The sequence below is a fragment of the Comamonas odontotermitis genome, from assembly GCF_040396735.1.
Classification (GTDB): domain Bacteria; phylum Pseudomonadota; class Gammaproteobacteria; order Burkholderiales; family Burkholderiaceae_C; genus Comamonas; species Comamonas odontotermitis_C.
Window position 1 is genome coordinate 286005 of record NZ_JBEBNZ010000002.1, and the last position, 57671, is coordinate 343675.

The window sequence follows — 57671 nt, forward strand, 5'->3', positions numbered from 1 at the left end:
GCTGCGCCAGGAACTCAGGATGTGGCCAGCTGGCGCAGCGACTCCGGCTGGGGCAGCCGCAGGCTTTTTCCCATGCCATCGAGCAGCCCCTGGTCACGCAGCTGCCGCAGCACGCGCGACAGGGTTTCTGGCGCAATGCCCAGGTGGGCGGCAATCTGGCGCTTGGACTGGGCCAGATGTACGGCCAATCCACCAATGGCTTCGCTGGCATGCGCGGGCTCGGCGTGCTGCAGCAGCCATTGGGCGCAGCGCGCGACTGCGTCCTGCGCCACCCGGCTCACCGCAAGCGCGGCCTGCTGGCAGTAGCCTTGGGCCATGCTGGTCACCAGGCCTTGCGCATCGGCAGGCCATTGCTGCAGGCTGCTGCGCAGTTGCTCGACCGGTACCGAGCGCCACTGCACCGGCGTCTGCGCAACCATGTCCACCGCACACGGCTGGCCCGCCAGTGCCGGGGCCGCATCCAGCCAGCAAGGCGCATGCATCACCCCCAGCAGATGGCGCATGCGACCCTCTTCATGAACGCCAAAAGCCACGGTGCCACTTTCAAGGTACAGCACCTCCGCCAACGGCTGATGCCGCCGGCGCACCGTCGCGCCAGCAGGCGCGCTGTGGGTCACAAAGTCATCCAAAGAAAGCAGATCGAGCATGACTAGCACTTTGCATGCCGCTGCTTTCGCGCGTATTGAGCTACATCAATCCACTTGCGTGCTGCTTCTACACCACACCTCGTGTAAGTTCTGACTGACACAGCGCGGGTTGAAACGCATATTTCACTGTGGGGCTACCCACTTTTGAAAACTTCCTCAAATCCCTATCAAAAAACTGAAACAAAGGACTGCTATGCATAACAAAAAACTGCTCGCGATGGCTGCCATGCTGGCTTGCGCTGCAGCAGCACAAGCCCAGTCGTCGGTCACCGTGACCGGTCTGACCGACATTTATGTGGGCTCGATGAAGGCCCCTGGCGATGCTGGTCGCAGCAACGTCGTCAACAGCGGCGGCATGACCACTTCGTGGATCGGCTTCCAGGGCACCGAAGATCTGGGCGGGGGCCTCAAGCTCAATTTCATGCTGAACAGCTTCTTCCGCGGCGACACGGGCTCTCCTGGCCGTTTCAATGGCGACCCGTTCTTCTCGCGCGATGCCTTTGTGGCCCTGGATGGCGGCTTTGGCCGCGTATTGCTGGGCCGCACAGTGGCGCCCAACTTCGTGCCCACCATCTCCTTCAACCCCTATGGCGATTCGTTCACTTTCTCGCCGCTGGTGCTGCACCAGAACATCAGCGGTCCGGCATGGCAGAGAACCAACCCCACCGATACCGGCTGGAGCAACCAGATTGTCTATTCCACCCCCGACTTCAGCGGTCTCAGGGCGAATGTGCACTACCAGTTCGGTGAGCAGCCCGGCGATAACGGCAAGAAGAATGTCGGCGTCAACGCCACCTACAGCCAGGGCCCGTTGGGGCTGACGGCGTTCTACGAAGACGTCAGCATCACCAGCCCCATTGCTTCGTTGCTACCCGATGGCCGCAAGAACTGGATGCTGGGCGCACGCTATGACTTTGGCGTGGTCAAGACCTTTGCCACCTATGGCCAGACCAAGGGCAAGAACGACGACTACAAGGCCAAGACCGGCTCGTTGGGCGCCACCATTCCGCTGGCTGCCAACAGCCGCATCCTGGCCGCCTGGGCCCAGTCCAAGCTGGACCAGACCAGCACCAAGCGCAACACGGTCTCGATTGGCTACAACTACGACTTTTCCAAACGCACCGACGGTTACGCCATCGTGATGTACGACAAGGTCAAGGACGTTGGCAGCGGCACCAGCGTAGGTGTGGGCATCCGCCACCGCTTCTGACCCTGCCCCATTGCGCGTCAGCCGATGCTATCCATACCTCCACTTGAATGCACCTGTGACCTTGCACTCTGACGGATAGCTAATGACGCGCATTACCGATGCGCAAACAAGCAAAAACCTCCAAGCAAAGTTTGGAGGTTTTCTTGTTCCTGGGTCAAGCCAGAGTTCAAGAGCGACCAAGGGGCAGAATCAACGCCATGAAAAACGCCCTCAGCAGAGGGCGTTTCGTCGGCAATTCATCGGCCAGCCATCAAGGCGCCGTCGATGCACCGCTTTCAAACCAGCGCTTGACCAGATCGCGCTCGTCGGCAGACAGGCCATCGGGGTTGCCGAATGGCATCTTCTTGAGCACCACCACCTGCTGGTAGATCTGCTGGGTGTGCTGCGCCACTTCTCCCGGCGAATCCAGCTTCACGTTCTTCTGCGCCAGGCCAGCTGCGCTGTGGCATGCCACGCAATGCTGGGCAAACACCTTGGATACCTCGCTGTACGCCACGGCGCCTTCTGCTGCAGGCTTTGCAGCCGCTGCGGGCGCTGCCGGCGCGGCAGCCTGAGGGCCAGGCTTGAGCCAGACCATCACGCCCAGGATGGCGGCCACGCCGATCACGGCATACGGCCAGGGATGCTTGTTGCGGCCAAGCTTGAAGCCATGGCGCAGCACGAAGAACTGGCGAATGGCTGCCCCCGCGAACATCATGAAGATCAGCACCAGCCAGTTGTACTTCTGGTTGTACAGCCAGCCGTAGTGGTTGGAGAGCATGGCAAACAGGACAGGCAGCGTGAAATAGGTGTTGTGCACGCTGCGCTGCTTGCCGCGCTTGCCGTGGATGGGATCGACCGGTTCGCCGTTCTTGAGCGCGCGCACCACCGTGCGCTGGCCGGGGATGATCCAGAAGAACACATTGGCGCTCATTGATGTCGCCAGCATGGCGCCCATCAGCAGGAAAGCCGCCTGGCCGGGGAAGATGTGGCAGGCCAGGAAGGCCGCGATGCAGACCAGCACCAGCACCAGAGCGCCCACAATGCCATCGCCATTCTTCTTCTGGCCGAAGGTGCGGCAGATGCCGTCATATAGCAGCCAGAACACCACCAGAAAGCTCAGCGCCGCAAACACCGCCATCGGCGTGCTCATGGCATTGGGGTTGGCAGGGTTGACCAGATAGATATTGGCATTCCACAGGTAAGACACCGTCAGCAGCGCAAAGCCTGACAACCACGTGGTATAGCTTTCCCAGTAGAACCAATGCAGGTGATCGGGCAGCTTGGGGGGCGAGACGTTGAACTTGACCGGGTGGTAGAAGCCGCCGCCATGCACGGCCCATAGCTCGCCACTGACGCCCTGCTTCTTCAGGTCTTCGTCTTCGGGCGGCGTCAGGCTGCTGTCCAGAAACACAAAGTAGAACGACGAGCCCACCCATGCAATTGCCGTGATGACGTGCAGCCAGCGCAGCAAGAGGTTCGCCCAGTCGAGGATATAGCCTTCCATCGCTTTCATCCTTGGCAGCGTGGAGCTGCCCTTGCGGGCGGCGCTGTTGCGTGGGGCAACCGGCACCGTCCGGGAAAAGCTGCTCACCACTGCGGGCGCTCTGAGCAGCCAAGTGGCCGCGCTCCACAGCAATCATTGATGCCAGGGCTCCGCTGCGACCATTTTGTAGACGTAAAGTGTATGCAATTTTTGGCGACAGCGGGAGCTTATCGTGTCACGCTCACCCTAGTTAAAACCCTGATGCGAACCGCGCGGCGGCGCAATGGGCCTGGCAGGCCCGGGCCGCCAATGTTTGAGAATATGCCTGATTTTGCCCCTGGCGCAGACCTGGAAAGCGCCACCAGCTATCAAATTAATAGTTCAAAGACTGCAACAGTTGTGCCGCCACCGCAATGGCAATCACTTCGGGCGCCTTGCCCGTGATGCCAGGCACGCCGATCGGACAGGTGATGCGGGCAAATTCAGTGGCAGAAAAACCGCGTTCTTCCAGGCGATGGGCAAAACTCGCACGCTTGGTGGCACTGCCGATCAAGCCGACCATGCCCAAATCGCCCTGCTCGCGCAGCCGCGCAAGGCAGGCCTGGGTGATGAAAAGGTCCTGCTGGTGGTTGTGCGTGAGGATGAAAATACTGCTGCCTGCAGGCAGGTCGCCCACGGCCGCCTCGATAGGCTCGGAGTGCTCGGCCACCACATTGGCGGGCAACTCGGCCGGAAAGATCGCGTCCCGGCTGTCCACCCAGGTGATTTGCAGCGGCAGTGGCGCCAGCACCTGCACGAGAGCAGCACCTACATGGCCAGCGCCGAAAATGGCGACCGGAGCGAACTTCTCCGCCAGTCGGGCCTGCAAGGCAGCACGGTCTGCGGCCCCCACCTTCAAGAAACGCAGGTGCACCACGCCGCCGCAGCACTGGCCAAGCTTGGGGCCCAATGGGTAGCGCTCATGTGCTTCCGTCTCGCCGCCAGCCAGCATGGCGCGGGCTTTTTCGGCGGCCAGCCACTCCAGGTGGCCGCCCCCGATGGTTCCGATCTGGCCGGAGCTGGTTGGCGCATCTCCCGCACCAAACACCGCCATCCATGCGCCCTGCTCACGCGGCGCCGACCCCTGGGTCGCTTCGACTTCGACCAGGCAAGCCGGCTCTGCTGACAAGCGGGCCAATAGTTGCTGCAACGCACGCATTCCTCGTTCTCCATCCCGAAGGGCGGCAACGCCCATTGGCGCTGCACGCTATCATTTCTACCATGACCGAATCCAACCCCAGCGCCTGGCAGCGCTTCTGGAAGAGAATCACCGACCACGCAGATTCCAACTCCAGCCTGGCTGCCACGGAAGGTACAGCAGCACAGCTCGCGCCCCCTGCGCCTTCTGCTCCATCTGCCGACAAGCCCGTCACACTGTCTGCCGCCCGCAATGAAGACGAGTACCGCCGCGAGTGTGCGCGACACCTGTACGAACGCTATGCGGACCGCATCTTCCAGGGCGTGATGCCGCCCATGCTCTACGCCATCGGCAGCCTGGAACTCTACCTGGATGCCCAAGGCCGCATCGAGGGCCTGAACTGGCTGCGCGAGCCAAGCCACGCCCCAGAAGTGGTGCAGCAGATCGAAGACATGGTCTACGACGCAGCCCCTTTTCCAGCAGCGCCCCGGCTGGCGCAAACCATCTACACCGATACCTGGCTGTGGGACGAAAGCGGCCGCTTTCAGCTGCATACCCTGACCGAAGGCCAGCGCTGACGCTATCTAAAAAGTAGCATATCGCGCTCACCAGCAGTGCGCCACAGCGGCTTTTCTCAGAAACCTTGGCCGCCAGTGGCTGTCACAAATCCAGGCATGACCTGCATCAAGAACCTCGGTAAGTGGAATAGCTCCAGGGGCTGACGAGAAGCGGCACGTGGTAGTGCTGGTCCACATTGGCCACGCCAAAATCCAGGCTCACCTTGTTCAGAAAGCTGGGCTCGGGCAGTTGCACGCCCCGGGCCTTGAAATAGGCCGCCACGTCAAAGGTCAGGCGATAGGTGCCCACCTGAAGGGTGTTGTTGTCAAACAGCGGCGCGTCGGTGCGGCCGTCGTGGTTCAGAACCAGGCTTTTGACCAGGGTGGCCTTGTCGCCTTCGGTGGCGAACAACTCCACCGCCATGCCCGCAGCGGGGCAGCCATTCATGGTATCGAGAACGTGGGTGCTGAGGCCCATAGGGAAATCTCCTGATGATTATGGTTAAGATGGCACTGGTGATGTGCACTGAAAGTGTATACACTTTTTGTCAATCGATCTATCATCCTGGTATGGAATCCACCTCCACTTCCACCATCGCTCAGGCGCTGACCCGCGCCATCGTCGAGCACAAGCTGTTGCCAGGCACCAAACTGGCAGAGCAAAAGCTTGCCGATCACTTCGGCGTCTCCCGCACGCTGGTGCGCCAGGCACTCTTCCAGCTGTCGCAGAACCATCTGGTCACGCTGGAGCCCGCCCGAGGCGCGTTCGTATCCACCCCTTCGGTCGAAGAGGCCCGACAGGTGTTTGCCGTGCGCAAGATGCTCGAAATCGAGATGACGCGCAACTTTGCACAGAACGTGACGCCCAAGCAGCTCAAGGCCCTGCGCGACCACGTCAAGCAGGAGGCCGCCGCGATGGGCAGCACCGATGTCAGCAGCCGTACCGAACTGCTGGGCGACTTCCATGTCCGCATTGCCGAGCTGATGGGCAACGAAGTGCTCGCCCAGATGCTGAGCGACCTGATCTCCCGCTGCGCGCTGATCACATTGATGTACCAGTCGGCCAGCGCCGCCGCGCATTCGCACGAGGAGCACGAGGCCATCGTGCAGGCGATTGCTGCGCGCGATGTCGAAGGCGCCGTGCAACTGCTGCAGGAGCACCTGGAGCACGTCGAGCAAGGCCTGCAGTTTGAGCGCGATATTCCCAGCAACGATTTGTCCATGGCTTTGTCCACGATCACGGTATGACTTACGACGCCACCGCCTCCTATCCCCGCGACCTCATCGGCTACGGCCGCGACGTGCCCCATGCGCAATGGCCCCAGGGCGCGCGCATTGCCGTGCAGTTTGTGCTGAACTACGAAGAAGGCGGTGAGAACAACGTGCTGCATGGCGATCCCGCCAGCGAGCAGTTCCTGTCCGAAATGTTCAACCCGGCAGCCTACCCCGAGCGCCACATGAGCATGGACGGCATCTACGAGTACGGCTCGCGCGCAGGCGTGTGGCGCCTGCTGCGCGAATTTGAAAAGCGCGGCCTGCCACTGACCGTGTTTGGCGTGGCCACGGCCCTGCAGCGCCACCGCGAACTGGCGCAGGCTTTTGCCGACCTGGGCCATGAAGTGGCCTGCCACGGTCTCAAATGGATCCATTACCAGAACGTGCCCGAAGAGACCGAGCGCGCGCACATGCAGCAGGCCATGGATATCTTCAAGAATATCTATGGCAGCCGCGTGGAACACGGCCTGGGCTGGTACACCGGCCGCGACAGCCCCAACACCCACCGCCTGGTGGCAGATTTTGGCGGCTTTGCCTACGACAGCGACTACTACGGTGACGACCTGCCCTTCTGGATGAAGCTGCAAAAATCCGATGGTGCAGCCGCCCACCAGCTGATCGTGCCCTACACGCTGGACTGCAACGACATGCGCTTTGCGCTGCCCCAGGGCTATTCGCATGCCGACCCGTTCTTCCAGTACCTGAAGGACAGCTTTGACGTGCTGTATGCCGAAGGCGACCCGCATGGCGAGAACCGCCCCAAGATGATGAGCATCGGCATGCACTGCCGCCTGCTCGGCCGCCCTGGCCGCATCACCGCGCTGCAGCGCTTTCTGGACCACATTCAGCAGCACGACAAGGTCTGGGTCTGCAAGCGCATCGATATTGCACGCCACTGGGCCCAGCATTTTCCGGCCCCGGCACTTTGAATGAAAACGACATCAAGCGCTTGACTGGCAAGCGCTGAATGCTCATATTTTGATAGGAGACAACCATGGCATTGACCCTGGAACAACTCAACAGCGCAACGCCTGAAGCAGCGCTTGCCATGCTCGATGGTCTGTACGAGCATTCGCCCTGGATTGCAGAGGCCGCGCTGGCGCAGCGTCCCTTCCAATCGCTCGCGCAGCTCAAGTACGCCATGGTCCGGGCGCTGGCTGCCAGCAGCGAGCAAGAAAAGCTCGACCTGATCCGCGCCCACCCGGAGCTGGCTGGCAAGGCCATGGAAACCAACACGCTCACGGCCGAATCGACCAACGAGCAAAGCAAGGCTGGCCTGACCCATTGCACGCCTGAAGAACTGGCCCACATCCGCCAGCTCAATGCCGACTACCAGGCGCGCTTCGGCTTCCCGCCCGTGCTCGCCGTGCGCGGCCCGCGTGGCCTGGGCCTGCCCAAGGCAGAGATCATTGCCACCTTCGAGCGCCGCCTGCACAACCACCCAGCCTTTGAACGTGACGAAGCACTGCGCAACATCCACCGCATTGCAGAAATCCGCCTGAACGACAAGTTCGGCTACGAGCCCACGCTGGGCAACGACGTCTGGGACTGGCAGGAGAAACTGGCCCAGCACAGCGACGAAGGCTACGCCGAAAAAGGCCAGCTCACCGTCACCTACCTCACCGATGCACACCGCGCCTGCGCCCAGCGCATCAGCCACTGGATGCGCGAGTGCGGCTTTGACGAAGTCGAGATCGACGCTGTGGGCAACGTGGTGGGCCGCTACCACGGCGCCACGCCCGATTCCCAATACCTTTTGACCGGTAGCCACTACGACACCGTGCGCAACGGCGGCAAGTACGATGGCCGCCTGGGCATCTTCGTGCCCATGGCCTGCGTGCGCGAACTGCACCGCGCGGGCAAGCGGCTGCCCTTCGGCATCGAAGTCGTCGGCTTTGCCGAAGAGGAAGGCCAGCGCTACAAGGCCACCTTCCTGGGCTCTGGCGCGCTGATCGGCCACTTTGACCAGAATTGGCTGGGCCAGAAGGACGCGGATGGCATCACCATGCGCGAAGCCATGCAGCACGCCGGCCTGTGCATCGACGACATCCCCAAAATCCAGCGCGATGCCGCCAGGTACCTGGGCTTCATCGAAGTGCATATCGAACAGGGCCCGGTGCTCAACGAACTCGATATTCCGTTGGGCATCGTCACCTCGATCAACGGCAGCTCCCGCTATGTGTGCGAGATGATCGGCATGGCCAGCCACGCCGGCACCACCCCCATGGACCGCCGTCGCGATGCCGCCTGCGGCGTGGCCGAGCTGATGCTGTACGCCGAAAAGCGCGCCGCACAGGATGGCGATTCGGTGGCCACCGTCGGCATGCTGGAGGTGCCCAGCGGCTCGATCAACGTGGTGCCCGGCCGCTGCAAGTTCAGCCTGGACATGCGCGCTCCCACCAATGCACAGCGCGATGCCATGGTGAGCGACATCCTCGCCGAGCTGGCAGCCATTGCCGAGCGCCGAGGCCTGCGCGTAACCAGCGAGTTGACCATGCAGGCTGCTGCGGCTCCCAGCGCGCCGCAATGGCAACAGCGCTGGGAAAAAGCTGTAGAGGCCCAGGGCGTGCCTCTGTTCCGTATGCCCAGCGGCGCGGGACACGATGCCATGAAGCTGCACGAAGTCATGCCGCAGGCCATGCTGTTCGTGCGCGGCATCAACAGCGGCATCAGCCACAACCCGTTGGAATCGAGCACGTCGGACGACATGCAGCTGTCCATCGACGCTTTCACCCACATCCTTCAACAACTCGAAAAAGAGGCAGCATGACCAACGCAACTACCTACGCAGCCCTGGACCAGTGGATCGACCAGCACTTTGACGAAGAAGTGCAGTTCTTCCAGAAGCTGGTGCAGGTTCCCACCGATACGCCCCCCGGCAACAATGCGCCCCACGCCGAGCGCACGGCCGAGCTGCTCAAGGACTTTGGCTACGAAGCCGAAAAGCACGTGGTACCGGAAGCCGAGGTCAAGGCCTATGGCATGGAATCGATCACCAACCTGATCGTGCGCCGCCAATATGGTGATGCAGGCACGGGTCGCACCATCGCCCTGAACGCCCATGGCGACGTGGTGCCTCCCGGCGAGGGCTGGACCAAGGACCCTTACGGCGCCGAAATCGTGGATGGCAAGCTCTACGGCCGCGCCGCCGCGGTAAGCAAGAGCGATTTCGCCAGCTTCACCTACGCCGTGCGTGCCCTCGAAGCCGTGGCCAAGCCTGCCAAGGGCGCGGTCGAACTGCACTACACCTACGACGAAGAGTTCGGCGGCATCATGGGGCCGGGCTGGCTGCTGGAGAAGGGGCTGACCAAGCCCGATCTGATGATCGCTGCCGGCTTCAGCTACGAAGTGGTGACTGCCCACAACGGCTGCCTGCAGATGGAAATCACCGTGCAGGGCAAGATGGCCCACGCCGCCGTGCCGCACACCGGTGTGGACGCGCTGCAGGCCGCCGTGGTGCTGATGAATGCACTGTATGCCGAGAACACCCAATACCAGCAGATCACCTCCAAGGTGCCTGGCATCAAGCATCCATATCTCAACATCGGCCGCATCGACGGCGGCACCAACACCAACGTGGTGCCAGGCAAGGTGGTGCTCAAGATCGACCGCCGCATGATTCCGGAAGAGAACCCCGCAGAAGTCGAAACCCATATCCGTGCGGTCATCGCCAAGGCCATCGGAGATTTCAACACCCGAGGTGGCTACACCGGCGAAGATGCCGTGCGTGTGGATATCAAGCGTCTGCTGCTGGCCAATGCCATGACCCCTCTGCCCGGCAACAAACCCCTGGTGGATGCCATCCAGCAGCATGGCGAAGCCGTTTTCGGCGAAAAACCGCCTGCAGTTGGCACCCCGCTGTACACCGACGTGCGCCTCTATGTGGAGCGCGGCATTCCTGGTGTGATCTATGGCGCGGGCCCCCGCACCGTGCTGGAATCGCACGCCAAGCGCGCCGACGAGCGCCTTGATCTGCAGGACCTGCGCCGCGCTACCAAGGTGGTGGCACGTGCGCTGTACGACCTGCTGGCCTGACGATGGCCGCGAAAGTAGCCGCCAACACTGCCTGAGCGCAGCTACCGCCCGCACATCACCTTCTCGCAACGCCTCCTTCGGGAGGCGTTTTTCATTCTTTCGTCTTCCAGCGCATGCACTGCCCGCATGCAAGCTCCTGATTCAATAGCGGGAAAATTGTCACCAACTGCACAGGTTCCGGGCAGTTTCAGGGTAATCAGCAAGTCGCTTGCACGCTGAATGTGTATACACTTTTTGTATGGATTCGCCGTACCGCAATCCAGCTGTACAAGATTTTTCGTGATAGGAGCGAAAGAATGCAATCTAACAAACACCCTGTGGACGAAGTACTGCCGTTGGGGCGGTTGACGGCACTTGGTTTGCAGCATGTATTGGTCATGTATGCGGGTGCGGTCGCGGTACCGCTGATCGTGGGCCGGGCATTGAACCTGGACCACCACCAGATCGCCAAGCTCATCTCCGCCGATTTGTTTGTCTGCGGCCTGGTCACCCTGATTCAGGCCTGGGGCGCAACACGCTGGTTCGGCATCAAGCTGCCGGTGATGATGGGCGTGACCTTTGCCAGCGTGGCGCCGATGATTTCCATGGCGCAGACCACGGGCGGCACCTACGGGGCGGGGTTGATTTTTGGCTCGGTCATTGGGGCCGGGGTGATATCGATTGCCATCGCCCCATTTGTCAGCCGCATGCTGCGGTTCTTTCCGCCTGTCGTCACCGGCACCATCATCACGGTCATCGGCATCAGCCTGATGCGCGTGGGCATCAACTGGATCTTCGGCAACCCTGTAGGGCCAACCGCGCCCAATGTCGTCAACCCCGAGTACGCCAAGTGGTTGCAAGAGGCCCAGGCCATGGCCGGCGCACCAGGCTCTTCACTGCCGCCTATTCCAAAGGGCATGAGCATCCTGCCGTCCATTCCCAACCCCAAGTACGCAGACCTCAGCGGCGTGGCCATTTCGGGCATCGTGCTGGCGTCCATCCTGCTGATCACCAAGTTCGCCAAAGGCTTTTTGGCTAATGTGGCCGTGCTGGCCGGCATCGTGATTGGCGCCATCATCGCCACGGCGATGGGTTTCATGACCTATGAAAAGGTCGCCCAGGCCGAATGGTTTGATTTCGTGATGCCGTTCGAGATTGCAGCGCCCGTGTTCGATCCGATCCTGATCCTGACCATGACCTTGGTGATGATCGTCGTGATGATCGAATCGGTCGGCATGTTCCTCGCGCTGGGAGATATGACGAGCAAGGAAGTGACACCGGATGACCTGACGCGCGGCCTGCGCACCGATGGCCTGGGCACCTTGCTGGGCGGCATCTTCAACACCTTCCCCTACACCAGCTTCTCGCAGAACGTGGGCCTGGTGGCAGTCACCGGCATCCAGAGCCGCTTCGTCTGCGTGGCTGGCGGCTTTATCCTGATCATTCTGGGCGTGCTGCCCAAGCTGGGGGCCCTGGTGGAATCGCTGCCCACCATGGTGCTGGGCGGCGCGGGCCTGGTGATGTTTGGCATGGTGGCCGCCACGGGCATCCGCATTCTGGGCAATGTGGATTTCCGCAACAACCGCTACAACGGCATGATTGTCGCGGTGTCCATTGGCGTGGGCATGATCCCGCTGATTGCACCAAGCTTTCGCCAGTGGATGCCGCACGCCATTCACCCGCTGATCGAATCGGGCATTCTGCTGGCATCCATCTGCGCTGTGGCACTGAACGTGTTCTTCAACGGTGCCAAACACGACGAGGCCGCCATTGTGCAGGCCGCTCGGCAGGCGGACGCTCACTAACAACACTTGCTGCGCTGCAGCATTGAAATTGAGACCCACTACCAAAATGGAGTGGGTCGACGCATTTATGATGCAGTTGACATTTACAGGATTGATCTATGGCACAGCAACCACTTTCCGCCGCCGAACAGGCTCTCCGCGATGCGGCTCGCGAATACCACCGCAGCCCCAGCAGAGGCAAGATTTCGGTCACCCCCACCAAGCCATTGTCCAACCAGCGTGATCTGTCGCTGGCCTACTCGCCAGGCGTGGCCTACCCCTGCCTCGACATCCAGGCCGACCCCAGCAAGGCGTTCGATTACACCTCGCGCGGCAACCTGGTGGGCGTGATCACCAATGGCACCGCCGTGCTGGGTCTGGGCGACATTGGCCCCCTGGCCGGCAAGCCGGTGATGGAAGGCAAGGGCTGCCTGTTCAAGAAGTTCGCCGGCGTCGATGTGTTCGACATCGAACTGGACGCACGCGACCCTGACAAGATCATCGAAATCGTTGCAGCACTGGAGCCCACGCTGGGCGGCATCAACCTGGAGGACATCAAGGCGCCCGAGTGCTTCTACATCGAGCAGGAGCTGTCCAAGCGCATGAACATTCCGGTGTTCCATGACGACCAGCACGGCACCGCCATCATCTCCAGCGCGGCATTGCTCAATGGCCTGGAACTGGTGGGCAAGGCCATCGGCGCCGTCAAGATTGCCGTATCGGGCGCGGGCGCTGCAGCCATTGCCTGCGTGGACGTGATGGTGGGCCTGGGCGTCAAGCGCGAGAACATCTACATGGTGGACTCCAAGGGCGTGATCTACGAAGGCCGCCCTGGTGGTCTCGATGCCTCCAAGGCCCGCTACGCGCAAAACACCGAAGCACGCACGCTGGCCGACGTGGTCGACGGGGCCGACGTGTTCCTCGGTTGCTCGGCTCCCGGCGTGCTGACGGCCGACATGGTCAAGACCATGGCCGACAAGCCCATCATCCTGGCGCTGGCCAATCCCGAGCCGGAAATCCGTCCAGAACTGGCCAAGGCCATCCGCCCCGACTGCATCATCGCCACGGGCCGTTCGGACTATCCGAACCAGGTCAACAACGTGCTGTGCTTCCCCTACATCTTCCGTGGCGCGCTCGATTGCGGCGCCACCAAGATCACCGAAGCCATGAAGCTCGCCTGCGTGCGCCAGATCGCCGAGTTGGCCAAGGCCGACATCAGCGAAGAAGTTGCTGCCGCCTACTCCGGCAAGGAACTGACCTTTGGCCCGGACTACCTCATTCCTACGCCATTCGATTCGCGCCTGATCCTGAAGATCGCGCCCGCCGTAGCCCAGGCTGCAGTGGAATCCGGTGTGGCCACGCGCCCCATCACCGACATGGAAGCGTACAAGGAACACCTGACCCGCTTCGTCTACCAGACCGGCATGCTGATGCGCCCCGTCATCACAGCCGCCAAGGCCTTGCCGGACGCCCAGAAGCGCGTGGCCTACGCCGACGGTGAAGACGAGCGCGCGCTGCGTGCCGCTCAGATCGTCATCGACGACGGGATCGCCCGCCCCATTCTGGTGGGCCGCCCCGCCGTGATTGCAGCGCGCATTGCCAAGGCGGGCCTGCGCATGCAGCCCGGCAAGGACGTGGAAATCGTCAACCCAGAAGATGATCCACGCTTCCGCCAGTACTGGGAAGCCTACCACCAGCTGATGAAGCGCAACGGCGTGACCGCCGAAGTGGCCAAGGCGGTGGTGCGCCGCTCCAACACCATCATTGCAGCGCTGATGGTCAAGCTGGGTGACGCCGACGCCATGATCTGCGGCCTGGTGGGTACCTACGAAACCCATCTGGAACGCATCCACAACATCATCGGTCGTGCAGAAGGCGAAAAGCAGTACGCAGCCCTGAACGCGCTGATGACCGAGCAGAACGGCTCGCTGTTCATTGCCGACACCTATGTGAACGAAAACCCGACCGCCGAAGAGCTGGCCGATATCGCCTGGGCTTCGGTGCAGGAAGTACAACGCTTTGGCATTCCGCCCAAGGTGGCCTTCCTCTCGCACTCCACCTACGGCTCGTCCAAGCGTGCCTCGGCCCGCAAGATGCGCGAAGCGCGCGACATCTTCGTCGCCCGCCACCCCGGCATCGAGTGTGATGGCGAGCTGCACGGTGACGCTGCGCTGGAGCCCGCCATCCGCGACCGCTATATGGAATCGGCAGACTCCACGCTCAAGGGTGAAGCCAATGTGCTGGTCTGCCCCAACCTGGATGCGGCCAACATTCTGTACAACGTGCTCAAGACCACGACCAGCGGTGGCGTCACCGTCGGTCCGATCCTGATGGGCACGGCCGCTACGGCTTACATCCTGACACCGGCCTCCACCGTGCGCCGCGTGATCAACATGACAGCCCTGGCCGTTGCCAGCGCCGCTGCGCGCCGCGCGAACGCCTGACGCCCTAACCCGGGCACCCGCCCTGCGCAAAACCCCCTGCAGCCGAATCGGTGGTAGGGGGTTTTTATTTTGCTATTGAAAATATAGTAAAAAGCACAGAACCCTGAAGCGCTAACGGCCAAAAGCACTGCGCTGGCATGCAGGTCTTCGGTGGCGCAGCAACCGCTAACCTGCCGTGCGCAGTTGCCAGAACGGCAGCGCCTGCGGACCGCACATGCCTGTGGCAATGCGCTGCGCCGTGGGCAGCGATCCGGTCAACCCCAGATGGCCGTGACCCACTGCAAGCCACAGACCGGGGATGGTGTCGATGTGGCCCACCACCGGCACCGAGCCCGGCAGGCAGGGCCGGTGCCCCATCCAGTGCTGGGCCTGGTGTTGCGCCAGGGCTGGGAATGCCTCGCGCGCGATGCGCTCGATTCCCGCTGCACGGCGCGGGTTGGGCGGCGCCTTCAGGCCTGCAATCTCGACCGTGCCACCGACACGCAGGCCGCCCTCCATGGGTGCGATGAACACCTTCTTGTCGGCCAGCACCACCGTACGGCCCACCAGATGCTGGGCACCGGCAAACTGCGCGTGGTAGCCGCGCTGCGATTCCACCGGCAGCAGCATGCCCAGCGGCCGCAGCAATTGCGGAGCCCAGGCGCCCGCCGCAACGACTATCTGCGTCCAGCGCTGCCTGTCCAGTGCCGCCTCTCCGGTCTTCACCGACCAGCCATCGGGGGTGATGTGGAGCGCGCGCACTTCGGCACGCGCCAAGGTGCCGCCACGCCGTACAAAGGCATCCGCCATGGCCTGTACATAGCGCAAGGGGTTCAGGATGGTGCCGTGGTCAGCCAGAAAGCGGCCATGGACATAGCCAGCGGGAGCATGGGGCTCCAGCGCTTCAATTCCCGCGCGGTCCAACTGCTCGACCTGGTAGCCATATTGCTCGCGCAGCTTCCAGCCCATGGCGTCCTTCTCTGCAGCCACTGCATCGGGGTAGAGGTGCAGATGGCCATGGCGAATGAACAGCTCCGGCACGCCCAAGCGCTGCGCCAAGGTCTCGTGGGCATCAACCGCGCCGTGGTACAGGTCGTTGAGCCGCGCTGCAGCCGCCGCCACACGCTTGGGCTCGGCCGATTGCGCAAAGGCCACCAGCCACGACGCCGCCTTGGGGAAATGCTTCCATGCAATGGATAAGGGGCCATCCTGGTCCAGCAGCATGCCGGGCACGGTCTTCAAGATGCCGGGCAAGGCGAGCGGCGCCACCGAGCCCGGGCTGATCGCGCCCGAGTTACCGTAGCTGCACTCCATGCCGGGCTCTCCACGGTCGATCAGGGTGACGGCCACGCCATAGCTCTGCAGCGCCAGCGCAGTTGCCACACCCACCACGCCCGCGCCCACTACCACCGCCTCCTTGGGGCGCAACACGTTTGCGCCGCCCGCACCTGCCTGCTCTGCCATGACCATCCTCTGTTGCTACTTCATCCATCCCGCATAGCCTGCCCATACCAGGCTGGCCTCGGGGGTAAATTGGCCTTGCGCCAGCTGCTGCTGCACCTTGTCTGCCGACCAGGGGGCAAACTGCGCAACCTCTCCATCCTGGTTCTGCGGCGCCATGCCCTGGGGCAGGGTAGCCACATACCAATGAATGTCTTCGTGCATGTAGCTGATGTCATCACCGCCATCCATGCCCGGCTGGCGAAAATGCAGAACACCGCCCCAGCGCATGTCGGCCAGCTCCGCGGTTCGCAACCCTGCTTCTTCCCAGGTTTCGCGCTCCAGCGCCTGCTCCAGCGTGTCCTGTGCGGACACCATGCCGCCCATCAGCGTGTCCCAGTGCAGCGGATAGCTCGCCTTGTCTGCCGCCCGCTGCTGCACCCACAATCGGCCATCGGGGCTGAGGCCCACCAGATGCACGGCCTGCGTCGCAATACCCAGCACCCGCACTGCACCGCGCTCCACCGTGCCAATGCGGCGGCCATCGACGGCATGCACGGCCAGTTGTTCATTGCGCCACGGGCCGCTGCGGCCTGCATCGCGCAGCGCATCGGCCAGCCGGTTCATCAACCGGGTAGCGTCTTGCGTGGGAGACTCCAGCAGCCACACCGCCACGCCTGCGCGCTCTTCCTTGGACAACAGACTGTCGCCCCCCAGCCTGCCTGCAATACCGGTCTCCAGCAGAAAGTGCTCCACCAGCGAACCCACTGCCTGACCGTTCACCCACAGCGGAATGCGCGGCTTGCGCGCTGGCTGCTGCATGGCTGCTTGTGCTGTAGCAAGCCACGCTGGCGGCTCTGAAGCAAAGAAGGCGGTGGGAATATCTGGCATGGAAATTATCAAAAAAGAGAGCTGGTAGCGCTTTGCCTTATTGGCTTTACATGGATTTTATCCATCAACCCCAATATCAGACAACGCTGCCAGCTATGGTTCTTGTAGCCCTCAGGGAGTTTACGGCAGCAATATGCTGGAGCCAGTCGTCTTGCGCGCTTCCAACGCGCGGTGGGCCTCTTGCACATCGGCCAGCGCAAAACGTTGTTCGATGTGAATCTTGACCTCGCCAGAAGCCACCACGCCGAACAGATCATCGGCCATGGCCTGGCAGGCCTGGCGCGAGCTGAGGTGTGCAAACAGCGTCTGGCGCGTCACATACAGGCTCTTGGGCGCCAGTGCCGCAGGTGCAAACGGCGGCACAGGTCCGGATGCATTGCCGAACGACACCATCAGCCCGAAGCGGCGCAGGCACTGCAGCGAGCCTTCCCACGTATCCTTGCCGACGGAGTCGTAGACCACCTTCACGCCTTCACCGCCGGTGATCTCGTTTACGCGCTTGGCAAAATCCTCCGTGCGGTAATTGATCGCAACATCTGCACCATTGGCGAGCGCCAGCTGGCATTTTTCTTCCGAGCCCGCCGTGGCAATCAGGCGCAGACCCAGCGCCCTCGCCCATTGGCAGGCAATCAGGCCGACACCACCCGCTGCCGCATGGAACAGCACATGATCGCCCGCATTCAGGCCTTCCACGGGCTTGGCCTTTTTCAGCAGGTACTGCGCCGTCATGCCCTTGAGCATCATGGCCGCGCCGGTCTCGAAGCTGATCGCATCGGGCAGCTTGCAGACAAAGGTGGCAGGCATGACTCGCACCTCGCTGTAGCTTCCCGGCGGATTGGTGGCATAGGCGACGCGGTCGCCCTCCTTCAAATGGTCCACGCCTTCTCCCACGGCCTCCACAACGCCCGCACCCTCCATGCCCAGTTGCAAAGGAAGGGGCAGCTGGTACAGGCCGCTGCGCTGGTACACATCGATGAAGTTCAGGCCGATGGCATGGTGGCGCACCCGCACCTCGCCCTTGCCCGGCGCGCCTATCTGCACCTGAACGAGTTTCATCTCCTCAGGGCCGCCATTGCGTTCAATCTGTACTGCCAAAACCATGGGATCTCCTTTGCGCCTGTGTATCGCCAAATGAACGGCCATGCTGCCATGGTTTCGCCAAATCTGCAGCACCGGCTCTCCAAAGCCTCAGCGCATTGGGCAACTGCCCGAGGAGACTTCGAACGCGGTCTGCAGCAGTTACAGTCACGCGATGCAACAAAAACTGACACCTTCGACCATCTTCTTCCTGACAGCAGCTCCGCTCATGTGGGCAGGCAATGCAGTGGTTGGACGGGTGGTGCACGATCTGGTGTCACCCATGTTGCTCAACTTCATCCGCTGGCTGATTGCCTTTGTCGTCATCCTGCCGCTGGCACGCAGCATTCTGACCAGGAGCAGCCCGCTGTGGCCACACTGGAAGCGCTGGTCCTTCATCGGCCTTCTGGGCATCGGCTGCTACAACGCCTTCCAATATCTGGCGCTCAAGACTTCTGGGCCCATCAATGTGACGCTGGTGGCCGCCAGCATGCCGCTATGGATGATGGCCTTTGGCGCCCTGTTCTTCAACAGCCGCGTCACGCGGCCGCAACTGGCCGGAGCAGTGTTCTCGATCACTGGCGTGCTGATCGTGCTCAGCCATGGCCAGTGGGAGCAGTTGACCCAGCTGCGTCTGGTGCCCGGCGATCTGTACATGCTGCTGTCCACGGCCTGCTGGTCTCTCTACAGCTGGCTGCTGGTGCGCACCACGGAGCCGGCAGGCATCAAAAGCCATTGGGCGCAGTTGTTGATGGCGCAACTGGCCTTCGGCCTGGTCTGGTCGGGCCTGTTTGCCGGAGGCGAATGGGCCGTGGGCGCAAGCCACCTGCAGTTGAACGGCACCTTGCTCGCCGCCATTGCCTATATCGTGATCGGCCCGGCCATCCTGGCCTACCGCTTCTGGGGTGTGGGCGTCCAGCGCGCAGGCCCTACGGCGGCGGGTTTTTTCACCAATCTGACGCCGCTCTTTGCCGCCGTGCTCTCCGCGGCCTTTCTGGGGGAGCCACCGCGCCTGTACCACGCCATCGCATTTGTGCTGATTGTGGCGGGCATCGTGATTTCATCACGCCGCGTCTGAGAGCGCCTGCACGCCCTCAGTCTGGAATGCAGAGTTACACCCTGCAACCGCTGCCTCTGTAACTTCACATCAGCGCTCTTGTTTCGGCGCACACTGCATCCATCTGCGGTTCATTCCTCGGCAGACTGGAAGGAGTTCATCCCATGACCGAACAAGAGCAGCAACTGATCAGCAGCTTGTTCCAACAACTGCGCCAACTGGACGGCCAGCCCAAAGATACGCAGGCTGAGGCCAGCATTCGCCAGTGGGCCACCCAAACCCCGGATGCCGCTTACTGGCTCACCCAACGCACGCTGCTGCTGCAGCAATCGCTGCAACAGGCCCAGCAGCAGATCGCGCAGCTGCAAGGCCAGCTCTCGACCGCCGCTGACAATGGTGTCAGCAGTGGATCCGGCAGCTTTCTGTCATCCGCGCCTGGCCTCGACACCCGCTTTGGGCGTGGTGCCGATATGCCAACTGCTGGGCCAGGTGGCGCGGCGCCTTCCGCACTCCCAGGCTGGCGCGACCGCCGGATCGGTACGCCTCTTGCGGAGGCTCCCGCTGTGCCCGCTGGCGCATACGCGCCCCCCGGAGCCAGCCTGAGCGGCGGCTTTCTGGGCAGCGCTGCAGCAGCGGCTGCCGGTGTTGCAGGAGGCATGCTGCTGTTCAATGGACTGGGCCACCTGCTGGGCGGCCAGCAAACTACCGGCAATGGCTGGAACAAGGCCAGCAATGCCAATGCCGCGGATCACGGAAGCGCCCTTCCCGGCAACGACAACAGCGGCCTGGACAAACTGGCCCAGCAAGCGGGGCGCGACCATGTCGGCCAGCCCGATGCATCGCCCAACACGCTGCTGGATGACGCTCGCGCCGATGATGCAGGCGATGAAGGGTTTGGCAGCAACTTCAGCGACGGCGGCGATATCTTTGACGATGACAATTTCGCCTGATCGTGTGCGGCGACGATAAAAAAGCCACGGCATGCCGTGGCTTTTCTTCTATCTGATGGCAGTTGACGCATCAGCAGCAAGCGCCAGCCGACGCCCCGCCCCCTCGCCTCAATAGGTACCAGGATAGGCGCCACCGTCAGGCAGAATGTTCTGACCGGTGATGTAGGCCGCCTGCTGGCTGCACAGAAACGCGCAGATGGCGCCAAACTCCTCCGCGGTGCCATAGCGGCCCGCAGGAATCTGCTTTTGCTGCGCAGCCCGGATGTCCGCTTCGGACTTGCCGGTTTTCTGGGCTGTGGCAGCAATGGTGCCTGCGATGCGGTCCGTATCGAACTTGCCGGGCAGAATGTTGTTGATGGTGACGCCCTGCGCAGCGATGGAACTGCGTGCCACGCCCGCCACAAAGCCGGTCAGGCCGCTGCGCGCGCCGTTGGACAGGCCCAGGATATCGATGGGCGCCTTGACCGAACTGGAGGTGATGTTGACGATGCGGCCAAACCCACGCTCGGCCATGCCGTCGATCACGGTCTGGATCAGCGCAATCGGTGTGAGCATGTTGGCGTCCAGCGCCTTCACCCACGCCTCGCGGTCCCAGTCGCGAAAATCACCCGGGGGCGGCCCGCCTGCATTGTTCACCAGGATGTCAAAGTTCCTGCCAGGGCCGCCTTCGGCGTTCAGCACCGCAGCGCGGCCTTCCTCGGTCGTGATGTCTGCCGCCACGGCAATCACCTGTGGAGCCACCCGGCCAGGTGCTGCTGCCGCCCACATGGCGGCCATCACCTTGAACTGGCGCGCCGTGTCCTTGAGCGCGTCGGCGCCACGGGCGTTGATGACCACATTCACGCCCTCGTTGACCAGGGCCTGCGCACAGCCGCGTCCCAGTCCCTTGCTGGCCGCACACACCAAGGCCCATTTGCCCGCAATTCCCAAATCCATAATCCGTCTCCTTTCGAGATTGCAATACCAAGATCAAAGAAAATCTGCCGCCAGCGCTTACCCGTCAAACGCTTGCAGCTCTCTTTTTTATACTTTTCGCCTGGTGGGTGAATACATAGATCCCCACCAGCACCAGCGCCGTGCCAGCCACCATCACGGGTGTCAGCGCCTCATCGAGCAGCCACACACCCATCAAAATGGTGGACAAGGGGCCAATCATGCCAGTTTGCGCCACCGTGGCAGCGCCCAGGCGTTCAATCGCCAGCATGACCAGCAGCACCGGCAGCGCCGTGCACACCGTTGCATTGAGTACCGACAGCCAGATGACGGGCATCGCCACCTGCGCGGCAGCCAGTGGCCGCACCAGCAGAAACTGCACAATGCAGAACAGGCAGGCAAAGCTGGTGGCCAGCCCCACCAGGCGCAGCGCGCCCATGCGCTGCACAAACTGCGCGCTGTACACCAGGTAGATGGCATAGCTCACCGCACTGGCAAACACCAGCGTGGCACCCCACCACACCTTGCCGCCACCGGCGCCCGCAGCGCCGTGCCCGAGTGCCTCTACGCCAAACACCAGCATCACACCGGCGTAGCTGATGGCCAGGCCCAGCAACTGGCGACGGGTGGCCTTCTTTCGGTAAAGGAGCCAGCCCAGCGCGAGCACCAGGGTAGGGTTGAGGTAGAGGATGAGGCGCTCCAGCCCTGCGGTGATGTAGGTAAGCCCTGCAAAATCCAGAAAGCTCGCCAGGTAGTAGCCCGAAAAACCCAGCGCTGCAGAGCCCAGCCAGTCGTGCAGCGAAAGTGGGGGCTTGCCGCGTCCGGCCCACCAGGCCATCACAACAAACAGCGGCAGCGCAAACAGCATGCGGTACATGATGAGCGTGACCGCATCCACACCGTAGCGATAGGCAAGCTTGACGATGATGGCCTTGCCACTGAAGGCAATGGCGCCCACCACGGCACAGGCCATGCCCATTTTGCGGGCCGATGGCGAAAGCACCGGCGCAGGTGCTGCAGTAACTGACACAGTGAATCCAGAAAAGAAGAAGGCCCGGATACCAAAGGGCCTGCGGGCGGTTTAGTTGTGCTCTTGCGCACCATGGAACAAGCGATGGTGCATGCGGCGGATCGACCACCAGACACCCAAGCCTACCATGGGGATCGCCAGCGCTGCCGTCGTTTCTGGCGACAGCGGCCAGCCCCATTTCTGCAGGCCTTTGGCCAGGTAGCTGATGAGGCCGACGAAGTAATAGGTGATGGCCGCCACCGACAGGCCCTCCACCGTCGACTGCATCTTGAGCTGCAGGCCCTGCCGCTCGTTCATCGCCTTGAGTACCGCCTGGCGGCCCTGCTTCTGGCTGATATCGACCCGCGCCTGCAGCAAATTGCTGATGCGGGACACGCGCTGGGACAGCGCCTCCAGCCGCTGGTGGGCCGAGACACAGGTGTTGCGCGCCGGAGTGAGGCGTCGGTCCATGAAGTCGCGGATGGTCTGGTAGCCCGCCAGGCGCGTTTCCGCGATGTCGCCCACCCGTTGCTGCACCAATGCAAAGTAGGCCGTGCTGGCCGAAAACCTCGAATGGTTGGCCGCGTATTGGCTCTCCACTTGCGCCGCCAGCCGAGTAAGCTGGTCGAGCAATTGCGGCTCGCTCGCGGCACCGGCACTGCGAATGGCTTCCGACAGCTGGGCCAGCTCGGTTTCGGTGGCGGCCAGCTTCTCCATGGTGTCGCGCGCTGCGGGCAAACCCAGCAGCGCAGCCATTCGATAAGTCTCGATTTCAATCAACCGCTGCACCAGCCGGCCCATACGCGCAGCCGGCAAGCCATGGTTCAGCACAAAAAGGCGCGAGGCGCCATCCGAATGGATGGCGAAATCGGTGTAGATACGCGCCTGCTGCTCGGCGGTTTGCGATGCAACCAGTTGGTCCTCATACAGCCAGCCGTGCTCGATATTCCGCTCCAGGCCTTCTGCCAACGCCAGCACCCACACATTCATCGCCAGCAGGCACTGGCCCGGCAAACCGGCGAGCCATTGCGCAGGAATGGCGTCACTGGCCGATTGCGGGCCTGCAGCCTGCATGGCGGCGGCGTTGGCGGGCACCATCCAGGTCCACGACACAAACTCGGTGTGCAGCTCCCAGCGCAGGCGGCAGTTTCCCAAGTCCAGCCTCAGATGATTGGCATCGTCTGCGCCATCAGGTATGGGCAGTTGCAGTTCGCGCAGCAACTGGTAGAGCCACTGGCGGCTGGCGGCGCGCTCTGCGGCATCGGCCCACATCACCACGCAAAAGACTGCAGTGTCGTCGGGCAAGGCCTCAGGTGGGCGCGAATGGACTTCGTTGTGCAAGGAGCGGCGCAGGCCGTGCTGTTGCAGGAGAGGCAGATTTTTCATGCAGGTATGCGTTGCTGGCAGCCACGCCCTGTGCAGGTGGCGCAGCCGTGGCAGCCATTGTTACGCCAAGCCAGTACCTGTTGCCCGCCCTGCTGTTAATTTTGCGTACGCCATCCAGAGTCGTTACCGCCTCCATACGGCGCCGCCGTCCCCTCAAACGCAGTTCTTCCATAGGCCGTCGAACTGCATTGGAGGCAAAAAAAAGCGGCACCCGAAGGTGCCGCTGCAAAGTGGTAGTTGTCTGTCTCTATCAGCGATCAGTCTTCTTCAACGAAGGCTTCTTCACGCTTCTTGCTCACTGCGGGCAAGCACACCACGATCAGCAGGATGGCAGCTGCAATCAGCAGGCCGGCGGAGATGGGGCGGGTGACGAACACCGACCAGTCACCGCGCGAGAGCAGCAGTGCACGGCGCAGGTTCTCTTCCATCATCGGGCCCAGGATGAAGCCCAGCAGCAGCGGTGCGGGCTCGGTGCCCAGCTTGTGGAACACATAACCCACGAAGCCGAAGATACCGACCATCCACACGTCCCAGCTGTTGTTGTTGGTGCCATACACACCGACCGCACAGAACAGCACGATCGAAGGGAACAGCCAGCGGTAAGGCACGGTGAGCAGCTTGATCCAGACGCCGATCAGCGGCAGGTTCAGGATGATCAGCATCAGGTTACCGATCCACATCGAGGCAATCAGGCCCCAGAACAGCTCGGGGTTGCTGGTCATCACCTGGGGGCCAGGCTGGATGTTGTGAATGGTCATGGCGCCCACCATCAGTGCCATCACGGCATTTGGCGGGATACCCAGGGTCAAGAGTGGAATGAACGAGGTCTGCGAGCCTGCATTGTTGGCCGATTCCGGAGCGCATACGCCACGGATATTGCCCTGGCCGAATGGAACTTCACCTGGCTTGAGACGCGTCTTCTTCTCGATGGTGTAAGCCGCAAAAGCCGACAGCATGGCGCCGCCACCAGGCAGAATGCCCAGCGCAGAGCCCAGGGCCGTGCCACGCAGCATCGCGGGGAACATGCGCTTGAAGTCTTCTGCCGTGGGCATCAAACCCGTGACCTTGGCGGCGAACACTTCACGCTCATCGTCAGGCTTGGACAGATTGGCAATGATTTCGCCGTAGCCGAACACACCCATGGCAATCACGACGAAGTCGATGCCGTCGGTCAGTTCAGGAATGTCGAAGGAGTAGCGGGCCACGCCCGAGTTCACGTCCGTTCCCACCAGACCCAGCAGCAGGCCCAGCACGATCATGCCCACGGCCTTGAGCAGCGAGCCCGAGGCCAGCACCACCGCGCCGATCAGGCCCAGGGTCATCAGCGAGAAGTACTCGGCAGGGCCGAACATGAAGGCCACTTCCGTGAGCGGAGGCGCAAAGGCAGCCAGAATCACGGTGCCCACGCAGCCCGCAAAGAACGAGCCAATGCCTGCCGCTGCCAGCGCTGGCCCCGCTCGCCCTTTTCGGGCCATCTGGTAGCCATCGATCACAGTCACCACCGAGGACGATTCGCCCGGCAGGTTCACCAAAATGGCGGTGGTCGAGCCACCATACTGCGCGCCGTAGTAGATGCCGGCCAGCATGATCAGCGCCGCCACGGGGGGCAGCGCATAGGTGGCCGGCAGCAGCATGGCGATGGTGGCCACGGGGCCAATGCCAGGCAGCACGCCAATCAGGGTACCCAACAGACAGCCGACAAAGCAGTAGATCAGGTTTTGGAAAGTGAAGGCCACACCGAAACCGGTGGCCAGGTTATTGATCAGATCCATGGTCCTGGCTCCTCTTAACCGGTAATGAAGCTAGGCCACACGGGGAACTGCAGATTCAGTGCCCACACGAAAGCGACGTAACTGCCAACGGCCAGGATGGTGGCCAGAACGAACACCTCCTTGGCGCGGAACTCATGCCCTGCCATGCTGGCAATGAAGACCAGTGCATAGATGGCAACAATCAGGCCCATGGCTGGAATACCGAGCGTAGGCACGCCGACCAGCAGGATGCCGAATGCAAAGTTCGCCAGCAGAATGAAGAACACCTGCTTCCATGCCCATTTACCGATGGGGTCACCATCCCGGGGGCCGTTGGTGAGGCCCTTGAAGGCGACGGCCGCGCCAATCACAGCAAGCAGAATGCCCAGAATCAGCGGGAAGTAACCCGGCCCCATGCGTGCGCCTGTACCGATCGTGTAGTTCTTTGCGCCCACTGCGAACGCAATCCCCACCGTCATGTACATGATGCCCGCCCAAAAGTCTTTTTGGCTCTTGAGTTTCACTATGTCTCCAAACGAAAATATGGATGTTGTGCATTGTGGATGCTGACAGTTGGCTGACAGATGTGGATTCCACTTACGATTGGACACAGGAAAACCCTAGGTCAAAACACCGCACCCAACCGCAGCGCCATGATTCACAAGCAATTACCGGCACAGCTGTATTTCCGGGATTCTCTAGCCCCGGAAGTTTTTTATGAAACCGGCCACCACCGCACCATCGGCGCACGGCAGAACTTTGTTTTTGATAGCAGTCCGAACGGCTGGCGGACAGGTTGAAGAGCCGGTGGCTCTCAGCGGTCGCCCATCTCGATGGGCGGCGTGCTCGCGATGACTTCCTCGAAGGTGGTCATGCCTTCGGATACGCGTAGTGCGCCCGCCAGACGCAGCGGGTGCATGCCGTCCTTCACCGCCTGACGGCGCAGCCCAGACATGGAAGGCGAGGTGTGTACCTGGTCCTTGATCGCCTCGCTCACCGTCAACAGCTCATACAGACCCATGCGGCCACGGTAGCCGGTATTGCGGCACTCGTCACAACCCACGGGCTTGTAGGGCCTGTACTCGCGCTTGATCTTCCAGGGATGGATGGCATTGTTCAGTGCCCCCACGGTGCTTTCCCCATCGGGCTGCTTGCAGGTTTCGCACAGGGTGCGCACCAGGCGCTGGGCCAGCACGCCCAGCAACGTGGCGTTGATCAAGTAGGGCGGCACGCCCAGCTCCATCAGGCGGCTGATGGCGCTGGGTGCATCGTTGGTGTGCAGGGTAGAGAACACCAGATGGCCTGTCAGCGCCGCCTGCACCGCCATCTCGGCGGTCTCCAGATCGCGGATTTCGCCCACCATGATGATGTCCGGGTCCTGGCGCATCAGCGCACGCAGGCCTTCGGCAAAGCTGAAGTCGAGCACCGGCTGCACCTGCGTCTGGTTGAAGGCGGGCTCTATCATTTCGATCGGGTCTTCCACCGTCGAGACGTTCACCTCCTCCGTCGCCAGCCGCTTCAGGGTCGAGTACAGGGTGGTCGTCTTGCCCGAGCCGGTGGGGCCGGTCACCAGGATGATGCCGTGCGGACGCGATACCAACTGTTCCCAGCGCTGGGCGTCATGTGGGGTGAAGCCCAGTTCGGCCAGATCCTTGACCGTGTTTTCCGGGTCGAAGATACGCATCACCATCTTCTCGCCAAATGCGGTCGGCAAGGTCGAGAGGCGCATTTCCACCTCGTCGCCCAGGGTGTTGCGGGTCTTGATGCGGCCGTCCTGCGGGCGGCGCTTCTCCACCACATCAATACGGCCAAGCAGCTTGACGCGCGAGACGATGGCGTTGTGCACGCCAATGGGCATCTGGTAGACCTTGTGCAGCACGCCATCGATGCGGAAACGGATCACCGCCTGGTCGCGGCGCGGCTCCAGATGGATATCGCTGGCGCGCTGTGAAAACGCAAACTGCCACAGCCAATCGACCAGCCGAATGATGCCCTGGTCGTTGGCATCGAACTGCTGGTTGGAATTGCCCAGATCGACCAGTTGCTCAAAATTGCCGATGCTCGAGAGCGAGCCGCTCAGCTTGTTGGCCGCCTTGACCGATTTGGCCAGGGCAAAGAACTCGCTGCGGTACCTGTCGATATCCTTGGGGTTGGCAAGCACTCGCCGCACCTTGCGCCGTGCCTGGCGTTCCACCTCGCCCACCCACTCGTCGATCCAGGGCTCCTTGACGGCAATCACCACTTCCTGGGAGGAGACCTGCACCGGCAGGATGCCGTGGCGCTGGGCATACGGCGCGCCCATGGTTTCGGCCACCTTAGCCGCATCGGTCTTGAGCGGATCGATCTTGTAATAAGGCAGGCCGCAGTGCTTGGCGACGAACTCGGTCAGCATCTCCACGTCGAGCGCCTTGCCATCCTGCGCGCGGGGCACCACCACGCTGGCCAGGCGAACAATCGGATGCTGGCTGCTGGACGCATGGCTGCATCGCTCGATCGTGGCCTTGGCAATGGCTGAAGTGATCCAGCCATCTGCCTGCAGCCAGCTGATGATCTGCACCAGATCAAGCGGGCGCTGCATCAGCGCAGACTTGGTGCTGCGGCCAGCGGGCAGGGATGCAGAACCCTGAGGAGCAGGTGTCGCCGGTGCGCTCACCGGATCATTGCTGTCCACAGTGCCGGGCACAAACACGGCAGAGCGCCGGCCGGAGGGGACAGACGGTGCAGGAGGGTCCGCATCCCTCGGCAAGCCAGCAGGATCCACCAGCACCGTATGTTGAAAATCCGGCTCGTCATCCGACGGGTGATCTGGCGCGCCCATGGTGCAATCCCTCATGTCATAGTTGGTCTGCCGAGGTTATACCTGAAAGCCCGCGCAGGCGGGGTAAAGCTCAGACCGCCGGTGCCACCACAGGTTTAAAAACCTTCAACCATTTGAGCGCGGGCAAACCTGTTGCCTGCTGTATGGCATCGGCGCGCTGCACCAGCAGGTCGCGCTCCGGGCGGCTGGAGGTGCGTTGTGCCAGCACGACGGTATTGCCTTCCTTCGTGGCGGCAAAACGCCAGACAGCGTCTTCGCCAAAAGCCTGCTGGATATGGGCCAGGCTGCGGGCGTAGCTGTTGGTGCGGCCAAAGAGATTCACCGTCATGCAGCCCTCGTCGGTCAGCAGGTTGCGACAATGCAGGTAGAAGTCGGGGCTGTCGAGCACCGGAGCCGCTGCCTCGTGGTCATACAGATCCACCTGCAAGGCGTCCACCGTCTGCAGGTACTGGGGCTTCTGGATTTCCGCTCCCGCGTCGCCCAGCACCACCTGCAATCTGTCGCTGTCGGGCGGCAGCTTGAACCACTGACGACATACAGAGATGACCTGCGGGTTCAGTTCCACCGCCGTGGTGGCCATGCCCAGCTTCTGCACGCAGAACTTGGTAGCCGCCGCCGCGCCCAGGCCCAACTGCATGGCGCGGCGCTCGGGCACGGTGGCCGGGTCCACCAGCAGCAGCCAGGCCATCATGCGCTGCACGTATTCCAGGTCGATATCGAATGGCTTCCTGATACGCATGGAGCCCTGCACCCAGGGGGTGCCCAGGTGCAGATAACGGATGCCATCGAAATCGGAAATGGTCACTTCAGGCAGCGCTGCATCGGCTGCCACGGTTTTTCTTTTGGTCATGGTGCGGGCATTATCTGCATTTGGCCTTGCAGTCGCGGATCGTTGGCCGAAAACTCCAGCAACAGGTCGATCAAGGCCCTCACCCGCGCGGGCAGATGGTGCTGTGGCCATAACAGCGATATATCGTGCGAACCCGCCTGCCACTGCGGCAGCACCGGCACCAGGCTGCCCTGCTCCAGATAGCTTGCGCAGGCCCACAGCGGGGCAAACAGCAGACCCAGGCCGCTGGCGGCCATGGCCGCCGCGATTGCCACATCGTTGACCATGCCGCGCATCGCAGTGCCGTAGAGCGACTGGCTGTAGACCTCCCCCGTCTGGCTGTGCGCAAGGCGCAGCTGGCGCAGTGGATCGGCCACGATCCAGCGCTGCCCGGCCAAATCCTGCGGACCGTTGATGGGCGCAGCCTGGGCCAGGTAGCCGGGCGATGCCAGCAAGCCCATGGCGGCATGGCCCAGCCTGCGCCCTGTCAGGCTCGAATCGGCAAGCGTTCCGACGCGAATGGCCAGATCGGCCCCCTGCTCCAGCAGGTCCTCCCGCAGATTGGACAGGCGCAAATCCAGTTGCACACCCGGGTAGCGCGCCAGAAACTCCTGCCATACCGGCAACAACAGGCCTTTGGCCAGGTTCATGGGTGCCAGCACACGCACCGTGCCCTGCACCTGGGTAAGGCTCTGCTCCAGATTCTGCGTGGCCTGTGCCAGCGACTGCAACAGCGGGCTGCAGCGCTCGAAGTAGGCCTGGCCCTCGGGCGTCGGCAGCATGCGGCGGGCGCTGCGGTGCAGCAGCTTGCATCCCAGTTGGCGCTCCAATTGCTGCAGGCGGCGTGTCACGGTCGCTGGCGGTAGTCCGGCCCTGCGCGCCGCTGCGCTCAGGCTGCCGCTTTCCACAATGGCGACAAACAAGGCCAGATCATCGAACATGATTTCAAATATGGAATTTAAAAATGATAATTTATCTCTTTTTTCTAATTTAAGCAGAATCTACACTGCAAGCCATTCACAAGAAAGGCTTCGCACACCATGTCTCTCGCACTCAAACAACGCTTGCTCACCTCCATGCTGATGTCTCTGCTGCTCAGCGGGCTGATGACCGCCTGGGTCACCTGGCTGAATCTGGGTTTCACCGCGCATTTCGTCGGCCTGTGGCTGCATGCCTATGTGTGTGCCTGGCCAGCGGCCTTCGTCATCGTGGTGCTGCTGGGCCCATGGGTGCAAAGGCTGTCACTGCGCCTGCTGCAAGGCCATGCGGCCACACCCATGCCCCTGGCCCGTGTTCAGACCGGCAAGCCGCAGTGACGCAGCACCTCGCGCCAGCCCTCCAGCTTGCGCTGCATGCTCCATGACGCATTGGCCGGGCTGGTGGATGGCAGCCGGTACACCGGCAGGCCAAGGATGGCCTGAACGGACTTTGCATGGCGAAAGCTTTCGCCGCCATTGTGGGCGGCTGCCACCAATTGCGGGCAATGGGCCTTCAGCGCAGCAAAATCGTTGACCGTTGCGTTACGGATGGCACTGTCGAGGCTGCCGGCGCGCTCGCAACTGGCGTAGACATCCCACAGCCCCAGCCCGCGCGCCAGCAGCCATTCGCAGCGGCCCGCATAATCGGGCGGCTGCGGGTACTGCGGCCACAACTGCGCCAGAATGGGCCAGAAGTGGTTGCGCGGGTAGGCATAGTATTGCCGGGCGCCCAGCGATGCAGCGCCGGGAAAGCTCCCGAGGATCAGCACCCGAGTCTCTGCCCCCACCACCGGCGGCAGGCCATACAGCACCGGCGAAGACTCCTCGCGCGCGTCAGCCATGGCGCGTTCCTGCCAGCAGAGCACCCAGCTTGGGCAGTACCCGGCAGGCATTGGCAGTGGTGATTTGCATCCAATCTTGTAGCATTTCGCGCTTGTCTGATGCACCCTGGGCGCGTATTTCCTGCAGAACCTGCGCAATACGCGGTATCTCGGCAGGCTGGTTGCGCCCCTGCGGCACGCCCCGCGCCCTCTGCTCGGCCGTGGTATAGAGCCAATGCGGTGGGATATCCGGCGCGTCGGTCTCGATGACGATGCTCTCCATCGGCACCGTTTGCAACAGGCGGTGCAGGTGGAGCGCCCGGTCATAGGTCAGCGCACCGCCAAAGCCCAGCGCAAAGCCGCGTTCCACAAACTGCTGTGCCTGCTGCAGGCTGCCGTTGAAGGCATGGGCAATGCCGCCCATCACCGGCCACTGCCGTAGGGCCTTGAGCAACTGGTCGCTGGATTTGCGCACATGCACGATCACCGGCAGGTCAAAACGGCGCGCCAGCTTGAGTTGTTCCTGGTAGAACCAGGTCTGCCGTTCTGCATCCAGGCCTTCGACAAAGAAATCAAGCCCTATCTCGCCGATGGCCACCAGGCGCGGGTCATCGCGGCAGTCTTCCAGCATTTGCGCCAGTGCGTCGATATCACGCTCATGAGCACGACCCGGGCCGGTATAGAGCGGGTGGATGCCCAGCGCGTAGCTGTCGCCCCAACGGTGGGCCAGCTCGCGCACCGTCTCCCAATCCATGCGACCAATGGCAGGGATGACGCAGTGCGCCACACCGGCGGCACGCGCAGCCTCGCGCAACTGGTCGCGATCGGGGTCAAACTCGGGCGCGTCCCAGTGGCAGTGGGTGTCGATCCAGAAGCTCACGATATGCGGCTATGCTCGTCCATCAAACGCTATCAAAATATGAGCTATCAACAATTACCATTTAAGCACTGACAGCCCGTTTCATTCAAATCTGCCATTGGCCATGCGTACGGCGCGGTCGCAGCGCTTTGCCAGTTCTCCATCATGCGTCACCATCACAAACGCGGTGCCCTGCTCACGAGCGAGCTGCATCATCAGCGCAAACACGGTATCAGCGGTGGAGCGGTCCAGGTTGCCGGTGGGCTCGTCCGCCAGCACGCAGGCCGGTTGGGTGACGAGCGCCCGTGCAATAGCCACGCGCTGGCGCTCGCCGCCCGACAGCTCGGCCGGGCGGTGCTGCACGCGGTCCTTCAGGCCTACGGCGGCCAGCATGGCCTCGGCGCGCGCCGTACACGCTTCGTAAGGCATGCGGCGGATGCGCAACGGCATGGCCACATTGTCGAGTGCACTGAACTCGGGCAACAAATGGTGAAACTGGTAGATGAAGCCCAGGTGCTGGTTGCGCAACTGACCCTGTCGCGCAGGGCTCAATTCGCCCAGCAACTGGCCCTTCAGGCGCACCGAGCCGCTGGTGGGCTCATCGAGCCCACCCAGCAGGTGCAGCAAGGTGGATTTGCCCGAGCCGGAGGCCCCTACGATGGCCAGCGTTTCGCCAGCGCGTACCTCCAGATCGATGCCCTTGAGCACCTCCACATCCAGAAGTCCTTCGGAGAAACGCTTGGTCAGGCCGCTGGCCTGCAACACCACAGAAGAATCATTCATAACGCAGGGCCTCCGCAGGGTTGACGCGGCTGGCGCGCCAGCTCGGGTACAGCGTGGCCACAAAAGCCAGAATCAGCGAAATCACGGTGATCGGCACGATGTCGGCGCTTTGCGGCTCGCTCGGCATGCGGCTGATCAGGTAAATATCCTTGGGCAGGAAGCTGGTGTGCAGCGCCCGCTCGATGGCAGGCACGATCACATCGATGTTGCAGGCAATCAGCAAACCCAGCGCCAGGCCCGCCAGGGTGCCAATCACCCCGACCAGGGCGCCCTGCACCACGAACACGCCCATGATGCTTTTGGGACTGGCGCCCAGGGTTCGCAGGATGGCGATATCGGCGCGCTTGTCGGTCACGGTCATCACCAGGGTCGTCACCAGATTGAAGGCGGCCACCGCCACGATCAGGGTGAGGATGATGAACATCATGCGTTTTTCCACCTGCACGGCCGCAAACCAGGTCTTGTTCTGCTGCGTCCAGTCGCGAATCAGCAGATGGCCGCTGAGCGTCTTGGCCAGTTGCTGCACCACCTCGGGCGCGTCATGCAGGTTCTTGAGCTTGAGACGCACGCCGGTCGGCCCTTCCAGGCGGAAGAGCTTGGCAGCATCCTCGTAGTGCATCAGCACCAGGGCGGAGTCGTACTCATAGTGGCCCGAGTTGAATGTGCCCACGACATTCATCTGCTTGAGGCGCGGCACCACGCCAGCCGGTGTCACCTGGCCACTGGGCGCCACCAGCGTGACCTGATCGCCCGCCTCCACGCCCAGGATGCGCGCCAGCTCCGAGCCCAGCACCACATTGAAGCTGCCGGGCGTGAGCGCCTGCAGGGCTTGCTGCTGGATACCGGTGGCCATGTCGGTCACCTCGGGCTCCAGCGCCGGATCGATACCGCGCAGCAAGGCGCCGCGCATGTCTTCCCCACGTGCCACGAGTGCCTGGGCCGCCACGAAGGGGGCTGCACCGATGACATTGGGGTTCTGCCTGGCCTCGGCCATGGTCTTGGTCACGTCGGGCATGGCGTCGCCGCCGGGCGTGAAGATCTCGATATGCGAGACCACGCTGAGCATGCGGTCGCGCACCTCTTTCTGGAACCCGTTCATCACGGACAGCACGATGATGAGGGCTGCCACCCCCAGCGCAATGCCCAGCATGGACACACCCGAGATGAATGAAATGAACCCGTTGCGGCGCGTGGCGCGCCCCGCCCGGGTGTAGCGCCAGCCCAGCGCCAGCTCATAGGGAATCTGCATATGTTTTTGTAGCCATCATGGCGGCGGAAGCCACCGCTTGCAATCCAGCATTGTGGCATCGCTGACAATAGGCCCATGTCGGAATTCCAGCATTTGATCATTTCCTACGCAGCCTCCGACGAGGAGGGCTGCCAGCAGGCACTGCAAGACCTTGCACTGCCCGGGCTGCAGCAGTGGCTCAAAACCCTGCAGCCCGCCGCCACCGACAGCGGCGAGACCGAGGATTTTGCCCCGCCGCACGAACGCGCCCTCGCCCGCGCGCTGCAACTACCCACCCGCGCCACACCGTGGGCGGCATTGCACCAACTGCAGCAAGGCACAATGCCCGGCAATGCCGCCTGGGCCTTCATCACCCCTTGCCATTGGCATATTTCGCCCGACCAGGTCCGCATGAGCGAGCTGACTGCCGCGCAGATGCACGAGGCGCAGTCGCGCGAACTGCTTGCCGTCATGGCTCCCTGGTTTGCCGAGGACGGCATCACCCTCACCTATGACCGCCCAGACCGCTGGCTGGCGCAGGGCGAGGTATTCCGGGGCCTGGAAACCGCTTCGCTGGACCGTATTGCCCTGCGCGATGTGCGCCCCTGGCTGCCCAGCAAGGACCAGGCCGCCGTGCTGCACCGCCTGCAGACCGAGATGCAGATGCTGCTCTACATCCATGCCTGGAGCGACGCGCGCGAGGCTGCGGGCCAGGCACCCATCAATTCCTTCTGGGTGCATGGCGCCGGCGCACTGCCTTCCGGCTACCAGTTGCCCGCCACCATGCCAATGCTGAACACCGATTTGCGCGATGCTGCGCTCACCGGCAACTGGCCTGCCTGGCAAACGACCTGGCAGCAGCTCGATGCCAGCCTGCCTGCGGCCGCCCCTGCCAGACTCACCGTGTGTGGCGAAAAAAATGCTGTCACGCTGGAGCACGCCCCTGGAGGACTGCTCCAGAAAATCAAACAACTGTTTGACAGCCCGCATGCTGCCGATATGCTCCGTTCACTATGAAAATCCTAGCAAGAGATATCCCACCACGTACTGCCTGGGCATTGGAGCAAGCGGGTGTGCACCCACTGCTCGCCCGGCTGTTTGCCGCTCGCGGCGTACAGGCCGCTGCCGAGCTGGACGATGGCCTGGCCCAATTGCTCTCGCCCGCCGACCTGCTGGGCGCGCAGGATGCCGCCCGCCTGCTGGCCGACGCCATTGAGCAGCAGGCGCGCATCTGCGTGGTGGCCGATTACGACTGCGACGGTGCCACCGCCTGCGCCGTGGCCCTGCGCGGACTGCGCATGCTGGGTGCGGCCAACGTGCGCTACCTGGTGCCCGACCGCGTGGTAGACGGCTACGGTCTCACCCCCGCAATCGCCGAGCGGGTGCACCAGTTGGGCACCGATGTACTGGTGACCGTGGACAACGGCATCGCCAGCGTGGATGGCGTGGCCCGCGCCAAGGCGCTGGGCCTGACGGTGATCGTGACTGACCACCACCTGCCTGCAGCTACCCTGCCCGCAGCGGACGCCATCGTCAACCCCAACCAGCCAGCCTGCGGCTTTGCCAGCAAATCCATCGCGGGCGTGGGCGTGATGTTCTATGTGCTGATGGCCTTGCGCGCCGAGCTGCGCAGCCGTGGTGCTTTTGAAGATGCGAGCACTCCCTCGGGAAGCAATGCAGCGGCAAAACAGCCTCAGCCCCGGCTGGACACCCTGCTGCCCCTGGTGGCACTGGGCACGGTGGCCGATGTGGTCAAGCTCGATGCCAACAACCGGCGCCTCGTTGCCCAGGGCCTGCGCCGCATCCGTGCGGGCCAGATGCCGCCGGGCCTGGGGGCCTTGTTCTCGGCCGCCAGCCGGCGCGCGGCAGTCGCCAGCACTTTTGATTTCGGCTTTGCCCTGGGCCCGCGCATCAATGCCGCAGGGCGCCTTGCGGATATGACGATCGGCATCGAGTGCCTGCTGACGGAGGACGCATTGCGCGCCGACGAACTGGCACGCCAGCTCGATGCCATCAACCGCGAGCGCCGCGATATCGAAAGCGGCATGCGCGAGCACGCCATGCTGCTGGTCGAGGAACTGTTTGAAGAAGGCGAGGAGCCGCCTCCCGCTGTCAGCGTGTTCGACCCGGATTTCCACGAGGGCGTGGTCGGCATCGTGGCGTCGCGCATCAAGGACAAGCTGCACCGCCCCACCTTCGTCTTTGCCGCCAGCAGTGCGCCGGGGCATGAGCACGAACTCAAAGGCTCGGGCCGCTCGATCGCAGGCTTTCACCTGCGCGACGCGCTTGACCTGGTTGCCAAGCGCCACCCGGGCGTGCTGATCAAGTTTGGCGGCCACGCCATGGCCGCTGGCTGCACGATTGCCGAAGAACATTTTGAGGTGTTCGAGCAGGCGCTGGCAGAGGTGGCGCAGGAGTGGCTGGACGAGCGCACGCTCACCCGCCAGATGGAAACCGACGGCCCGCTGCCCGCGCAGTTTCGCCGTACCGAGACCGTGGACGCGATCAACAGCCAGGTCTGGGGCCAGGGCTTTGCCCCCCCGACCTTCAGCGAAGAGCTGGAGGTGATCAGCCAGCGCCTGGTGGGCGAAAAACACCTGTCCCTCAAGCTGCGCCACCAGGGCGAGATGGTGGATGGCATCTGGTTCGGCCATACCGAGCCCCTGCCTGCCAAGGTGCTGCTCGCCTACCGTCTCGACATCAACGAATGGCAGGGTCAGCGCAAGCTGCAATTTCTGGTGGAAGGGGCGCAGCTCACCGCCGGGTAGCAGGCTGCAACCGCGCACCGCACAGACATGGATGCGGCGCGCGGCAACTGGGGGCAGATGCTCAGCCCCTGCGACGCCACATGCCAAGGGCTGCCACGCCGGCCAGGGCCAGAGCGAGCAGTGCCCGGCCTGCATCCGACAGGGCAGGAACGCTCACGGCATTGGCGGGCGATACGGGTGTTGCTATCGGCGCCACAAGAAAGACCGGGTCGACAATCACGCCATTGGCCAGCCCGTCTTCATCGCCCTCGCCCCCATCAGTCACGGTAAAGCTGGCATGGCTGCGGTCTGCGGCAAACGCCCCGCCAATATTGCGCCACTGGCGAAGCGTGGCGTTGTATTTCCAGAGCTGCGCATTGGCCGGTGCCGCCAGCGGCAATTGCCAGCGCACATTGGCCGCACTGCCACTGGCGCCCCCGGCCAGGATGAATCCCAGCCCCTCGGGCATCACAAAACCATAGCCCTCCGGCAAGGCCGGCAGACCCGCGTTGCTCACGGTGCCTGCGGATGCGGTCGCGAACTGCCAGCCTTCTGCGCTGGTCTGCGCCAGGGTGCCACCACCGGCAGGCAACACATTGCCCATGGTGGACGGAAAGGCCACCTGAAAGCTGCGCTCCGCAACGCCAGGGTTGTCTTGCTGCGTCGCACGCAGCGTGCAGGTGCCCACCTGCAGCAGGCGCACCACGGAGCCCGTTACCGTGCAAACTGAAGGAGTCTGGCTGCTGAATGCGATGGGCACGCCCGCCATGCCGCCACCCGCAGACACAGCAAATGGAGTGGTGCCCAGTGCACGATCCGCCAGGGCCGGAAAATCGATACCCGCAGCCGCTGGTGCGCCGGTGGAGAACTTCTGCCCAGCCACCAGGCCCGCCACGCCCGCGTCATCCACCAGCACGCCGTACACGGCATAAGCGGTGTTGCTGGCAAGACCGGTGGCTTGAAGCGCCACAGGCTGGTGGGCGGCCAGTGCTGCATGGCCAGCCCACTGGGCAGGCTGGCCGCTTGCATCGGTACCCGCCCGCACCTGCTCCCAGCTTGGTGCAACTGCCGTAGCAGGCAGCACCACCGCATGGAACGACCCCGCCTGCGGCCCTTGCACGCTGAAGCCGGCATTGCCTGTTGACTGCAGGTTGACCAAAGGCAAGGCAGCAATGCGCACCACGTCACTGCGAAATTTCTTCCACGCTGCATAGGCCAGATCCTTGGCCGCGTTGCCATCCCCGTAAAAATCTGCGTCGCCGCAGTCGCTGAGAATGGTGGCGTCGCCCCCCTGAGCAAGCGAGCCGGGCAGCGCAGCAATCCCTTCCGCCGAGCATTCGCTGTTCCCGGGCGTGAAGGCTGCGACATCCACAGCGAGCAGGCGCACATTCAGTGCCAGGCCATCGCTCCTGGTGCGGCCATCCCACGAGAACAGGCGAAAATCGCGCGGTGCCGTGCCGGTGGCGCTGTTGGGCGGCCCCGCGATGATCAGGTATTCACCGCTCGCGTTCTTGCGGATCTCACGGATGCCCCGGCCACCCAGGTCCATGCGAATCGGTGCTCCGATGTCTGCCTGGCCTCTGGCTCCAGCGCTGCCGCCTGCCAGCGCCGCGTAATTGCGTACCGGAATGATCAAGGCATGCGAGCGGCCGCTGGCATCGTTGGCCTTGACTGCGGGCTGCCCTGGGGCGGACACCAGCGGCGCACGAAAACCCAGCCACATCTGCGAATCGTCGGGGCTGGTGCTGCTGCCCTCAATGGAAAAGCCGGAAAGCGTGTCGGCCTCCGGCGCCTGCTCGGCGGTGCCGTCATTGGAACTGGCCACCAGTCCCAGGTAGTTGGCACCCAGACCGTGTGCGTTGCCCGCATCCCAGGCGCGCACATCATCGCGCAGCCACTGGTAATAGCCAGTGATTGCCATGCTCTCGCTGTTCAAGTCGAGGGCAAAGAGGCGCCAGCGGTCCGGGCGCAGATAGCCCTTCTTGCTGTTGGAATGCGACCCCAGTATGTAGGCACGGCTTCCTACGATGAAGCTCGACTCCAGATCGACCTCACCGTCCGTCTTGCAGTTGCCGGGGTTGATCGCGCCAGCCTCCGTGCAATTGGCTTTGTTGCCCAGCCCCAGGCCGGCATCAGGCACCAGGGTGCGCACGGGCATGCCGCCCGTCTGGGGGTGGTAGGCAAAGAGCGCATTGCCGCCAGGCAGCGCGTTTGCTGCGCCATCCCTTGGCGGTGCCTCGTCGTCGGCCACCACCATGCTGCCATCTGCCAGCATGAAGGCAGAAGACGCATCCGAGCGCCCCTGGTACCAGCGCGTGCTGGCCGTTGCCGCTGTATTGGCCGATGCTGCATAGCGGATGGTGCGCGTAATGCTGGCACCCTTGGCATCGCTGATGGTGAGCACGATATCGGCATAGCCCACGCCGCTTGGCACCAGCTTCAGAGTGACTTTGCCATCCGCGCCGATGCTGGGCTGGATGCCGTCGCCAGTGATGACTGCGGACTGCGGGTTGGCCGGGCTGCCTGACACGCGCACTCCGGCTGCAGTGCCCGATGCGTCATGAACGGTGAAGGTGATATCCGGGTTGTAGGCCGATCCCACGACGCCAGAATATGCCGCACCGTCGGCCAGCGAGGTCGTCGGTGGCTCACTGCCCCCGACGATGCCTCCCGTCTGCGCGCTGGTGCTGCCCCCTGCGCTGTTGACAGCGCGAATACGCGCTTTCTGACCTGCCTGCAATTGCGTAAGCGCCACTTGCGTGGTCGTCGTCACCAGACTCTGGCTTGCACTGACAAAATTATCGCCGGAGACTTCGACGACATAGAAAGCAGGCGCGGGACCCGATGCGGGCGCGGTCCAGCGCAGCGTCGCGCTGCTGCCCGTCACATCGCTCAGTGCGGCAGCAGAGGGGGCACCCGGCACGCCGGGCGGGGCGCTGGCCTCTGGTGCCATGGCCACGCCATAGAACATCTCCTTGGCAGCGGGTGTGGCAACCACCACGGGCGCTCCATTCAGAACGCCCTGAGCGCCGCTGGTATCGAACAGCCGGTTCAATGCACCGTTGCCGTCCGTCGCAAAGATCATGGCATTGCCTTCACCTGTAGGCATGGCCACCAGACCATGCACACCCGCCAGTGCCACCGCGCCCCGTGCCTCCCAGGCATCGCCATTGCGCACGTATTTCTGGATGGTTCCCGCACTGTTGGCTGCAACATACAGGGTATCTGCGCCGACGGACGCCGGCTGGAGCCTGACAAAGGCAATGCCCCGGAAATTGTCGCTGGCCAAACCTGCAACGGGCAAGGCAGCGGGCGAGCCCGAGGTGGGCAGGCCAGTGCCGATCTGGTTGAGCGTTTCGCCCCCTGCAATCGAAACAAACAACTGCCCGGTCACCGCCAGCCCTTGCATATTGCCCGGAGCCAGTTGCAGCGGATTGGCACCTGCATACCAGATGCCGCCGAAATCGACACCTCCCTTGGGAACGGCGGCCTTGCCGCTTGCCCATGCGTCCACACAATCGCTGCTCGCAGCACTGCGGATGGAATCCCCGTCAAAGGCCTGCGCGCCCAACCGGCGGAAATTGCCAACCGAGCCGTCCGCCCCGACCAGGGCCAGGACACGCTGCGCCACCAAAGCAGTAGATGCCTTGAGCACGGGCGTATCTCCGGGAGCAGCAGCGTAACCCGGCACGGCCAGACACTGGCCGTTGGCCGAGCGCGTGAGCAAGCCTTCCGACCCTGTGCTGCTGGAGGTGAGTGAATTGCCGCTGGCTGCAGACAGTGATATCGCCTGCAGCCTGGTGCCATCCGCCCGGTACTCGGCAAGCGAGACCGTCTTGGCCCCTTTCTCCGCCCCGACGTTGTAGACCACCAGATTGCCGCCTTGGAATGGCGCGGACCAGGCATCCATTGGCAGGTTGGCCATGCCTGCCACCGATGCCAGTGCGGCGGCGCTTGCTGCACGCAGCTTCGATTTGTGGATGTCGTTGTATTGCACGGTCGATGGTCTCGCAGCGAAAAGCTTACAAATCGCAGCAATTTATCCACGCCATATGTCGATGCCGTGACAAACCCGGCGGTCTGACCCGCCATCTGCAAAGACGCAAACACCCTCGCCGTGCTCAGACTCAACCATGTTGACAGCACAGACTGCTATAGTTTTTTAGAATGCTGCTTCGGCCTGAATTCGTGCCGAGGTCACCACTTTTCACCAGGCAAATACCGCGCTTGTCTTTATCCTGCAAGCGCCATGCGCCATTGGTTGAGCATCCATCGCGCACCACAACACAACCATTCATGAGCAATATTTCCGTAGCCGTACTCGGAGCCGGCATGGTCGGCGTTGCAACGGCGCTGGCACTGCAGAAAAAGGGCTTTCAGGTCACCTTGCTGGACAGACGCGCGCCCGGCGAGGAAACCTCGTATGGCAACGCGGGCGTGATTGCCCGCAGCTCGTTGATGCCGTTCAACAATCCTGCCCTGTTCGGCAATTTGCCCACCTTGCTGAAGAACCAGAGTGCCAGCTTTCGCTACCGCCCACAGTTTCTGCTGCACAACCTGGGCTGGGCCACGAAGTTTCTGCTCCATGCGCGCGCCAGCATGTTCCGCGAAACCACCACCGCGCTCGACAGCCTCATCCGCCTGTCGATGACCGAGCATGCCCAACTGCTGCGCGCAAGCGGCTCCGCGCACCGCATGCGCGACAACGGCTACCTGATGGCCTACCGGCAGGCGGCAGCCCTGGGAGGCGCGGCACTGGCCCGCGAACGCATGGCGCATTTCGGCGTCTCGACCGAGGTGCTGGAGCGCGACCATATCCGCCAACTGGAGCCGGCGTTGAACCCGATCTTTGAGCGCGCGCTCTGGATCAAGGACAGCTGGTCGGTCGACAACCCGGGCGCTGTCGTCAAAGCCTATGCCGAACTGTTTCGCAAACAGGGCGGGCAGATCCTGCAGGCCCGTCTCAAGACGCTGGAGCCCCTGGCAGGCAGCCGCTGGCGCGTGGTGGGTGATGCCGGTGGCGCGGTGGAAGCCGACCGGATCGTCGTCGCCCTGGGCCCCTGGAGCCGCAACTTCATGGCCACTTTGGGAGTGCATGTGCCCATGGCCTATGAGCGCGGCTACCACATGCACTTTGCGCCGCCTGCGGCCTGCAACATCAGCCGTCCCATTTATGACACCGCCGGCGCTTACGTGATGACGCCCATGGAGCAAGGCCTACGCGTGAGCAGCGGCGTGGAGCTGACCGACCTGGATGCCCCGCCCAATCCGCTGCAGCTGGATCTGGCAGAAGCCGCAGCCCGCCAGGCCATCGACATGGGTGCGCGGCTGGAGCCCACACCCTGGCTGGGCCGCCGCCCCACCTTGCCCGACAGCCGCCCCATCATTGGCGCCATGCCCGGCAAGCGCAACCTGTGGCTCGCCTTTGGCCACCAGCACATCGGCTTCAGCACCGGCCCTGGCACCGGCGCCATTTTGGCGGCCCTGATGAACGGCGAGACGGCGCCTGTGGATGCCGCACCGTTCCGGGCGGAGCGGTTTCTGAAAGCTTGATCTGCGTCATTGCGCCAGAAGCTGCGCATACGGCGCAGCAAAAGGCTGTAGCAGCAGACCTTCATCCGTCCTCAACGCAGCCACCAAAAACAAGGCCCTGGCGCGCAATCCATGCGTGCCAGGGCTTTGTTTGAATGGAGCCCGTTCAGCCCAGCGCAGCCCAGCGCGCAGCCAGCAGGCTCACCACATCATGCACCGGCAAGCCCGTTGCCTGCGCCACGGCATCGCGGTAGACCGGCATGTTGGTGCATTCCAGAACCAGCGATTGGATCTGGGGATGCGCCTGCTGCAGTGCCACGGCAGCGGCAACCACATCGCGCCCGGCCTGTGCAATGTCCATCTCCGCTTCGTTTTGCAGAATGCGCGTGGCAAATTCGCTGCCGGGCGCCACGCCTTGTACGGGCGTTCCCGCAGGCACACCAGCAGCCTGCAGGATGCGCGGGGTCAGCGACGCTGCAGCAATCGTCACGACACCAGGCATGGGCAGGTCTGCGCATTGCAGCAGGCTGGAGCTGACCACCGGCACCGCCACGCTTTGCGCCAACAGGCCCTGGTAGGCTGCAAGGAACCCGCAGCTGGTGGAGATGAGCGCTGCGCCTTCGGCCTCCAGCTGCTGCGCGGCTTCCACAAATGGCTGCACAAAGCGTGGATCAGCCTCCTGCACAATCTTGGCCGGCAATGCACCTTCGACCTTCAGCATGCGCACCGGAATGCCCAGCTCCGCCCAGGTTTGCGGGTTGCCGATATCGCCAGGAGGCCGTGGAAAGCGCGTATCCAGCATCAGAATGCCGAGAAACGGCGCCGGCCACATGACGGCGCTGTGGCTGAAGCCCATCAGCCGCCCAGGTTGGGCATGGTGGGCAGCGCGCCGCGGCGGTCGATCTTGCGACTCAGGACCACCGAGGTATAGGTCTGGCGGATGCCATCGATCAGGCCGATGCGGTCGAGCAGCGCGTCGAGCTTTTCATTGGAGTCGCAGCGCAGAAAGATCATGTAGTCGTGCTGACCGGAAACGGCCGAGACCTCTTCCACCTCGGGAATGCCTTCGAGCACCTGCATCACCGATTGCGCCGTCTTGGGCATGACGGAAATGCCGCAGTAGGCACGCACGGCCGATTGTTCGAGCTTGCTGCCCAGGCGCACCCCGTAACCGGCAATGACGCCTTCCTTTTCAAGCCGTGCAATGCGGGCCACGACGGTGGTGCGCGCCAGGTTGAGCTTGCGGGCCAGCTTGGCCGTGGATTCACGGGCATCGGCCTGCAGCAAGGCGAGCAGCTTGCGGTCGATGTCGTCAAGTCGAAAATCCATTCCTTGTTCCCTCTTCTTAAGCAGTGTGGCCGATGATACGGCCCAAAAAGCTGCGCGTGGCTTCCTCGCGCGGATTGTCGATGACTTGCGATGGAGGCCCTTCTTCGACCACCACGCCATCACGCATGAAGACGACCTTGTCGGCCACCTCGCGCGCAAAAGCGATTTCGTGCGTCACGAGGATCATGGTCATGCCGTCTTTCGCCAGCGACTGGATGACCTGCAGCACCTCGCCCACCAGCTCCGGGTCCAGCGCCGAGGTGGCTTCGTCAAACAGCATCACCGAAGGCTGCATGGCCAACGCACGGGCAATGGCCACCCGCTGCTTCTGGCCGCCCGAGAGCTGGTCGGGCATCATGTGCGCACGCTCGGCCAGACCCACCTTCTGCAGCAAGGCTTGGGCGCGAGCCTCAGCCTCTGCCTTAGGCAAGCGCAATACGGTGATCGGCCCTTCCATCACGTTTTTCAGCACGCTCATGTGCGGAAACAGATTGAAGTGCTGAAACACCATGCCGGTGCGCGCACGAAAACCGGCCAGCACCTTGTCCTTGGGCAGTTGCGTGGCGCTGCCGCTGAAGGCGAGCGACTGCGCATCCACACGGATGTCTCCGCCGTCCGGCACCGTCAGCAGGTTGATGCAGCGCAGCAAGGTGGATTTGCCCGAGCCCGAGGGGCCGATCAATGCAACCACCTGGCCGCGGTTCACTTCCAGGCAGATGTCCTTGAGCACCTCGAGCTTGCCGAAGGACTTTTTCAGGCCCTTGATACAAATGAGCGGTTGGTCCTGCATCTCAGGCCTCCTTGGCAGTCAGGCTGCCGTGTTCCAGGCGTTTGGCCCACAGGGTGATCGGGAACAGGATCACAAAATACGCAATCGCGATGAAGGTGTAGACCTCCAGCGGACGGTAGGTGTCGTGCGCAATCACCTGGCCCTGGTAGAGCAGATCCGGCACGGCCAGCACCATCAGCAGCGAGGTGTTCTTGAGCTGCAGAATGGATTGGTTGACGAGCGGCGGAATCATCTTGCGAAAAGCCTGCGGCAGGATGATGCGGCGCATGACCTGTCCGCGCGTCATGCCGATGGCCTGGCCGGCCTCGGTCTGACCAATGTCCGTGGAAATGATGCCGCCCCGGATGATTTCGGAATAGAACGCCCCGCCATACAGCGAAAGGCACAGCGCAGCCGCCACGGGCGCGCTCATCTCGATGCCGGTGAGCACGGGCAGCGCATAGTAGAACCACACCAGTTGCACCAGCACCGGCGTGCAGCGGAACACCTCGACAAAGGCGCGCAGCGGCACAGTGACCACCTTGTGGCGCGAGAGCCGACCCAGCCCCGCGACCAATCCGATCGCCAGCCCGCCCAGCACACAGATCACCGTGAACAGCAGGGTGTAACCGATTCCACCCACCAGCAAGGTGCGGTACTTCCAGAGGAAGCCAAAGTCCCATTCGTACATATCTCAACCAACCTTGAACGCATACACCCCGGAACGGCGCAATGCCATGCCGGGGTGCGTCGCACAGGCCTGGGGCCCATGCATGTGCATGCTTAAAACTTCACTTCCTTGGGGAAGGCGTCGGCCTTCACGCCGGCGAGCTTTTCCATGTTCTTGAGCACCACGGACTGGATCTCGCCCTTGCTGCGGGCCTCATCCAGCCACTCGTTCACGGCGTTCTCGAAATCCTTGTTCGCCTCCTTGCGCAGGCCCACATTGGTGTTGGCGGTCTCGACAGGCGTTGGCACATACACCGTGCCCACATCGGGGCGCTTGGCAACCAGTGGCTGCGACAGCAGCACCACCAGCACCTGGCAGTCGGAGCGGCCGGTCTGCACCGACATGGTGGCCGCGCCCGAGCTTTCCAGACGCGAGATACTGGCCTTGGGCAGCGCGCGGGTGGCGAACTGGTCCTGGTTGGAGCCAATATCCACGACCACCTTGGCCTCGGGCTTGTTCAGCTGCTCCCAGGTCTTGACCGGCTCATGGCCCTTCTTGCACACGGCCGTGAAGGTGTTGTTCAACAGGGGCTTGGAGAAGTTCACCACCTCCTGGCGCTGCGGAGTTGGCGCCAGGGCAAACATCAGGTCGATCTTGTTGGACTGCAGGTCCAGCACGGAATTGCCCCAGGTCGTTTCCACAAACTTGACCTGCACGCCGAGCTTCTTGGCCAGGCTTTCACCAAAATCGGGGCCAAAGCCTTCCCATTTTTGCGAGACCAGATCCTTGTTGAAGTAGGGAATCGCGCCAGCCACGGTCCCCACGCGCAACTCCTTGGTACGCTTGACGCGTTCCATGGTCGACTCCTGCGCCATGGCTGCGCCCGCGACTGCAACGCCAGCAACCGCCAGCGCGGCCACACCCATCCACCTTTTGACAGCAAACATTCTGATTCCCCGGTCGCAGTGTTGCACCGCGCAATGTAAAAACCGACAGTGTATTCCTCTGAAAACCCAGGTGAAAAATACAAAACGTCGAGATGTATCAATATTTTCGTCAAACTGACGAAAAACTGACAATTTAGGGGTTAATACCGACTTTCACCGGGAGGCACCAGGCCCAACCTGACCGGGCTTTGGGAATCCAGAAGCGCCTGTCTGCCTGCACGCCTACAATGTACCGGTGCCTTCTACCCTCAACGCCGACCTGCATTGCCATTCCACCTTCTCCGACGGAACCTTGACGCCGGAGCAACTGGCAGCGCGCGCCCGCGAGCGCGGGGTGCAATTGTGGGCACTGACCGACCATGATGAGGTCAGCGGTCTGGCCCGGGCGCAGCAAGCGGCAGGCGACGCAGGCCTTGCCTTCCTGACTGGTGTGGAAATCTCGGTCACCTTCATCGAAACCACCGTGCACATTGTCGGCCTGGGTTTTGATGCAGACAACGCCGCGCTGCAGGCGGGGCTGGCCCGCACCCGGGGCGGCCGCGAGCAGCGCGCACGCGAAATGGCGGCAGGTCTTGCCCAGGCGGGTATTGCAGGTGCATTCGAAGGCGCTTTGCGCTACGTAGGCAACCCCGATCTGATCTCGCGCACGCATTTTGCGCGCTTTCTGGTCGATGCCAGGGTCTGCCGCGATACGAACGAAGTCTTTCGCAGCTATCTGGTGGAAGGCAAGCCCGGCTTCGTGCCGCACCGCTGGGCCCGGCTGCACGATGCCGTCCGCTGGATCGTGGACGCCGGCGGCATGGCCGTGCTGGCCCACCCCGCGCGCTACCGGCTGAATGCCACCGAGGAGTATGTGCTGTTCTCCGAGTTCAAACAGCATGGCGGCCAAGGCGTGGAAGTGGTCACTGGCAGCCACTTTCCTCACGAATACGGCAGCTACGCCGACAAGGCCCGCGAATTTGGCCTGTACGCCTCGCGCGGCTCGGATTTCCACAGCCCGGCAGAGTCGAGCACCGACTTTGGCTCCCTCCCTCCATTGCCCACCGGCGTGACACCCGTGTGGGATGCGCTGCAAGCGCGTATCATCCGTCCATGAAATGCAGCTGTTGTGCTTGCACATCAAATGCCAACAGCTATCAAGATAAGAGCAAAAACAATCCCCCACCCGGAGTACCACCATGGCCCAGTACTTTGAAGTTCACCCCGACAATCCCCAGCCGCGCCTGCTCAAGCAGGCTGCGGCCATGCTCAAGGACGGAGGCATTCTGGCCGTGCCCACCGATTCCAGCTACGCCTTTGTCTGCCAACTGGATAACAAGCAGGTGGTCGACCGGCTGCGCCGCATCCGCCAGATCGATGAGAAGCGCATGCTCACGCTGCTGTGCAGCGACCTCTCGCAACTGGCCAGCTACGCCATGGTGGACAACCACCAGTTCCGCATCCTCAAACTCGGCACGCCCGGCCCCTACACCTTCATCCTGGATGCCACCAAGGAGGTTCCGCGCCGCATCAGCCACCCGTCCCGCAAGACGATCGGCCTGCGCGTGCCCGACCGCAAGGGCCTGCTGATGCTTCTGGAACTGCACGGCGAGCCCTTGCTCTCGACCACCTTGATCCCGCCCGGCGAAACCGAGCCCCTGAACGATCCGCAGGAAATCCGTGAACGCTTTGAATCGCAGATCGAACTGGTGGTGGACGCCGGTCCCTGCCCGCTGGAGCCCACGACCATCGTCGATCTGACCCCCATGGGCACTGGTGGTACCCCGGTTGTGGTGCGCGAAGGGCGAGGCCCGCTTGCGCAGCTTGGACTGTGAGATACTTTTATAAGAAATGGGCTGCCAGCGCACAGCCAGTGCGCGCGGGAACTTTTATTTTGATAGCGTTTCTATTGGTTTTGCCAGCCAAGGGGCCATTTTCAGCCTGATAGGCTAGACTGCCTCGGTTGCTGCACCGCAACACATCGTACAACCTTGTGACCATCGTCCTGTGAATCCTGAACTGATCCAAAACGTCTTGATGTATGCGCTGCCCGTGCTGTTTTCCATCACGTTGCACGAAGCCGCGCATGGCTATGTGGCTCGCCATTTCGGCGACAACACTGCCGCGATGCTCGGGCGCATCACGCTCAACCCGATCAAGCACATCGACCCGATCGGCACCATCGTCATGCCGCTGGCACTGTATTTCATGACGTCTGGCGCCTTTGTGTTCGGCTATGCCAAGCCTGTGCCGGTGGCCTTTGGCAATCTGCGAAACCCCAAGCGCGACATGATCTGGGTCGCGCTGGCCGGCCCGGCCACCAACTTCATACAGGCTCTGCTCTGGGCGGTGGTGCTGGGTGTTCTGGCCATCACCGGACTGCACGAGCCGTTCTTCCTGGGCATGGCCAAGGCCGGTATCGCGGTCAATCTGGTGATGTGGGCGTTCAATCTGTTCCCGCTGCCTCCTCTGGATGGGGGCCGGGTGCTGGTCGGGCTGCTTCCCTACCGGCAGGCCGAGGCTGTTTCCCGGATCGAGCCCTATGGCTTTTTCATTGTGATGGGGCTGGTGGTCGCCGGCGTCATCAGCGCCATCTGGATGCGTCCGCTGATGTCGGTCGGCTACGCGATCGTGGATACCATCCTGAAGCTTTTTCTATAGACCGGCTAGCATGGCAACTGCACACTACCATTGCGCCTCGCCATGGGTGCTCGGACGATAGTGCTACATTGCATCTCGCCGTTGATATCTCTGGGCACAGACGCACAAAGCCTGTGCCCCGGTTTATTTCCCCAATAACAGAACCATGCAAAAAACCCGTTTCCTCACCGGCATCACCCCATCGGGCACTCCCCATCTGGGTAACTATGCCGGCATGATGCGCCCGGCCATTGCCGCCAGCCGCGCCAAGGATGTCGAGAATTTCTACTTTCTGGCCGACTACCATGCCCTGATCAAGTGCCAGGACCCTGAACGCGTCAATCGCTCGACCCTGGAGATTGCAGCCAGCTGGCTCGCCGCCGGACTGGATCCCGAGCATGTGACCTTCTACCGCCAGTCGGACATCCCTCAGATCCCCGAGCTGACCTGGTTTCTGACCTGCGTGACCGGCAAAGGCCTGCTCAACCGCGCCCATGCCTACAAGGCCTCGCAGGACAAGAACCACGAAGCAGGCAAGGACAGTGATGACGGCGTGACGGCAGGCCTCTTCATGTATCCCGTGCTGATGGGTGCCGACATTCTGGCCTTCAATGCCAACAAGGTGCCCGTGGGCCGCGACCAGATCCAGCACATCGAGATGGCGCGCGACATGGCATCGAGCTTCAACCATCTGTATGGCGAATTCTTCACGCTGCCAGAGGCTGCGGTCGATGAACAGGTAGCCACCCTGGCAGGCCTGGATGGCCGCAAGATGAGCAAGAGCTACGACAACACGATTCCGCTGTTCTCGACACAGGCACAGCTCAAAAAGCTGATCGGCTCGATCGTCACCGATTCACGGCCACCGGGCGAGCCCAAGGATGTGGAAGGATCAGCCTTGTTCCAGATCTACCAGGCCTTTGCCAGTGATGAGGAAACCGCGGCTCTGCGCCAGGCCTATGCCGATGGCATTGCCTGGGGCGATGCCAAGACCATGCTGTTTGAATGCGTGGATCGCGAGATTGCCCCCTTGCGCGAGCGCTACAACGACCTGATGGCCCATCCGCAGGAGGTAGAGGCCATCTTGCTGCAAGGCGCGGAGAAAGCCCGTGCCTACTCTCAGCCGCTCTTGCACAGGCTGCGCAGCGCTGTTGGTTTGAGGCCACTGACCGTGGCGACCACCGCTACCGCGGCCAAGGCCAGCACCAGGGCTGCGGCAGCTTCCTTCAAGCAGTACCGTGAAAAGAATGGCAAGTTCTATTTCAAGCTGGTGCGCGCGGACGGCGCCATACTGCTGCAGAGCCAGGCATTTGATGCACCACGCGATGCAGGTGTGATGATCGCCCAGTTGCAATCGCAACCAGAAGCCTTGGGCCAGATTATGGACAACGTGCAATTGGGCGACAGTTTTTCGCTTTCTGACGTGCAATTGGCTCTAAAAGAGATAGCGGAAAGTTGATTAGCTGCCTATACTTCAAATGCAACGAAATGTTGTAACACTTGAATGGGCGAAGGCCAGTTCGTTATTTGTACGAGTTCGGGTAGGTGATTGGATTTGCCTTTAAGATGGTTTATCTTATAAAGGCAAACTATTAAGTTTTGGGAGAGAGCTACTATGAGGATTGTGGCGCTGGATGATGATCTGGTGGTGTTGGATATGCTCTCCAAAACCATGGAGGCGGAAGGCCACGCCTGTACGACCCATACCACTGGCGCGTCTTTGATGAAAGACATGCGCCGCGAAACCTACGACCTGCTGATTCTGGACTGGCAACTGCCCGATACGTCCGGTCCCGTGGTGGTACGCTGGATCCGTGACAATGTCAGCCAGGAATTGCCGGTGCTGTTCATCACCAGCCGACAAGGTGAAGCCGACATTGTCGAAGGTCTGGAATCGGGCGCGGATGACTTCATGGTCAAGCCCCTGCGTGTTGCCGAATTGGTGGCGCGCGTACGTGCACTGTTGCGCCGCGCCTACCCTGCCGCCACCAAGGGCACCATGGAGTTTGGCCGTTACCGCTTCATGTCGGATTCACGCACGCTTGAAGTCGATGGCAAGCAGGTGGAACTGAAGAACCGCGAGTACGATCTGGCGCTGTTCCTGTTCCAGAACATGGGACGCCTGCTCTCACGCGACCATCTGCGCGAAATCATCTGGGGCCAGAATTCGGATGTGATCTCTCGCTCGCTGGACACCCATGTATCGCGCCTGCGCACATTGCTTGATCTGCGCCCGGAAAATGGTTACGTGATCAACGCTGTCTACGGTGTGGGTTACCGTTTTGAAGCGGTCAAGCCGCAGGCTGAGGCCGCGCCGACGAATTGAGCTGCCAAGCCATGCACGCCTGCCGGCCAACCCACCCCAGGGGGTGCGTTGGCCGTCTTGCCGCTATGGCACTGTCAGATGTGTGCCGCCTACCTGCGGCACAGAAGGATTTTTGATGCTTACAAACCTGCACGTGATGCTGCCCGTTTCGCTGCTGATAGCCCTGGGAGTGCTGCTGCCCCGCGCGGCTGGCGCGGCGTCGGCCGACCAGTTGCCGGATATCCAGCACCGGGTGCAGCCCGGTGACACCCTGGAAGGCGTGGCCAAGCGCTACCTCAAGGATCCGCAGCAGTGGCGTGCACTGGGAGAGCTCAACCAGGTCAGATACCCCACCCGCCTGCCTGTCGGCTCCACCATCGTCATACCGGCACGCCTGGTCGGCTACCAGGACGTGATTGCAGAGCATGTCCAGGGTGATGCGCAGTTACGCTCGCCCTACGTTGGCAAGGACACGGGTTGGCAGCGGCTCGTCCAGGGTGCCGTATTGACCGAAGGCGATGAACTGAAGGTGGAGCCCGGCAGCTTTGTCACGCTGAAATTCGCCGATGGCAGCTCGGTGCGCATCAACGAGAAATCGGAGCTGAAACTCAGTGAGGTGCGCAAGAATGGCCGCACCCAGGAGCAGCAATCGGTCGTGGACCTGAACAAGGGAGGAATCGAGTCACAGGTCACGCCCACCATCGAGCAACGCCGCAAGCGCAAGTTCGAGATCAAGACGCCCATGGCGACCACCAGTGTGCGCGGTACCGTATTCTCGGTCAGCATTTCCGATTCCGGCCAGGCGATCACCGCCGTCGACCGGGGTGTGGTTGCGGTAGCCGGCAGCGCTGCTGTGCGCGAAACCGCCGTCAAGGCCGGCAGTGGCGTCTCCGTCCAGAACAATGGCCGTGTGGGCTCTGTGGTGGATCAACTCGCAGCACCCAGCCTGCAGGACAACCCTGCGGTGTTTGAAGATGCCGACTTTCTGACCATCCAGCTCGGTGCCGTGGCCCAGGCTCGTCAGTACCAGGTGAATCTCGCGCGTGATGCCGACATGCAGCAGGTTGTGCGCAGCCAGCGCTTTGATACGCCCGTCGCCAAATTTCAGGCAGTCGAGGACGGCAGCTACTATGTCACTGCCCGCGCGGTCGATGACCAGCAGATACCTGGCAGACCTGCCCTACAGGCCATCAAGGTCAAGGCAACGCCCGTTCCCCCTCTGTATTCCAGCCCCGCCCCCGGCGGGCTGATCGGCATCAGCGATGGCACGCTGACTTGCACCGAGGGTGGCAAGGACATCATCGGCTATCGCATTCAGGTGGCAGACAGTACCGATTTTTCCCGGCCACTGACGGACAGCGGCGTGGTAGCTGAATGCCAATCTGCCATTGCCAAGCTGGCAGCCGGCAGCTATTACTGGCGTGCCGCCAGCGTGCGCAAGGCCGCCGATGGCAGCCAGGACCAGGGACCCTTCTCCAAACCTCAGGCCTTCAAGGCGGGCACCAACCCTGCATCCCTGAGCGCAGATGCACTCAGCCCCGGTAATATGGACATGCCCTATCAGTTGCAGTTGTTCTGGACCGGAGAAGCCGGGCAGAAATACAACCTGCAACTGGCACGCAATGAGCAGTTCGACGCCCCCATCAGCACCGTGCAGTTGGATCAGCCGCGCTGGGTCTCCGACGAGCTTGCCCCGGGCGACTACTTCGTGCGCATCCAGGTGCTGGATCCTTCGGGACTCAAAAGCCGTTACTCCGCCGCGCGCAAGCTGACCGTGGAATCCGCCATCACCACCAACGATGGCACCATGCTCAAATCCGACGACGGCAAGCCGGTGCAAAGCCCGCGCTGATCGATCTGCCCGCCAGCGGGCATCGTCTCCAACGCAATCACGCCGCCCTACCGTGAACCGCGACCCTTTGCTGACCCGAACCCAGTTGCGCTGGCTGGAATGGCTGGTGCTGGCTGCCATTTTGCTGGCCTGTGTGGCCTGGGCCAGCCTGCGCGGCCAGCCGCGTGCGGTCAACGCAATGGTGCAAGACCTCGCTGGCTGGGTGAGCGCGCCCTCCGCGCGCGAAGATATCGTCATCGTCGCCATTGACGACGCAAGCTTGCAAAGCGTGGGCCGCTGGCCATGGCGGCGCGCGATTCTCGCCCAGCTGCTGCGAGACATCGAGGCGCAAAAGCCTGCCGCCCTTGGCGTTGACGTACTGTTCAGCGAGCCGGACCGGGTGTATCCCCAGGACGACCTGTTGCTGGCCGATGCCATCCGCAATGCAGGCAATGTCGTGCTGCCCGTGGACTGGCGCATGGCTGACGTGGACATCGGTGCCGAGCTGCCGATTGCCAACCTGCGCAGCGCGGCAAGCGAATTGGGCCATGTCAATGTCAGCGTGGACGAAGATGGCGTGATTCGCCGCTATTTTGCCGCCCAGGGTGAAGACACGGGCCCCTGGCCACACTTCGGTATCGCCATGCTGTGCGCGGCTGGACGCAGCCACCCCCTCTGCCGGGGTGTGCAAGCCCCCCGGCCCGGAGACGCCTGGGTACAGCAGTCTCCAGAAGTCTTCAATTTTGCCCGTGGTGCCGAACCCTATCGCCTGTACTCTGCGGAAACAGTGCTGACCGGCCGCGTTCCATCCAATGCGTTCACTGGCAAGTACGTGCTGCTGGGTGCCACCGCTTCGGGTCTTGGCGATTACTTTGCCAGTCCCGCACGCCCTTCCTCACGCCATATCGCCGGGGTGGAGCTGATCGCCCATGCGCTGGATTCACAGCTCTCCGGCCGGCACGTGACTCCAGCCTCTGCCGCCACTGATGCCGTGGTCAATGTCGGCATCATCCTGCTGGCGCTGGCTGCCATTGCCGTGCTGGGCCCGATGGCCGGCTTGGCCATGCAGCTGGCCCTGGCGGTGGGGGCGCTGCTGCTGAGCTTTGCACTGCGCAACTGGGCAGGTGTGCAGCTCGCACCTGCTGCGGCGCTGATGGGTCTGGTCGTCATCTACCCCATCTGGAGTTGGAGGCGCCTGAGTGCGGCAGCCTCCTTTCTGCAGCAGGAAATGGTCACTCTGCGCGAGGCGCTCGAAAACACCGGTGCGCCGCAGCGCAATGCTGCACTGGTGGACGATTTTCTGGACAGGCGCATCAAGGCCGTCGAGACCGCCACCAGCACCTTGCGCCAGATGCATGGCTTCGTCCGCGACACCCTGCGCCAGATCCCTTCGCCCACCTTTGCGATTGATCCGCAGGGCATGGTCAGCCTCCACAACCAGGCAGCCGACCAATACATGCAGACGCTGGGCATCCCCCCGCAAGGGCTGATCCCGATCCGCACCGTACTGCAGGGCTTACGCATCAAATCCACCGGACAGGAGCTGTGGTTTGCGACGCCTGAACAACTGGGAGCCCTGCCTGCCGAGAGTGAAGTGATCGACCGCCAGCAGCGGCCCTGGCTGCTTCTGGCCGAGGCGTTTCGCGCACCTGCGCCCGATGGCTGGCTCCTGATGCTGGTGGACATGACCGAGCTGCACAAGGCCATGGAACAGCGCGACCAGGCGCTGCGCTTCATCTCCCACGATTTCCGCTCGCCGCAGGCCTCCATCATCACCTTGCTGGAGATGTACCAGGAGTTCCCTGGCCAGATGACCGAAGCCGACCTGCACCACAAGATCGGCCGCCTGGCCAACCAGTCGCTGGAAATGGCGGAGAGCTTCGTGCAACTGGCCTCTGCCCAGTCGCAAAGCCTGCAGCGAAGGCCGGTGCATCTGGACATCCTGCTGCAGGAGGCCATCGATGACTGCTGGGCCAAGGCAACCGAGAAAAGGCTGCAGGTGCGCTACGCGCCTCGCCGCCTGGAAGCCACCGACACCGAAATCATCACCCTGGGTGACCGTTCGCTGCTGCACCGCTGCCTGGTGAACCTGATCACCAATGCCATCAAATACAGCCCCGCCGGCGGCCTGATCGAGGCCAATGTGACTGCAGAGCATGGCTATTGGGTGGTGCATATCCAGGACCATGGATACGGCATGAACGAAGAACAGCTGACACGCCTGTTCCAGCCCTTTCAGCGCTTTCACCAGAACAGCCAGCCGCACATTGCCGGTATTGGCCTGGGGCTGACCTTTGTTCAGACCGTGGTGCAACGCCACCAGGGTTTTGTATCGGTCACCAGCATCGAAGGCGAGGGCTCATGCTTCAGCGTGCACCTGCCCATGAATGGCGGGGATGACTCCGCATTGCCGCCAGCCCCATGAAACATGGCGAGGCCGTCACGGCACACTGCGCACGGCTGCCGATTGTCAGTACGGTCTCCGCCTGAACGTGGCGGGCTGGATGGTACCCACTCCTTATCAATAGCGCGGTGGCAGCTTTCCACTGCCGCTCAATGCAATTCCTTGCCCTTGAGTTCAGGCACCAGAAACATGGTTGCGAATGCATCCAGTACATAGATGGCCGCCAGCAGTGCAATCGCCATCTGGAATGAATATTGCGAGGCAATCGCACCAATCACCACCGGCCCCAGGCCTCCTACGGCCCGGCCGAGGTTGAAGAGTACGTTCTGCGCCGTTGCACGCGCCTCGGTTGGGTAGGCTTCGCTCATCAGTGCACCAAAGCCCCCCATCATGCCATTGACGAACATGCCCATCAGCGCGCCCGCCCAGAGCATGGTGATCGGATCGTTCAACTGCGAGTACACCAGCACCATGGCGGCGGCACCCGCCTGAAACAGCAGAAAGCTCGGCTTGCGCCCGATGCGGTCGGCCAGTTGGCCGAAGATCCAGATGCCGGCCATCATTCCCAGGATGGTGACAGCCGTCCACATGGCGGACTTGGTCAGATTGAAGCCCAGTTTGTTCGCCAGAAAGCCCGGCATCCAGATCATGATGCCGTAGTAGCCGAAATTCTGTACCGAGGTGAGCACCACGATGCCCGCGCTGATCTTGGTGGTAGCGCGGTCTTTCACCAAGAGCTTGAAGCATTGCAGCGCAGAGGGCTTCTTCTCACGGCTGCGCACAAACACTTCCGGCTCATGCAGGCGGTTGCGGATGAACCACGCCACAAATGCCGGAATCACGCCCACCAGGAACATGCCGCGCCAGCCAATGTGCGGCAGCAGCAGCGGCGTGAGCAGCGCTGCGCCCAACACGCCCACCTGCCAGCCCAGCGCCACATACGACGATACCCGGGCACGGTAGCGCGCAGGCCAGGCCTCGGCCGCCAGTGCCATGCCAATGCCAAACTCGCCGCCCAAGCCGATGCCGGCCAGCGTGCGATAGACCAGCAGGTCCCAGTAGCCTTGCGCAAATGCGCACAGGCCGGTGAACACGGCAAACATCACAATGGTCCAGGTCAGCACGCGGATGCGTCCAAACCGGTCGCTGAGCGCGCCAAAGACAATGCCGCCCACGACGGCACCAATCAAGGTCCATGTCACCAAGGCACCCGCTTGTGCGGTCGACAGGCCCAGGTCTTCCCGGATGGCACCCAGCATGAAACCCAGAATCAACAGATCAAACCCATCCATCGCATAACCGACCGCCGATCCGGCCAGCGCTTTCCACCCATAGCCATTGACGGTCGTGGGCGACTGGATGGTGGATGGCTGTGATGCGGAAGAGGACATGGGCGGCTTTGGTAGTGCGGAAAGAAAACGCGCACAAAAAATGCCGCACAAGGCGGCATGGTTTGACGCGGAGCGTGATTTTGCGCTTTATCTATACGCTCTGCGTAGTAATCAAAAAATCACACATTGACTACTCGGTAAAAATTGACTGCCGAACGCCCACTCAATCGGCCAGAAACAGCTCTTGCAGGTCGCTCAGGAAATCAAAGCCCCGCTCGGTAGGCCGCACGCGGGCCCAATCGCGGGTGATCAGCCCCTTGGCTTCGGCGCGCTGCAAGGCCTTGTCGATGCTGCTGAGCGGCAGGCCGGTGCGGTCCAGGTAGTCCTGCAGTGCAAAGCCTTCGCGCAGGCGCAGCGCATTGAGCATGTACTCGAACGGCAAGTCGGCACGCTTCACATCTTCGTCCTGCGCCAGTGCATTGCCTTGCAAGGCAGCGTCCATGTAGCGGGCCGGATCGCGCAGGCGCACCTGCCGCACCACACGGTGGGCAAAGCTCAATTTGCTGTGCGCGCCAGCGCCAATACCCAGGTAATCGCCAAACGACCAGTAGTTGCTGTTGTGCACACAGGTGTGGCCCGGCTTGGCATAGGCTGACACTTCGTAGCGCTGCATGCCTGCGATAGCCGTCCGCTCGGTGATCTGGTCGAGCATGGCATAGGCCTCGTCGTCCTCCGGAATGGTCGGCGGGTATTTGGCGAAATAGGTGTTGGGCTCGATGGTCAGGTGGTAGATCGAGATGTGCGGCGGCGCAAAGCTGAGTGCCACATCGAGATCGCGCTGCAGATCGGCGGCAGTCTGCCCCGGAAGGGCGTACATGATGTCGAGGTTGAAGGTATCGAAGCTGCTGGCAGCTTCCGCCACGGCAGCCAGCGCCTGGGCACTGTCGTGCACCCGGCCCAGCGCCTGCAGGTACCGGTTGTCAAAACTTTGCACGCCAATCGACAGTCGCGTGATGCCTGCGGCACGGAAGGCCTTGAAGCGATCCTTCTCGAAGGTGCCGGGATTGGCTTCCATGGTGATCTCACACCCGGCATCGACCCGCAGGCGTGCGCGAATGGCCGAGATCAACCGGTCGATCACCGCTGGTGAGAACAGGCTTGGGGTGCCCCCGCCCAGAAAAATGCTGTGCACGCTGCGTCCCCAGATCAGCGGCAGCGCCTGCTCCAGATCCGCAATCACGGCATCGATATAGCGGTCTTCGGGCACGCCGGCCTGGCCATCCCGCGCTTCGTGCGAGTTGAAATCGCAGTAGGGACACTTCTTGAGGCACCAGGGCAAGTGCACGTACAACGACAGAGGCGGCAAGCTGGCCAGTTGCAGAGTGCCCGGGCGCATGTAGTACTGCACGTCTTTTGGAGCTGCAACCTCTACGTTCTGCGCGCTGATAGCTATCGTTTTTGAATCCACCATATCACTTACCTCTTACCCGCGCACCATGGAACCGCCGCAACACATCCGTGCAATCGCGGCACGGGCCGCTCCCTCCGATTCGGGCCGCATGGCATGCTGCGCTCGCTCAGGAGGTATCCCTGCGTCACGCCTTGGCCGCTGCGTGCACCACTGCGCTGCCGGCCAGCCAGCTCTCACGCACCAGCTCCATCATCAGGCGCGACGAACGGCCACGGTGGCTGTGAGCGTGCTTGACCTCGGGCGTCATCTGCGCAAAGGTCTTTCCCAGTTCAGGAATGAGCAGCACCGGATCAAAGCCAAAACCGCCATCGCCCATCGGCTGCTGCGCGATCAGTGCCGCCACACGGCCCACCGC

General features: G+C 62.6%; 50 protein-coding genes (1 of these 50 only partly in view). 22 read left to right on the forward strand and 28 right to left on the reverse strand.

What is annotated here, in order from left to right:
• Positions 1-14: 14 nt before the first annotated feature.
• Positions 15-647, reverse strand: coding sequence for a Crp/Fnr family transcriptional regulator (locus ACH2DG_RS03690; protein ID WP_395024348.1), 633 nt, complete (start codon positions 645-647; stop codon positions 15-17).
• Positions 648-840: 193 nt separating this feature from the next.
• Between ACH2DG_RS03690 and ACH2DG_RS03695 the strand changes: the two genes are divergently transcribed.
• Positions 841-1857, forward strand: a complete 1017-nt coding sequence (locus ACH2DG_RS03695) for a porin (RefSeq protein WP_395024349.1) — start codon at positions 841-843, stop codon at positions 1855-1857.
• 250 nt (positions 1858-2107) lie between these two features.
• On the opposite strand, the gene ACH2DG_RS03700 is transcribed toward ACH2DG_RS03695, so the two are convergent.
• Together ACH2DG_RS03700 and xdhC are read right to left on the reverse strand one after the other, a co-directional pair.
• Positions 2108-3343, reverse strand: a complete 1236-nt coding sequence (locus ACH2DG_RS03700; RefSeq protein ID WP_395024350.1) for a urate hydroxylase PuuD — start codon at positions 3341-3343, stop codon at positions 2108-2110.
• A gap of 352 nt (positions 3344-3695) precedes the next feature.
• Positions 3696-4520, reverse strand: a complete 825-nt coding sequence (gene xdhC / locus ACH2DG_RS03705; RefSeq protein WP_395024351.1) for a xanthine dehydrogenase accessory protein XdhC — start codon at positions 4518-4520, stop codon at positions 3696-3698.
• A gap of 62 nt (positions 4521-4582) precedes the next feature.
• Between xdhC and ACH2DG_RS03710 the strand changes: the two genes are divergently transcribed.
• Complete coding sequence (locus ACH2DG_RS03710) at positions 4583-5077, forward strand: hypothetical protein (RefSeq protein ID WP_395024352.1); 495 nt, start codon at positions 4583-4585, stop codon at positions 5075-5077.
• A 106-nt stretch (positions 5078-5183) separates the two neighbouring features.
• Here ACH2DG_RS03710 and uraH read toward each other — a convergent pair whose 3' ends face one another.
• Positions 5184-5534, reverse strand: coding sequence for a hydroxyisourate hydrolase (uraH, locus tag ACH2DG_RS03715; RefSeq protein WP_395024353.1), 351 nt, complete (start codon positions 5532-5534; stop codon positions 5184-5186).
• A 92-nt stretch (positions 5535-5626) separates the two neighbouring features.
• Between uraH and ACH2DG_RS03720 the strand changes: the two genes are divergently transcribed.
• The 6 genes from ACH2DG_RS03720 (at position 5627) to ACH2DG_RS03745 (ending at position 14573) form a co-directional block, all read left to right on the forward strand.
• A complete protein-coding gene (locus tag ACH2DG_RS03720; protein WP_395024354.1) occupies positions 5627-6304 on the forward strand; it encodes a GntR family transcriptional regulator in 678 nt (225 codons plus the stop codon).
• The gene (puuE, locus tag ACH2DG_RS03725; RefSeq protein WP_395024355.1) at positions 6301-7260 is read left to right on the forward strand and encodes an allantoinase PuuE; all 960 of its coding nucleotides are present in this window, start codon (positions 6301-6303) and stop codon (positions 7258-7260) included. Before ACH2DG_RS03720 ends, puuE begins: the two co-directional genes overlap by 4 nt.
• A 65-nt stretch (positions 7261-7325) precedes the next feature.
• Entirely contained in the window at positions 7326-9101 is a 1776-nt protein-coding gene (uraD, locus tag ACH2DG_RS03730) for a 2-oxo-4-hydroxy-4-carboxy-5-ureidoimidazoline decarboxylase (RefSeq protein ID WP_395024356.1), read from the forward strand.
• Positions 9098-10366, forward strand: a complete 1269-nt coding sequence (locus ACH2DG_RS03735; RefSeq protein WP_395024357.1) for a M20 family metallopeptidase — start codon at positions 9098-9100, stop codon at positions 10364-10366. The genes uraD and ACH2DG_RS03735 overlap by 4 nt, the downstream gene beginning before the upstream one ends.
• Positions 10367-10662: 296 nt before the next feature.
• Entirely contained in the window at positions 10663-12150 is a 1488-nt protein-coding gene (locus ACH2DG_RS03740; protein ID WP_224151640.1) for a nucleobase:cation symporter-2 family protein, read from the forward strand.
• A 98-nt stretch (positions 12151-12248) separates the two neighbouring features.
• Positions 12249-14573, forward strand: a complete 2325-nt coding sequence (locus ACH2DG_RS03745; protein WP_224151639.1) for an NADP-dependent malic enzyme — start codon at positions 12249-12251, stop codon at positions 14571-14573.
• A gap of 165 nt (positions 14574-14738) precedes the next feature.
• Here ACH2DG_RS03745 and ACH2DG_RS03750 read toward each other — a convergent pair whose 3' ends face one another.
• From ACH2DG_RS03750 to ACH2DG_RS03760, 3 genes are all read right to left on the reverse strand, one after another.
• Positions 14739-16016: an NAD(P)/FAD-dependent oxidoreductase gene (locus tag ACH2DG_RS03750; RefSeq protein ID WP_395024358.1), complete on the reverse strand. Its 1278-nt coding sequence runs from the start codon at positions 16014-16016 to the stop codon at positions 14739-14741.
• A gap of 15 nt (positions 16017-16031) precedes the next feature.
• On the reverse strand, positions 16032-16883 hold the full coding sequence (locus ACH2DG_RS03755; protein ID WP_395024359.1) for an NUDIX domain-containing protein: 852 nt from the start codon (positions 16881-16883) through the stop codon (positions 16032-16034).
• Positions 16884-17003: 120 nt separating this feature from the next.
• Entirely contained in the window at positions 17004-17984 is a 981-nt protein-coding gene (locus tag ACH2DG_RS03760; RefSeq protein WP_395024360.1) for a quinone oxidoreductase family protein, read from the reverse strand.
• A gap of 151 nt (positions 17985-18135) precedes the next feature.
• Between ACH2DG_RS03760 and ACH2DG_RS03765 the strand changes: the two genes are divergently transcribed.
• Both ACH2DG_RS03765 and ACH2DG_RS03770 read left to right on the forward strand, forming a co-directional pair.
• Positions 18136-19038 (forward strand): DMT family transporter, encoded by a 903-nt coding sequence (locus ACH2DG_RS03765; protein WP_395024361.1) that lies wholly within the window; start codon positions 18136-18138, stop codon positions 19036-19038.
• A 143-nt stretch (positions 19039-19181) separates the two neighbouring features.
• Positions 19182-19967 (forward strand): DUF2076 family protein, encoded by a 786-nt coding sequence (locus tag ACH2DG_RS03770; RefSeq protein WP_395024362.1) that lies wholly within the window; start codon positions 19182-19184, stop codon positions 19965-19967.
• A gap of 108 nt (positions 19968-20075) precedes the next feature.
• Here ACH2DG_RS03770 and ACH2DG_RS03775 read toward each other — a convergent pair whose 3' ends face one another.
• The 5 genes from ACH2DG_RS03775 to ACH2DG_RS03795 form a co-directional block, all read right to left on the reverse strand.
• Positions 20076-20903 carry an SDR family oxidoreductase gene (locus tag ACH2DG_RS03775; RefSeq protein ID WP_224151633.1) on the reverse strand — a complete coding sequence of 276 codons (828 nt, stop codon included), beginning with the start codon at positions 20901-20903 and terminating at the stop codon, positions 20076-20078.
• A gap of 64 nt (positions 20904-20967) precedes the next feature.
• Complete coding sequence (locus tag ACH2DG_RS03780) at positions 20968-21879, reverse strand: DMT family transporter (RefSeq protein WP_395024409.1); 912 nt, start codon at positions 21877-21879, stop codon at positions 20968-20970.
• 102 nt (positions 21880-21981) lie between these two features.
• Positions 21982-23295: a DUF3422 family protein gene (locus tag ACH2DG_RS03785; protein WP_395024363.1), complete on the reverse strand. Its 1314-nt coding sequence runs from the start codon at positions 23293-23295 to the stop codon at positions 21982-21984.
• Positions 23296-23552: 257 nt separating this feature from the next.
• Positions 23553-25067: a tripartite tricarboxylate transporter permease gene (locus tag ACH2DG_RS03790; RefSeq protein WP_184709183.1), complete on the reverse strand. Its 1515-nt coding sequence runs from the start codon at positions 25065-25067 to the stop codon at positions 23553-23555.
• A 14-nt stretch (positions 25068-25081) separates the two neighbouring features.
• Positions 25082-25570: a tripartite tricarboxylate transporter TctB family protein gene (locus ACH2DG_RS03795; RefSeq protein WP_395024364.1), complete on the reverse strand. Its 489-nt coding sequence runs from the start codon at positions 25568-25570 to the stop codon at positions 25082-25084.
• Positions 25571-25699: 129 nt separating this feature from the next.
• Between ACH2DG_RS03795 and ACH2DG_RS03800 the strand changes: the two genes are divergently transcribed.
• Positions 25700-25846: a hypothetical protein gene (locus ACH2DG_RS03800; protein ID WP_395024365.1), complete on the forward strand. Its 147-nt coding sequence runs from the start codon at positions 25700-25702 to the stop codon at positions 25844-25846.
• A gap of 14 nt (positions 25847-25860) precedes the next feature.
• On the opposite strand, the gene ACH2DG_RS03805 is transcribed toward ACH2DG_RS03800, so the two are convergent.
• The 3 genes from ACH2DG_RS03805 to ACH2DG_RS03815 all read right to left on the reverse strand — a co-directional run bounded on the left by ACH2DG_RS03805 (position 25861) and on the right by ACH2DG_RS03815 (position 29634).
• Positions 25861-27624, reverse strand: a complete 1764-nt coding sequence (locus tag ACH2DG_RS03805; protein WP_395024410.1) for a GspE/PulE family protein — start codon at positions 27622-27624, stop codon at positions 25861-25863.
• A gap of 310 nt (positions 27625-27934) precedes the next feature.
• On the reverse strand, positions 27935-28714 hold the full coding sequence (locus ACH2DG_RS03810) for a spermidine synthase (protein ID WP_395024366.1): 780 nt from the start codon (positions 28712-28714) through the stop codon (positions 27935-27937).
• Positions 28711-29634: a LysR family transcriptional regulator gene (locus ACH2DG_RS03815; RefSeq protein ID WP_395024367.1), complete on the reverse strand. Its 924-nt coding sequence runs from the start codon at positions 29632-29634 to the stop codon at positions 28711-28713. The genes ACH2DG_RS03810 and ACH2DG_RS03815 overlap by 4 nt, the downstream gene beginning before the upstream one ends.
• Before the next feature lie 99 nt (positions 29635-29733).
• Here ACH2DG_RS03815 and ACH2DG_RS03820 point away from each other — a divergent pair, with 99 nt between their 5' ends.
• Positions 29734-30009: a DUF2798 domain-containing protein gene (locus ACH2DG_RS03820; protein ID WP_395024368.1), complete on the forward strand. Its 276-nt coding sequence runs from the start codon at positions 29734-29736 to the stop codon at positions 30007-30009.
• Here ACH2DG_RS03820 and ACH2DG_RS03825 read toward each other — a convergent pair.
• From ACH2DG_RS03825 to ACH2DG_RS03840, 4 genes are all read right to left on the reverse strand, one after another.
• Positions 29988-30512 (reverse strand): DNA-deoxyinosine glycosylase, encoded by a 525-nt coding sequence (locus ACH2DG_RS03825; protein ID WP_395024369.1) that lies wholly within the window; start codon positions 30510-30512, stop codon positions 29988-29990. The genes ACH2DG_RS03820 and ACH2DG_RS03825 overlap by 22 nt on opposite strands.
• Positions 30505-31371 (reverse strand): TatD family hydrolase, encoded by an 867-nt coding sequence (locus ACH2DG_RS03830; RefSeq protein ID WP_395024370.1) that lies wholly within the window; start codon positions 31369-31371, stop codon positions 30505-30507. Before ACH2DG_RS03830 ends, ACH2DG_RS03825 begins: the two co-directional genes overlap by 8 nt.
• 81 nt (positions 31372-31452) lie before the next feature.
• Positions 31453-32133: a lipoprotein-releasing ABC transporter ATP-binding protein LolD gene (gene lolD / locus ACH2DG_RS03835; RefSeq protein ID WP_395024371.1), complete on the reverse strand. Its 681-nt coding sequence runs from the start codon at positions 32131-32133 to the stop codon at positions 31453-31455.
• Entirely contained in the window at positions 32126-33382 is a 1257-nt protein-coding gene (locus tag ACH2DG_RS03840) for a lipoprotein-releasing ABC transporter permease subunit (protein ID WP_395024372.1), read from the reverse strand. The genes lolD and ACH2DG_RS03840 overlap by 8 nt, the downstream gene beginning before the upstream one ends.
• Before the next feature lie 75 nt (positions 33383-33457).
• Between ACH2DG_RS03840 and ACH2DG_RS03845 the strand changes: the two genes are divergently transcribed.
• Both ACH2DG_RS03845 and recJ read left to right on the forward strand, forming a co-directional pair.
• Entirely contained in the window at positions 33458-34378 is a 921-nt protein-coding gene (locus ACH2DG_RS03845) for a phosphoglycerate mutase (protein WP_395024373.1), read from the forward strand.
• Entirely contained in the window at positions 34375-36129 is a 1755-nt protein-coding gene (recJ, locus tag ACH2DG_RS03850; protein WP_395024374.1) for a single-stranded-DNA-specific exonuclease RecJ, read from the forward strand. The genes ACH2DG_RS03845 and recJ overlap by 4 nt, the downstream gene beginning before the upstream one ends.
• Before the next feature lie 61 nt (positions 36130-36190).
• Here recJ and ACH2DG_RS03855 read toward each other — a convergent pair whose 3' ends face one another.
• Complete coding sequence (locus ACH2DG_RS03855) at positions 36191-40105, reverse strand: fibronectin type III domain-containing protein (protein ID WP_395024375.1); 3915 nt, start codon at positions 40103-40105, stop codon at positions 36191-36193.
• A 299-nt stretch (positions 40106-40404) separates the two neighbouring features.
• On the opposite strand from ACH2DG_RS03855, the gene ACH2DG_RS03860 reads away from it, so the two are divergent.
• Positions 40405-41661 (forward strand): NAD(P)/FAD-dependent oxidoreductase, encoded by a 1257-nt coding sequence (locus ACH2DG_RS03860; RefSeq protein ID WP_395024376.1) that lies wholly within the window; start codon positions 40405-40407, stop codon positions 41659-41661.
• 145 nt (positions 41662-41806) lie between these two features.
• Here the strand turns inward: ACH2DG_RS03860 and ACH2DG_RS03865 are convergent, their stop codons facing one another.
• The 5 genes from ACH2DG_RS03865 to ACH2DG_RS03885 form a co-directional block, all read right to left on the reverse strand.
• Positions 41807-42496 (reverse strand): aspartate/glutamate racemase family protein, encoded by a 690-nt coding sequence (locus ACH2DG_RS03865; RefSeq protein ID WP_395024377.1) that lies wholly within the window; start codon positions 42494-42496, stop codon positions 41807-41809.
• Positions 42496-42969 carry an Lrp/AsnC family transcriptional regulator gene (locus tag ACH2DG_RS03870; protein WP_224151618.1) on the reverse strand — a complete coding sequence of 158 codons (474 nt, stop codon included), beginning with the start codon at positions 42967-42969 and terminating at the stop codon, positions 42496-42498. Before ACH2DG_RS03870 ends, ACH2DG_RS03865 begins: the two co-directional genes overlap by 1 nt.
• 16 nt (positions 42970-42985) lie before the next feature.
• Positions 42986-43759, reverse strand: a complete 774-nt coding sequence (locus ACH2DG_RS03875; protein WP_395024378.1) for an amino acid ABC transporter ATP-binding protein — start codon at positions 43757-43759, stop codon at positions 42986-42988.
• Between the two features lies 1 nt (position 43760).
• The gene (locus ACH2DG_RS03880) at positions 43761-44429 is read right to left on the reverse strand and encodes an amino acid ABC transporter permease (RefSeq protein WP_395024379.1); all 669 of its coding nucleotides are present in this window, start codon (positions 44427-44429) and stop codon (positions 43761-43763) included.
• Positions 44430-44521: 92 nt separating this feature from the next.
• Positions 44522-45355, reverse strand: a complete 834-nt coding sequence (locus tag ACH2DG_RS03885; RefSeq protein ID WP_395024380.1) for a transporter substrate-binding domain-containing protein — start codon at positions 45353-45355, stop codon at positions 44522-44524.
• Between the two features lie 235 nt (positions 45356-45590).
• Between ACH2DG_RS03885 and ACH2DG_RS03890 the strand changes: the two genes are divergently transcribed.
• From ACH2DG_RS03890 to ACH2DG_RS03920, 7 genes are all read left to right on the forward strand, one after another.
• Positions 45591-46451, forward strand: a complete 861-nt coding sequence (locus ACH2DG_RS03890) for a 3',5'-nucleoside bisphosphate phosphatase (RefSeq protein WP_395024381.1) — start codon at positions 45591-45593, stop codon at positions 46449-46451.
• An 82-nt stretch (positions 46452-46533) separates the two neighbouring features.
• Positions 46534-47169, forward strand: coding sequence for an L-threonylcarbamoyladenylate synthase (locus ACH2DG_RS03895; protein ID WP_395024382.1), 636 nt, complete (start codon positions 46534-46536; stop codon positions 47167-47169).
• Between the two features lie 202 nt (positions 47170-47371).
• Positions 47372-47995: a site-2 protease family protein gene (locus tag ACH2DG_RS03900; protein ID WP_395024411.1), complete on the forward strand. Its 624-nt coding sequence runs from the start codon at positions 47372-47374 to the stop codon at positions 47993-47995.
• 145 nt (positions 47996-48140) lie between these two features.
• Positions 48141-49433 (forward strand): tryptophan--tRNA ligase, encoded by a 1293-nt coding sequence (locus ACH2DG_RS03905; protein ID WP_395024383.1) that lies wholly within the window; start codon positions 48141-48143, stop codon positions 49431-49433.
• A gap of 156 nt (positions 49434-49589) precedes the next feature.
• On the forward strand, positions 49590-50300 hold the full coding sequence (locus ACH2DG_RS03910; protein WP_395024384.1) for a response regulator transcription factor: 711 nt from the start codon (positions 49590-49592) through the stop codon (positions 50298-50300).
• A gap of 115 nt (positions 50301-50415) precedes the next feature.
• Positions 50416-52131, forward strand: a complete 1716-nt coding sequence (locus tag ACH2DG_RS03915) for a FecR domain-containing protein (RefSeq protein ID WP_395024385.1) — start codon at positions 50416-50418, stop codon at positions 52129-52131.
• A gap of 52 nt (positions 52132-52183) precedes the next feature.
• Positions 52184-54535, forward strand: coding sequence for a CHASE2 domain-containing protein (locus tag ACH2DG_RS03920; protein WP_395024386.1), 2352 nt, complete (start codon positions 52184-52186; stop codon positions 54533-54535).
• A 128-nt stretch (positions 54536-54663) separates the two neighbouring features.
• Here the strand turns inward: ACH2DG_RS03920 and ACH2DG_RS03925 are convergent, their stop codons facing one another.
• The 3 genes from ACH2DG_RS03925 to ACH2DG_RS03935 form a co-directional block, all read right to left on the reverse strand.
• On the reverse strand, positions 54664-55905 hold the full coding sequence (locus ACH2DG_RS03925) for an MFS transporter (protein WP_395024387.1): 1242 nt from the start codon (positions 55903-55905) through the stop codon (positions 54664-54666).
• Between the two features lie 163 nt (positions 55906-56068).
• Entirely contained in the window at positions 56069-57316 is a 1248-nt protein-coding gene (gene hemW, locus ACH2DG_RS03930) for a radical SAM family heme chaperone HemW (protein ID WP_395024388.1), read from the reverse strand.
• Positions 57317-57440: 124 nt separating this feature from the next.
• On the reverse strand, positions 57441-57671 hold the 3' end of the coding sequence (locus ACH2DG_RS03935; RefSeq protein WP_395024389.1) for a non-canonical purine NTP pyrophosphatase. It continues 405 nt past the right edge of the window; the window shows 231 of its 636 coding nt (coding positions 406-636); its start codon lies off the right edge, out of view; it ends in the stop codon at positions 57441-57443.

Coding starts and splice junctions, on each gene's coding strand:
- ACH2DG_RS03690 (WP_395024348.1), bottom strand. CDS start 647: ATGCTCGATCTGCTTTCTTTGGATGACTTTGTGACCCACAGCGCGCCT.
- ACH2DG_RS03695 (WP_395024349.1), top strand. CDS start 841: ATGCATAACAAAAAACTGCTCGCGATGGCTGCCATGCTGGCTTGCGCT.
- ACH2DG_RS03700 (WP_395024350.1), bottom strand. CDS start 3,343: ATGGAAGGCTATATCCTCGACTGGGCGAACCTCTTGCTGCGCTGGCTG.
- xdhC (WP_395024351.1), bottom strand. CDS start 4,520: ATGCGTGCGTTGCAGCAACTATTGGCCCGCTTGTCAGCAGAGCCGGCT.
- ACH2DG_RS03710 (WP_395024352.1), top strand. CDS start 4,583: ATGACCGAATCCAACCCCAGCGCCTGGCAGCGCTTCTGGAAGAGAATC.
- uraH (WP_395024353.1), bottom strand. CDS start 5,534: ATGGGCCTCAGCACCCACGTTCTCGATACCATGAATGGCTGCCCCGCT.
- ACH2DG_RS03720 (WP_395024354.1), top strand. CDS start 5,627: ATGGAATCCACCTCCACTTCCACCATCGCTCAGGCGCTGACCCGCGCC.
- puuE (WP_395024355.1), top strand. CDS start 6,301: ATGACTTACGACGCCACCGCCTCCTATCCCCGCGACCTCATCGGCTAC.
- uraD (WP_395024356.1), top strand. CDS start 7,326: ATGGCATTGACCCTGGAACAACTCAACAGCGCAACGCCTGAAGCAGCG.
- ACH2DG_RS03735 (WP_395024357.1), top strand. CDS start 9,098: ATGACCAACGCAACTACCTACGCAGCCCTGGACCAGTGGATCGACCAG.
- ACH2DG_RS03740 (WP_224151640.1), top strand. CDS start 10,663: ATGCAATCTAACAAACACCCTGTGGACGAAGTACTGCCGTTGGGGCGG.
- ACH2DG_RS03745 (WP_224151639.1), top strand. CDS start 12,249: ATGGCACAGCAACCACTTTCCGCCGCCGAACAGGCTCTCCGCGATGCG.
- ACH2DG_RS03750 (WP_395024358.1), bottom strand. CDS start 16,016: ATGGCAGAGCAGGCAGGTGCGGGCGGCGCAAACGTGTTGCGCCCCAAG.
- ACH2DG_RS03755 (WP_395024359.1), bottom strand. CDS start 16,883: ATGCCAGATATTCCCACCGCCTTCTTTGCTTCAGAGCCGCCAGCGTGG.
- ACH2DG_RS03760 (WP_395024360.1), bottom strand. CDS start 17,984: ATGGTTTTGGCAGTACAGATTGAACGCAATGGCGGCCCTGAGGAGATG.
- ACH2DG_RS03765 (WP_395024361.1), top strand. CDS start 18,136: ATGCAACAAAAACTGACACCTTCGACCATCTTCTTCCTGACAGCAGCT.
- ACH2DG_RS03770 (WP_395024362.1), top strand. CDS start 19,182: ATGACCGAACAAGAGCAGCAACTGATCAGCAGCTTGTTCCAACAACTG.
- ACH2DG_RS03775 (WP_224151633.1), bottom strand. CDS start 20,903: ATGGATTTGGGAATTGCGGGCAAATGGGCCTTGGTGTGTGCGGCCAGC.
- ACH2DG_RS03780 (WP_395024409.1), bottom strand. CDS start 21,879: ATGGGCATGGCCTGTGCCGTGGTGGGCGCCATTGCCTTCAGTGGCAAG.
- ACH2DG_RS03785 (WP_395024363.1), bottom strand. CDS start 23,295: ATGAAAAATCTGCCTCTCCTGCAACAGCACGGCCTGCGCCGCTCCTTG.
- ACH2DG_RS03790 (WP_184709183.1), bottom strand. CDS start 25,067: ATGGATCTGATCAATAACCTGGCCACCGGTTTCGGTGTGGCCTTCACT.
- ACH2DG_RS03800 (WP_395024365.1), top strand. CDS start 25,700: ATGATTCACAAGCAATTACCGGCACAGCTGTATTTCCGGGATTCTCTA.
- ACH2DG_RS03805 (WP_395024410.1), bottom strand. CDS start 27,624: ATGCAGCGCCCGCTTGATCTGGTGCAGATCATCAGCTGGCTGCAGGCA.
- ACH2DG_RS03810 (WP_395024366.1), bottom strand. CDS start 28,714: ATGACCAAAAGAAAAACCGTGGCAGCCGATGCAGCGCTGCCTGAAGTG.
- ACH2DG_RS03815 (WP_395024367.1), bottom strand. CDS start 29,634: ATGTTCGATGATCTGGCCTTGTTTGTCGCCATTGTGGAAAGCGGCAGC.
- ACH2DG_RS03820 (WP_395024368.1), top strand. CDS start 29,734: ATGTCTCTCGCACTCAAACAACGCTTGCTCACCTCCATGCTGATGTCT.
- ACH2DG_RS03825 (WP_395024369.1), bottom strand. CDS start 30,512: ATGGCTGACGCGCGCGAGGAGTCTTCGCCGGTGCTGTATGGCCTGCCG.
- lolD (WP_395024371.1), bottom strand. CDS start 32,133: ATGAATGATTCTTCTGTGGTGTTGCAGGCCAGCGGCCTGACCAAGCGT.
- ACH2DG_RS03840 (WP_395024372.1), bottom strand. CDS start 33,382: ATGCAGATTCCCTATGAGCTGGCGCTGGGCTGGCGCTACACCCGGGCG.
- ACH2DG_RS03845 (WP_395024373.1), top strand. CDS start 33,458: ATGTCGGAATTCCAGCATTTGATCATTTCCTACGCAGCCTCCGACGAG.
- recJ (WP_395024374.1), top strand. CDS start 34,375: ATGAAAATCCTAGCAAGAGATATCCCACCACGTACTGCCTGGGCATTG.
- ACH2DG_RS03860 (WP_395024376.1), top strand. CDS start 40,405: ATGAGCAATATTTCCGTAGCCGTACTCGGAGCCGGCATGGTCGGCGTT.
- ACH2DG_RS03865 (WP_395024377.1), bottom strand. CDS start 42,496: ATGGGCTTCAGCCACAGCGCCGTCATGTGGCCGGCGCCGTTTCTCGGC.
- ACH2DG_RS03870 (WP_224151618.1), bottom strand. CDS start 42,969: ATGGATTTTCGACTTGACGACATCGACCGCAAGCTGCTCGCCTTGCTG.
- ACH2DG_RS03875 (WP_395024378.1), bottom strand. CDS start 43,759: ATGCAGGACCAACCGCTCATTTGTATCAAGGGCCTGAAAAAGTCCTTC.
- ACH2DG_RS03880 (WP_395024379.1), bottom strand. CDS start 44,429: ATGTACGAATGGGACTTTGGCTTCCTCTGGAAGTACCGCACCTTGCTG.
- ACH2DG_RS03885 (WP_395024380.1), bottom strand. CDS start 45,355: ATGTTTGCTGTCAAAAGGTGGATGGGTGTGGCCGCGCTGGCGGTTGCT.
- ACH2DG_RS03895 (WP_395024382.1), top strand. CDS start 46,534: ATGGCCCAGTACTTTGAAGTTCACCCCGACAATCCCCAGCCGCGCCTG.
- ACH2DG_RS03900 (WP_395024411.1), top strand. CDS start 47,372: ATGTATGCGCTGCCCGTGCTGTTTTCCATCACGTTGCACGAAGCCGCG.
- ACH2DG_RS03905 (WP_395024383.1), top strand. CDS start 48,141: ATGCAAAAAACCCGTTTCCTCACCGGCATCACCCCATCGGGCACTCCC.
- ACH2DG_RS03910 (WP_395024384.1), top strand. CDS start 49,590: ATGAGGATTGTGGCGCTGGATGATGATCTGGTGGTGTTGGATATGCTC.
- ACH2DG_RS03915 (WP_395024385.1), top strand. CDS start 50,416: ATGCTTACAAACCTGCACGTGATGCTGCCCGTTTCGCTGCTGATAGCC.
- ACH2DG_RS03925 (WP_395024387.1), bottom strand. CDS start 55,905: ATGTCCTCTTCCGCATCACAGCCATCCACCATCCAGTCGCCCACGACC.
- hemW (WP_395024388.1), bottom strand. CDS start 57,316: ATGGTGGATTCAAAAACGATAGCTATCAGCGCGCAGAACGTAGAGGTT.